We start from the raw sequence: 56,265 nt of genomic DNA on the forward strand, positions 1-56,265 counted from the left end.
TGGACGAGGCATTGGCGCTGGCCCAGCATCAGCCCGACCATGTGGTCCTGTTCCAGCGCGAGCGTTTGTCCGGCGAACTGACCGCTCCGCGCGACATCGACTGGATGGCGCTGCATGGCCAATGCGCCGCTGATCCCGTCCCCCCGGCGGCGGAGATGGCGGCCGATGATCCGCTGTATATTCTCTATACCAGCGGCACCACCGGCACGCCCAAGGGCGTTGTGCGCGAAAACGGCGGTCATGCCGTGGCGCTGACATGGAGCATGGCCAATATCTATGGCATCGGGCAGGGCGATGTGTTCTGGGCCGCGTCCGATGTGGGCTGGGTGGTGGGCCACTCGTATATTGTTTACGCCCCGCTGCTGGTGGGGGCGACCACCGTCTTGTTCGAGGGCAAGCCGGTCGGCACGCCTGACGCGGGCACCTTCTGGCGGGTGATGAGCCGCCATGGGGTCAAGGCGTTCTTTACCGCGCCCACCGCCATCCGCGCCGTGCGCAAGGAGGACCCCGATGCACATTTCCTGCGCCAGATTGGCACGGGGGAATGCCGGGTGATCTTTCTGGCGGGGGAGCGCGCCGATCCCGACACCATCGCCTGGGCCGAGGGGATGACCGGCCTGCCTGTCATCGACCATTGGTGGCAGACCGAACTGGGCTGGCCGGGGGTGGCGACCTGCTATGCGCTGGGCGACACGCGGCGGCGGCGGGGCAGCGCGGGCTTTCCGGTGCCGGGCTATGAATTCGCCATTCTGGGCGATGATGGCAAACCGCTGGGGCGTGAGGCTTCGGGCTTTGTCGCGGTGCGCGAGCCCTTGCCGCCCGGCGCCTTCCGCACATTGTGGAACAACAAGGCGGGCTGGGAAAAGAATTTTGCCGCTTTCCCCGGTTGGTACGAGACGGGCGATGCCGGGTTCATCGACGCCGACGGGTTCATCCACATCATGGGCCGCACCGATGACATCATCAATGTGGCCGGGCACCGCCTGTCCACCGGCCAGATGGAGCAGATCGTCGCCGCGCAGGACGGCATTGCCGAATGCGCGGTGATCGGCGCGGATGACGCGATCAAGGGCATGGTGCCGATCGCCTTTGTCGTGCCGCGCGCTGGCGCGGAAAATGACCCCACCACGGCCAAGCGGGTGATCGCGGCCGTGCGGGCCGAACTGGGCGCGGTGGCGGCGCTGAAGACCGCGCATGTGGTTCAGGCCCTGCCCAAGACGCGATCGGGCAAGATCTTGCGCAACCTGTTGCGCAAGATCGCCAATGGCGAGGCATGGACCGTGCCGCCGACCATTGACGATCCCAGCCTACCTGCCGCGATTGCCGCGGTGATGGCGCAGGACGCGGCCCACATGCCGGGGTGATAAGGGCCTGATCCACCGGGCCATAAGGCGGTCTGCGCGATGCCCTGCGCTCCCCACAGGCCGCAGGGGCATGGGCGCGATCGTGGGGTGCGGCAACAACAGCCGGATGGTGCGGGAGCCTGTCCGGCTGTTGTTGTGTCTGCCGCGGGTGGCCGGGCTGTTGCTGCATCGCAACAGAATGTTCGGAAATAGAAACACTTGTGTCAGTGAAGGGCAAAGTTTATTGTCTACCGCACAGGTAGAGCGCAATGTCGGCCCAACGCAGGGGCTTCCCTACCTGCGACAAATGAGGTCGTCATGTCTCCTATTCGTCAGATTTCGCTGGTTTCGGCCAGCCTGTTGGCTGTTGCCATCGCCGTTCCCGCCTTTGCCGCTGATGCCGCGCCCGCGCCCGGTGATATCGTCGTTACCGGCAGCCGCGCCGCCGCCCGGTCCAAGCTGGACACGGCCGTGCCGGTCGATGTTGTCTCGGCAGCTTCGCTCTCGCGGCAGGGGACGCCCGAACTGGCCACGGCGCTGGCCAATGTCACTCCCTCGATCGATTTCCCGCGCCCTTCGGCCAATGATGGCACCGATGCCATCCGCCCTGCGACGTTGCGCGGCCTCTCGCCCGATCAGACGCTGGTGCTGATCAATGGCGTGCGCGGGCATAGCTCGGCCTATCTGAACGTCAACGGCACGGTCGGGCGCGGTTCGGCCGCGGTCGATCTGAACACCATCCCCACCGCCGCGCTGGAAACGGTTGAGGTGCTGCGCGATGGGGCGGCGGCGCAATATGGGTCTGACGCGATCGCGGGCGTGGTCAACCTGCGCCTGCGCGCGGCCGATCATGGCGGTGGGCTGACCGTCACGGGCGGGGTGCATGCCACCAATTACACCGCCGCGCGCGGGTCGCACAGCCGCGTGGGTGAGCCGGTCTATCAGGTGTCGGGCTGGCAGGGGATGAAGCTGCTGGGCGATGGTTACCTGACGCTGTCGGGGGAATATGTCCACCGTTCGCCCACCAACCGCGCCGATCTGGACCCGCGCGTGACGCCCAATGCGGTGATCGCCCGCTTTGGCGACCCAGAGGTTGATTCCTATTCCGCCTATGCCAATTTCGGCAAGCCGCTGGAAAGTGGCGCGCAGATCTATGGCTGGGCCGGGTGGCAGTACCGCAAGAGCCAGTCGGCGGCCTTCCCCCGTCTGGCCAGCGCGATGTCGGCGGTGGGGCTGAGCACGCTCTACCCCAACGGTTTCCTGCCGCTGATCGAAAGCCGCTCGAAGGATTTTACCACCGCGCTGGGCATCAAGGGTGAGCAGTTCGGCTGGGCCATGGATCTCAAGGCCAGCTATGGCCGCAATGTCATTTCGCTGCGCACGCGCAATTCGGCCAATTACACCTATGGCGCGGCGACCCAGACCAGTTTCTATGACGGCGAGTTGTCCTATGGCCAGTTGACCGCCGGGCTGGACGCATCGCGCAAGTTTGACTTGGGCCAGGGGCTGAACGTGGCGTGGGGCGCGGAATTCCGCCGCGAAACCTATGGCATCAAGGCGGGCGAGGCGGCCTCGTATGACTATGGTACGGCCTATCCGACCCAGACGCCGGGCGCGCAGGGCTTTGGCGGGTTTTCGCCGCGCAATGTGGTGAATGCCAACCGCACCGCGTTGTCGGCCTATCTGGATCTGGAACTTCGCCCGGTGCAGGCGCTGTTGCTGGGGGCCGCGGGGCGGTTTGAACATTACGCCGACTTTGGCGATACCGCCAATGGCAAGCTGTCGGCGCGTTATGACATCGCGCCCGCGCTGGCGCTGCGTGGGTCGGTGTCGACGGGCTTCCGCGCGCCTTCGCTGCAGCAGCAGTATTACACCTCGATCAGCTCGGTCGTGACCAGCGGCGTGGTGCAGCTGACCGGCACGTTCCCTTCGGTCAGCGCGGTGGGTACGGCGCTGGGCGGCGTGGCGCTGCGCCCGGAAAAGTCGGTGAACTTCTCGGCCGGGACGGTGGTGCGTCTGGGCGGGCTGGACATCACGGTCGATGGCTATCTGATCAAGGTGCGTGACGCGCTGGCCTTGTCGGAAAACATCGCGGCCAGCTTCAGCTCGCAGGTGTCCACTCTGCTGGCCAGCACCGGCACGGGGGCGCAGGCGGCGCGCTTCTTCATCAACGGTCTGCATGTCACCACGCAGGGCATTGATGTTGTGGCCCATTACAAGCTGAAGGAAACGCCGGTCGGCACCTTTGACTTTACCCTGTCGGGCAATGTCAACAAGGTGACCGTGGATTCGGTGCCTACCAACACCGCCGTTGCGCTGACCCCCACGCCCACCCTGTTTGCCCGCAGCCGCATCGGCGCGATCCAGCAGGGCACGCCGGGGGAAAAGATCGTCGGCTCGGTGGACTGGAGCCATGGGGCGGTCTCGGCCACGGCGCGGGTCAGCTATTACGGCAATGTCACCGTGGTGGGCAGCGCGGCGGCCAGCGACTATCGCACGGGCCGTCATGCGGTGACCGATCTGGAAGTGCGTTTCGCGCCCAAGGGCAGCGGGTTCAATTTCGCGCTGGGCGCCAACAATCTGCTGGATGTCTATCCCGATGCAACGCCGGCCTCGCTGAACAGCAATGGCGTGGTGGCTTTCCCCTATTACTCGCCGTTTGGGTATAACGGGCGCTATCTCTACGCCCGCGTTGGCGTGAAGTGGTAAGCTGATCCCCTGATCCCCGGTGGCCGTTCTGGCCGCCGGGACGGGGTGCTAAAAAGGGGCGCTCTTCTGGTCCAGAAGAACGCCCCTTTCCCTTGCGACCGCGCCAGGGATCCAGATCGGTCAGTTATAGCTGACCATCGCTGAATAGCTGCCGGTGTAGACACCGGGGGTAATTGTCGAGGGCACCGTCAACGTGCCGCCCACGGTAAAGCTGCCGTTGCCGCTGCCGCTGAGCGTGGCATTCAGACGCGAGGGCGTGGTGGTAAAGCTCATCGAGCGCGAGCCGCGCGTCACCGTGCCGCTGGTGGTGGCAATGGCAAAGGCGCGGTTGGGATCGCCCGTCACGCGGAACGAGTCCGCCGTGGTGGACGATCCGGGGACGAAGCGCACGCCAGAGGTCGCCGTGCCGCTGCCCGAGGTGCTGACGACCACCGTGCCGCCGGTGCCCACCGTGAACTTGCCAAACGAGAGCGCTGCGCTGCCCGAGGACGAGGAGGACGAGCCGTGGTGGTCATCATCATCGTCATCATCGTCATCATCTTCATGGCCTTCGCCGCTGCTGCTGCCATGGATCAGGCGGATCGGCTTGACCACCTGAGCGGTCGACGCGCCTGCCTTGGTGCTGGTGTTGCCGCTGGCGGCCAGCGCGCTGTGGGGCGCGGCCAGCAGGGCAATGGCGGTCAGCAACAGGGCCAGCGTAGCGGGCTGGGCAGGGTGACGAGCGAGGGCGGTGGTCGTTTCCATGCCCGGAGAACTACGGGTAACACTGTTTAACGAGTGGTAAGGGGGCTGGCTAACAACAGGTTAACGGCCCGGTAACGCGCAACAGCCGCAGAAATCCGGGCTTTTTGCCTGTAAAAAATCTGCAATCATCGGCAAAAGCCTGTGTGCGGCGCGGGAAAATGCCCATTCTGAACGCAGAGAAGTGTTAACGCGATTCCGCTACCTTGCATTAAGCATGGCAGGCAAAAGCCTGAATAATGTGCGAAAAATGGCAAAATGGGCGCCAACCAGCCGGTCGACGCCCCACAGGCGGCACGCTGGCCGCCCGCCCCCAAACAGGGGATGCTGTGTTCAGTTATAGGTCAACAGCGCGGCATAGCTGCCGCTATAGACGCCCGGCGCGATCTGGGCGGGCACTTCCAGCGTGCCGCCGACGGTAAAGGTATCGCGCCCCAGAATGTTCAACGTCCCGGCGGATTTGGACGGGGTGGTGGTAAAGCTCATGCTGTAGTTGCCGTAAGTGACGGTGCCGCTGGTGGTGGCCACGGTATAGGCACGCTGGGCATCGCCGGTGATCGAGAACACATCGGCGCTGACCGAGGAATCGCTGACGAATTGCACATCGCCCGCCACCGACCCGCTGCTGCCGGTCGAGACCGTGACATGGCCGCCGCCGCTGCCGGTGGTGAACTTGCCAAAGGAGAGCGTGGCCGAGGCAACTGATTGGGTGGTGCTGGCCGCGGCCATCAGCCCGGTGGCGATGCGGCCGTGGATCAGGGTGACGGGGCTGACCACCCGCGCCGTGGCATCGCCCGACCGGGCAGAGGCATTGCCGCCCGCGTGGGCCGTGCCGGCAACCGCCGTGCACAATAGCGCGGCGGTGATCATCAGGCGCCGCATGGGTGAGCGGCAGGGGGAGAGGGGAAACTGGACCATGCCCGCCATTGTGCGGGCTTGGGTTTGCGATGGTCTTCAGTAATGCGCTAAACGGGCGTTAAGGCATTGCGTGGATTGGGTTTTGCGTCAGGCGCAGAATGACGTTAGCGCCGCGTTTACCATGGCAAGGCTCAGTTATAGGCGACCATGGCCGAATAGCTGCCGGTGTAGACGCCCGGTGCGATTGCCGCCGGGACAGTCAGCGTGCCGCCCACGGTAAAGCTGCCCGCGCCCGCGTTGCTCAACGTGCCGCTGAGCGCCGAAGGGCTGGTCGAAAAGCTCATCGAGGCGCTGCCGCGCGTGACCGTGCCGCTGGTCGTGGCGATCGAGAAAGCGCGCGAAGGGTCGCCTGTCACCTGGAATTCATCCTCGCTGACCGAGGAGCCGGGGACAAAGCGCGTGTCGCCGCCCGTGCTGCCCGACCCGCTGGCGCTGACTGTGACCGTGCCGCCGGCGGGGCCTGCGGTGAACTTGCCAAAGGACAGTTCGGCATTGCCAGAGGCGCGGCTGCGCCCGTTGCTGGCGATGGCGCTGACCACCGCGCCGTGGTTGCGGGCGTGGTACAGGGTGATGGGCGCGATGACCTCTGACACCGCAACGCCAGCCTTGGTGGCGGAGGGTTGGGCGGCCTGCGCAACCGATGGCGCAACGCTCAGCAACAGCGCGGCCATGCCGGACAGATGCGGCAGGCGGGGGAGGGCGGAACGGAAAAGCGCAGGCGTCATATACGTTGTTATACGGATGCGCGGTTTCGCGTTTGCCAAACCAAATGCTTAATGCCGGGTAAACTGCGATCCTGCGCGGATACCCTTGGCGCGCGTGGGCGGCCAAGGGGCGCGTGGCAAAGGCGGGCATGTCAGGCCGGCGCTGGGGCGCCCTGTGCCGGGGGCTGTGTGGCGGCCCCCTGTCAGAGCTTTGGCTCTGCCCCGATGCGAATGGCCGGCGGGCGTGAGCAGTCTGACCGGCGCGACCCTGTGGCAGATCGGCGGGCGGGCGCGCGGGCCTCGCTGTGGGGCGCCTGCCGGGGTGTGCCGTCTGCGGTTACGGGCGCGGTGTGGGGGGGTGAAGCTCTGCCCCCACGGCCACCAGCGCCGACCTGTCACCCCACCACCTGCCTGTGCGCGTGGGGCATGGCGGAGGATGGCATGGGGTGTACCGCAGGGGGCGGGGTGTAGGACAGGGGTTTTGTTTATAGTGCTAAGCGCGATCGGCAAAGTAAGGAGAATGACGTGAATGAATCGTATAAATCGGTGCATCCTTCGTTTATTGTTTTTATTTTTTCATAAACGTCTTTATTTACCTGCCATTCATCGAAATCTTGAGGGATGATGGAAAGTCTATCTCCGCGATGTGTTGAGTTAGCATTGTAAGAAATGAGTATTGAAAGCGCCTTTGCCTTGATTTTTATTTTGTTCCAATGCTCTTGAATAATTATGTCAGAGAAAGTGTCATATGGTCCGTGCATGTGAGCAATATATCCTATAGGATATGTTTCTTCACTTTTAAAACTAGATTTGAAATCGTGGTCTTTTAAAAAATCTAAAAGCGATTGATCGAATGAATCGCATATTCTTTTAAAGAGTTCGATGTCTGCTGGGCTTGGGATTTTTTGATCCGAAATTTCCGCAAAGATCCAAGTAAGGGCTGCGGTGAAAATTAAAGCTGCTTTTGGTAAAGAAAATTCACCAAAATTGCCGAGTGGAATACCATTTATAACTGCGCCGACGAATGCAATACCTGCTAAAATTCGCCCTTTTGTGCTGGCTAATGCTTTTGTAATGGGATGAGGGATGTGCATTGGATGAAAATGTCATAAAATTTGTTCAGAGGGAAGTATCGGGATTGCAAACGGCCCCCGCCCTTTGCCCGCCGGAGGCATCTTTCCCCTTCCAAAACCCCAAACAAAAAAAAGCCGGACGGGGCATCCCCATCCGGCCTTTTTTGTGTCTCACGCAACTTTCGCGTCAGGCTCAGTCCTTTTTGCGGCTGGCCTTTTTGCGTTCGTTGGGGTCCAGGATCGCCTTGCGGATGCGGATGGACTTGGGGGTGACTTCGACCATTTCGTCGTCGTCGATATAGGCGATGGCCTGTTCCAGCGTCATCACCTTGGGCGGGGTCAGGCGGATGGCGTCGTCCTTGCCCGACGAGCGGAAGTTCGTCAGCTGCTTGGACTTCATCGGGTTGACCTCAAGGTCTTCCGGCTTGGCGTTTTCGCCGATGATCATGCCTTCGTACAGCGCTTCGCCCACGCCTACGAACAGGATGCCGCGCTCTTCCAGCGGGCCAAGGGCATAGGCCACCGCTTCGCCGGTGCCGTTCGAGATCAGCACGCCGTTCTTGCGGCCTTCGATCTTGCCCTTGTGGGGGCCGTATTTGTCAAACAGGCGGTTCATGATGCCGGTGCCGCGCGTGTCGGACAGGAATTCGCCGTGGTAGCCGATCAGCCCGCGCGAGGGCGCGACAAAGCTGATGCGGGTCTTGCCACCGCCCGAGGGGCGCATGTCGGTCATCTCGCCCTTGCGGTTGGCCATCTTCTCGACGACGGTGCCGGCAAATTCCTCGTCCACGTCGACCAGAACGGTCTCATAGGGCTCGGTGCGGTTGCCGTCCTCGTCTTCGCCGAACAGCACGCGGGGGCGGCTAATGCCCAGCTCAAAGCCTTCGCGGCGCATGGTTTCGATCAGCACGCCCAGCTGCAATTCGCCACGGCCCGCCACTTCAAAGCTGTCCTTGTCGGCGCTTTCGGTGATCTTGATGGCGACGTTCGATTCCGCTTCGCGCTCCAGACGGTCGCGGATCATGCGGCTGGTGACCTTGCTGCCTTCGCGGCCGGCCATGGGCGAATCGTTCACCGCAAAACGCATCGAGAGCGTGGGCGGGTCGATCGGCTGGGCCTTGATCGGCACGGTCACTTCGGGGGCGGCGACCGTGTTGGCCACCGTTGCCACCGACAGACCGGCAAGGCTGATGATGTCGCCAGCGCGCGCTTCCTCGACCGGCACGCGGTCAAGGCCACGGAACGCCATCAGCTTGGAGGCGCGGCCGGTTTCGATCACATTGCCGTCCATGTCCAGCGCGCGGATCGGGTCGTTGACCTTGATGATGCCCGACTGGACGCGGCCGGTCAGCACGCGGCCCAGGAAGTTGTCGCGGTCCAGCAGCGTCGCCAGGAAGGTGAAGGGCGCGTCCACGTCCAGCGCGGGCGGCGGCACATGGTCGACGATCTTCTGGAACATCGGCTCCAGCGTGCCTTCGCGGCGGCTGGCATCGTCGCTGGCGTAACCATTACGGCCCGAGGCGAACAGGACCGGGAAGTCGAGCTGCTCATCGTCCGCGTCCAGCGACACGAACAGGTCGAACACTTCGTCCAGCACTTCCTGGATGCGCTGATCGGGGCGGTCGACCTTGTTCACCACGACGATCGGGCGCAGGCCCAGCGCCAGCGCCTTGCCGGTGACGAACTTGGTCTGCGGCATCGCGCCTTCCGAGCTGTCGACCAGCAGGATCACGCCATCGACCATGGAGAGGATGCGCTCCACCTCGCCGCCGAAGTCGGCGTGGCCGGGGGTGTCGACGATGTTGATGCGCACCGCCTGATCCGAACCCGGCGGCGTCCATTCCACCGAGGTCGGCTTGGCGAGGATGGTGATCCCGCGCTCTTTTTCCAGATCGTTGCTGTCCATCGCGCGCTCTTCGACGCGCTGGTTGTCGCGGAACGTGCCGGACTGGCGGAAAAGCTGGTCGACGAGGGTGGTTTTCCCGTGGTCAACGTGGGCGATGATCGCGATGTTACGCAGCGGCAGGGGCGCGGAGGACATGGTAAACTTCCGGTAAGAGGTTCTGGTCTATGCGGGCAGGCAGGGATCACCCATAGCTTTTGCACCGCAACATGGAGCCGCCCCTAGACCAGACCGCTGAATTGGGCAAGCGGTGGGCGGCATATGCAAGGCGCAAATCTGCGGGGGATTGCTGACAATAATGTCACAATTTGAGATTGAGCATGGTCGCTGCACGCCCTAACACATATGAAAATACCGTTTCGTGCGCCCAACAGGGGACTTTTGGCCGGGTCTGGGCAGGGGAACGGGACCAAAGGGGGACTATTGGGATGCTGAGGGATACGCTGAAATTGGCAGCTTCGCGCGCCGTGATGGTCCGCGCGGTTATGAGTGTTTGCTGTGCTTTGCCAGTGGGTTGGGTCGGGACGGCGCAGGCCGCCGACGCCGCTCCGGCCGCCGCCCCCGTGCCGGAATCGACCGGCAACGAGATCGTCGTGACCGCAACCAAGCGCGAACAGACGCTGCAACAGGTGCCCGTGGCCGTGTCGGTCACCACCGCGGCCGAGATCGCCCGCGCCCATGTGCGCGATATTAACGATTTATCGACTCTGGTGCCGTCCCTGCGGGTGTCCGAGCACCAATCGAGCGCCCAGACCGACTTCCTGATTCGCGGTTTTGGCAATGGCGCGAATAATGCCGGTATCGAACCCAGCGTGGGCGTGTTCATCGACGGCGTGTACCGCTCGCGCAGCGCCGCTCAGATCTCCGACTTTCCCGACATCCGCCGCGTCGAGGTGTTGCGCGGGCCGCAATCCACCCTGTTTGGCAAGAACGCCAGCGCGGGCGTGATCTCGGTCACCACCGCCGAGCCGCAGTTCAAGCACGGCGGGTCGTTGGAAGTGTCCTACGGCAATTACAACGCGCTGGTGATCAAGAGCACGATGACCGGGCCGTTGACCGACAATCTGGCCTTTTCGCTGGCCAGTGGGTACAACCGGCGCGATGGCGTGGTGCATGACGCGGGCAGCGGGCAGGACGTCAACGACCGCAAGCGCGGCTTTATGCGTGGCCAGTTGCTGTTCGCCCCGGCGGATGGCCCGCGCGTCCGACTGATCGCCGATTACAGCACGATCGATGAGAACTGCTGCGCGGTGGTCAACCTGCTCTCGTCCAGCACGACATCGGTGATCCGCGCGATCGGCGGCAAGGTGAACCCGACCAGCGATATCTATGGCGATGTCTATACCAATTTCGGCTCGATCAACCGTATCCGCGATTATGGCGTGTCGGCCCAGATTGACCACACCATCGCCGGGGTCAAGGTGACTTCGATCACCGCGTGGCGCAAGAACACCAATTACAACAATCAGGATTCCGACTTTACCAGCGCCGACCTGCTGTCGCGCAACATGGCGGACATCACCGACACCACCTTTACGCAGGAACTGCGCCTGTCGGCCAAGCTGAACGATCGGGCCAGCTTGTTGCTGGGAGCCTATTACTTCAACGAGAAGATCAGCCAGACCGGGCAGTTGCTGTATGGCTCGCAGATGCGCACCTATGCCGATCAGCTGATCCGCGGGGCCAGCAGCAACACGCTGAACGTCGCCCTGCTGGAGGGGACTTTTGGCGCGTTGGAAGGCAATCCGACCAAATACACCAACCGCTTTTTCGCCAGCGGCACCGGCCTGAACAAGGCCTATGCCATGAAGGACGAGAGCATTTCGGTGTTCGGCCAGATTGATTTCAAGCTGACCGACCGGCTGACCTTTACCGGCGGGTTGAACTATACAAAGGATTCTAAGCGGTTTTCGACCGGCACGGTGTCGTCGGACGCCTTTTCTGGGATCAACCTGAACGCGGCCGCCTATGCGCCGTTGCGTTATCAGTTGCTGTATGGCGGCGCGGTGGCGGCGGGGATGCCCACCACAACGGCCGCGGCCTATGCCAGCGCCAACATGAACAATGCGGCGGTCAACCCGCTGGCGGCGCTGCGCGCGTTGCAGTTCATGCCGCCCTTCCTGAACGTGCCCAATGCGGTGGAATCGGGCCGGGTCAGCGATGACAACCTCTCGTTCACGGCGCGTCTGGCCTATACCGTCTCGCCGCAGCTGAACATGTATGCCAGCATCGCGACCGGGTTCAAGGCGGCCTCGATCAACCTGTCGCGCGACAGCCGCCCGGCCTTGTCGGATTCGGCGGCGATTGCGGCGGGCGGTCTGGCGACGACCAACCTGCGCTATGTCGCTGGTGGTGGCCGCTATGCCCAGCCGGAAAAGTCGACCGTGTATGAGCTGGGGCTGAAGGGCAACTGGGGTCTGGCCTCGGTCAACATTGCGGCCTTTTATCAGCAGATCAAGGGCTTCCAGTCGAACATCTTTACTGGCACCGGCTTTGACCTGCTGAACGCGGACAAGGAATCGGTCTATGGTTTCGAGTTCGAGGGTCAGGTGCGTCCCACGCGCGAACTGACGCTGTCGCAATCGCTCACCTATCTGGTGCCCAAGTATGACAGCTTCACCAACTCGTCCTTTGGCAATGTGTCGGGGATGACGCCGGCGGGGATTGCGCCGCTCTCGATGACGCTGGCGGCGACCTGGGACCATGTGCTGCCCAATGGCCACCATGTGATCTTGCGCGGGGATTGGCATTATGAATCGCCGGTGCAAATTCAGGATGGCCTGCCCGGCTTTCTGTCGGCGGGCGTGTCGGCGGCGCTGAATGCCGCGCGGCCCTATCGCCGTACCGTCAGCCAGATCGACGCCTCGCTGTCGTGGAAGCTGAACAATGGGCTGGAATTTGCCGTGTGGGGCCGCAACCTGACGAATGACCGCTATATCTCGGTGGTGTTTGACAGCCCGGCACAGCAGGGGTCGATTTCGGGCTATGTCAACACGCCGCGCACCTATGGCGTGTCGGCCCTGTGGAAGTATTGAGCGGGCCAGATCGCGCGATCATCGGTTGAATACGAAGGGGGCGGGTCAAACCGCCCCCTTTTTCGTGCCCGCCGATTTGCCGATGTGGCAGAAATATTTGCCTTGTTCGGGCAAACGTGGTGTCCTGTGGCGATGGGCCGGGACGGGCGCGGGACGGCGCCCGGGCCATGTGCGTACAAGGGGGAATGTCCATGGAATTCATGTTGATGCCATACCGGCGCTATGCCGATTTTTCGGGCCGTTCGCGCCGCAAGGAATATTGGATGTTCGCGCTGTTTCAGGCGCTGGTGGCGGTGGTGATCATGGTGCTGATGGCCACGCAATTCCCTTGGAGCAATCCCGACAGCTTTGGCATTGACGGGCCCAGCCCGCTGATGATCCTGTTTGGCGGCTTGCTGGTGGTGTTCTGGCTGGGCTCGCTGGTGCCCAACATTGCCGTCACCGTCCGCCGCTTTCACGATCAGGACAAGAGCGGGTGGATGTATCTGTTGAACTTTGTCCCCTATGTCGGTGGTTTGGTGGTGTTTGTGTTCATGTGCCTGTCTGGCACGCGCGGGCCGAACCAGTATGGCGACGATCCGCTGGACGGCAATATGGCCGACGTTTTCGCCTGATCGCCGGCGGCGTGCAGGATGAAAGGGGCGGGCGCTGACCCGCCCCTTTTGCTTTACAATTCACGCCTTACAACTCACGCAGGGCGGCGGCGGGGCGGGTGCGCAACAGCGGCAATGACGCCCCCAGCGCAAAGCCCAGCACCAGCGCCAATCCAGCGCCCAGCACGCCCATGACGCGGCCCCATGCGGGCATGAAGTCAAAGCTGAACAGTTGCACCACGATCAGCCAGCCAAGGCCGCTGCCCACGCCCAGCGCCACCAGCGCCAGCACCAGCGCCAGCGCGCCATATTCGCCCAGCATCAGCCCCAGCAATTGCCCCCGGCTGGCGCCCAGCACGCGCAGGATGGTGTTGTCATACAACCGCGCCGCCCGCGCCGCCGCAATCGCCCCCAGTAACACCGCGATCCCCGCCAGCACCGCGATGCCTGCCGCGGCCAGAATGGCATCGCTCAATTGCGTCAACAGCCCCCGCGCATCGCGCAGCAGTGGCCCCACCTCGACCACGCTGCTGGTGGGGAATTGGCGAGTCAGCGCGCGCAACAGGCCGGGCGCGGGGGCGGCGGCACAGCCATCCCCGGCACAGCCCGCCACGCGCGGCAGGCTGATCGTGGCGGCATATTTGAACGGCGCATCGGCCAGCGCATTGGGCGAAAACACCAGCACATAGTTGAAGCCAAAACTCTGCCAGTCGATCCGCCGCAGATTGGCGATACGGGCGGTGCGCTCGGCGCCCAGCAGGCCGATGGTGATGGTGTCGCCCACCTTCATGCCGGTCGCTTCGGCCAGTTTGGCGTCGACCGACACCAGCGGTTCGCCGCTATAGCCGCGCGGCCACCACGCGCCCTGCGTCACCACATTGCCCTCGGGCAGGGTGTCGGCAAAGGTCAGGCCGCGCTCGCCCCGCAATTGCCATGCGTCCTGTGGAATGTCGGCCATGTCGGCCACCCGCGTCTGCCGCCCCGCCGGACCATAGGCCAGAATGGCCCCGCGCAGGGTTGGCACCATCGATACGCTGGCCCCCGGCGCCTGAGCCGCCACGGCGGCGCGAAACGCGCTTTGCGCGCCCGGTTGCAGGTCGATGGCGAAATAGTCGGGCGCTTTTTGCGGCACGCGGGCGGCGATATTGCCGTCCAGTGATGTCTGCACCACCGCCAGCACGACAAAGGCCGACAGGCCAAAGCCCAGCGCCGTCACCAGCCGCCCGGTCTGTGCGCCGGGGCGATAGAGATTGGCCAGCGCCATGCGCGCCAGCGGATGGGCCGGGCGCGGCAGACGCTGCGCCACCACGCGGATGCCCACGCCCAGCAGCGCCAACAGCCCCAGCAAGCCCGCCGCGCCGCCCAGAAACACCGCCGTCACCAGCGGCTGACTGGCGCCCGCAAAGGCCAGCGCGACAATGCCGCCCACGCCCAGCGCCACCGGCCACGCCGCCGTGCGCAAGCCTCCGGCCAGCGGCGCGACCTTTGCCCGGAACAGCGCCATCGCGGGGAAATCACGCGCCGCGGCCAGTGGCGGCGCGGCAAAGACCAGCGCCACCAGCAGGCCCCAAGCCGCCGCCCGCGCCAGCGCCCAGCCGTCCAGCATCAGCCCCGGGTCCATGGGTAACGCTCCCGCCATCATCCCGCCCGCCAGCGCGCGCAGCAACAGCGGCAACGCCGCCACGCCCGCCAACAGCCCCGCCAGACTGCCCACCAGCGCCGCCGCGCCGATTTGCAGGACATAGATGCGGGCGATGTCGGCGCTGGTCGCGCCCATGACCTTTAACGTGGCGATGGCCCCGCGCCGCGCCTCCAGATAGCTGGCCGTGCCGCCGCCGATGCCCAATCCGGCGATCATCAGCGCCGACAGGCCCACCAAAATCAGGAAATCGCCCATGCGCGCGACAAAAGTCTCGGCCCCCGGCGCGGCTTTGTCGCGGGTGCGGATGTCAAACCCGCCATCGGGGAACGCCTTGGTCAAGGCGTCCGCCGTGGCGGTGGCGTCGCAGGTGGCGGCGCAGGCGATGCGCACCCGGCTGCGATACATCGATCCCAGCGACAACAGCCCCGCCTGATCCGGAAAGGCCGCATCGACAATCACCGTCGGGCCCAGCGCAAAGCCTTCGCCCAGGCCATCGGGTTCGGCGCTGATGATGCCGCCCACGCGCAACGGGCGGCCCGCGATGGCGAATGTATCGCCCGTCTTCAGCCCCAACCGCGCGGCGGCCCCACTGGCGATCCACGCGCTGCCGGGGGCGGGGGCGCCCACGCTGCGCCCATCGGCCAAAGTCAGCCGCCCGACCAGCGGCCAATGCCCATCCACTGCCTTTAACTGCACCGGGGCCGATGTGTCGCCGTGGCTGGCCATGGCCTGCAACCGCCGCCCGTCCGACACCGTGCCGATCCGGGCAAAGGCGGCCTGTTCAGCGGCGGTGAAGGGGCGTTGCCACACCGTCACCTGCACGTCTCCGCCCAGAATGGCGCGCCCGCGCGATGACAGCCCGTCACGGATCGCCCCCGTCAGCGTGCCGATCGCGGCCAGCGCACCCACGCCCAGAAACAGGCACACCAGCAACAGCCGCAAGCCCCGGAACCGCGCCGACAGGTCTCGCCGGGCGATGCGCCATGCCGCGCCCCATGACAGGGCGCTCATGCCGCGTTGCCCGTCAGTGTGTCGCTGGCGTCTGTCAGGGTGTCGCTGGCGATGCGGCCATCGGCGATGCGGATGATGCGCTGGGCGCGTTGGGCCAGCGCTTCGTCATGGGTGATCAGGATCAGCGTGGCCCCGGTTTCGGCCCGCCGCGCCAACAGCAATTCGATCACCGCCTGCCCGGTCGCCGCGTCCAGATTGCCGGTCGGTTCATCGCCAAACAACAGCGTTGGGCGCGGGGCCAGCGCGCGGGCGATCGCCACGCGCTGTTGCTCGCCCCCCGACATTTGCGTGGGATAATGGCGCAACCGGTGGCCCAGACCCACCGCTTCCAGTTCGGCACGGGCGCGGGCGGCGGCATCGGGGATGCCCGCCAGTTCCATGGCCGTCATCACATTTTCCAGCGCGGTCATCGTGGGCAGCAGGTGAAACGCCTGTAACACCACGCCAATCCGCCCCCGCCGGGCGCGGGCCAGTGCGTCTTCGGACAGGGCGGAAAAATCCGCGCCCGCCACCATCAGGCTGCCGCCGCTGGCGCGTTCCAGCCCGGTCAGTACCGACATCAGGCTGCTTTTGCCCGAACCAGATGGCCCCAGCAGCGCCACCGTCTGCCCTGTTGGCACGTCCAGATCCACGCCCCGCAGGATCGGCGTGGCGCCCTCGCCACTGCCCAGCGTCAGGGTCAGCCCCCGCGCGTGGATGGCCAGATCGGCGGAGGTGGGGGCAGGCGCGCTCTTGTGCTGGGGCTGTGTCATGCCGATATGTATGGGCAGCGCGCCCCGCCGCCGCAAGGGCGGCCAAGGGGCAGCGACATTTTGTGACAGGTCGCGCCGGACATCCGGCGTGGCGCAACAGGATAGGCAGGCATGTTCGGGCAACGGTTGACGCGCGGCGGGATGGTGATGGTGGCATCGGCGCTGTTGCTGGCGGGATGTGGCAAACAGGCGTCCGCGCCCGAACAGGGTGGCGGCATGGGTGGTGGGGCCCCGCAGGCGGCGGTCAGTGACGCGCCTTTGCCGCCCGAAGTGCCCGCGCCCCAAGGGCCCGAACGCCGCATTCTGGCGCTGGGTGACAGTCTGTTTGCCGGATATGGGCTGCGGCCCCAGCAATCCTATCCGGCGCGGATGCAGGCGGCGCTGCGGCTGGCGGGGGTGAATGCCACGGTGATCAACGCGGGCGTGTCCGGCGACACGACCGAGGATGGCCGCGCCCGGCTGGACTTTGCGCTGAAGGGCGCGGGGCGCGTCGATCTGGTGCTGATGTCGCTGGGCGGCAATGACATGTTGCGCGGATTGCCGCCGGAAAAGACCGACGAAAATGTGACTGCCATGCTGGCCGCGTTCAAGGCGCGCGGGATTCCGGTGGTGGTGATGGGAATGTTGGCCGCGCCCAATATGGGGCCGGACTATGCGGGCAAATTCAATCCTGTGTTTGCCCGTGCGGCGCGGCGCCATGGGGCGGTGCTGGTGCCGTTTTTCCTGCAACCGATCTATGACAAACCCGCGCTGCAACTGCCCGATCACATCCACCCCACCGCGCAGGGGGTCGAGGCGATGGTGGCGGCCACTTTGCCACAGGTGCGCGCGGCGCTGCCCAAGGGGTGAGTTTGATCAGAATCTGGGGGCTTGTACGTAAAACACCTCCACAGCGGTGGCGTCGGCCGGGATAGGCCGCCAAACGGAGGCATCGGGGGCTGGGGCCGGGCGGGCGGCGGGATTAGTGTCTGGCCGGGCCGTGCCGATGGGCGGCGCGGACGGCAGGAATGGCCGGGGATGTGGGGCCGCCAATCGGCGGGCCGCGCGCGGGGCCGATGCCGTGGCATTGGGTGATCCGCCGTATGACCGCACATGACCGCTTGATTGTAGAGGGGAATGCCGAAGGCGCCGTGGCGCGCACGGCGCTGATGGTGCTGGGCATGCACCGGTCGGGCACCAGCGCGCTGACGCGGGCGCTGGGGCTGATGGGGGCGGCGATGCCCGCCCAGATGATGCCCGCCCGTCCGGGGAATGAGGCCGGCCATTGGGAGAGCGAGGCGGTCTGTGACCTGAACGAGGCGATATTGGCCTCTGCGGGCAGCCATTGGGCCGATTGGACGGCGCTGAACCCGGCATGGTATGATCAGCCCGATTATGCTGCGTGGGTGGCGCGCGGGGTGGATGTGATCGCCCAAGAATTTGGTGATGCGCCGCTGTTCGCGGTAAAGGACCCGCGCAATTGCCGATTGGCGCGCTATTGGCTGGACGTGCTGGCCAGTGCGGGGGCGGTGGCGCGCTGCATCCTGCCTATGCGCAACCCGTTGGAGGTGGCCGCCTCGCTGGAGCGGCGCGACGGGATCGAGGAGCGGGTGGGCCTGTTGCTGTGGCTGCGCCATGTGCTGGACGCCGAGGGGGCGACGCGCGGGCAGGCACGGGCGTTTGTCGATTACGCCGATCTGTTGGCGCAAGGAGAGGCGGCGGTGCGGCGCATCGGCGATGGTCTGGGCGTGGCGTGGCCTCGGTTGGCCACGGCCGAGCCGGGCCTGTTCGCCCATATGGGTGAGGTGCCCGATGCCGGGGTGAGCGCGCAGATGGCCGCTTGGCTGGACCCGGGGTTGCGCCATCACGCGCGCGATGCGGGGGCGGTGCTGCATGATGCGGGGCTGTCGGCGTGGGTGCGCGATGTTTACGCGGTGATGCTGCGCTGGTGCCGCGAGGGGGAGGACGCGCGCGACTATGCCGTGCTGGACGCGGTGGCGGCGGCGTTGAACGCGGCGGCGCCGGTGTTTGTGCCGCTGTTGCGCGGGGCCGATGCGCGGGTGAGCCAGATCGCCGCGCGGCTCTCGACCGCAGAGGTGCAGGTGGCGCACAGCAACGCCCTGTTTGCCGAGGCGGTGGCCGCGCGCGATACGCTGGCCGGGCAATTGGCCGAACTGGGCTTGCGGCATGCGCAGGCAGAGGACGCGCGCGCGCTGGCGGTGCGAGATGTGCAGGCGGCGCGGGCCGAGGCGCAGGGGCTGAGCGCGCAAGGCGCGGCGGCCGAGGCGCGGCTGGCCGAGGCAGAGGCCGAGGTGGCCGATCTGCGCCACGCGCGTGAGGATCTGGAAAGCCATCTGCGCCAGCGTCAGGCCGAGGTGCGCGCCGCCTGGGCCGAGGTGGCCAGCATGCAGGCAGAGGTGGAGCAATGGCGCGACACCGCCGCGCAGGCGCAGGCGCGCAGCGATGGTTTGCGCGGGGAATTGGCCCGGTCCGAGGCATGGGTGTTCCGCCTGTCGGCCGAGCGGGCCGAGGCCGAGGCGGCGCTGCGCCGGCAGGATTGGCAGATGCGCGCGTTGCAGGCGCAAACCGGCGCGACTTTGGCCGAGGCGCGGCGTGAGGTGGCGGCGATGACCGCGCAATATGCCGCCAGCGCACAGGGTTTGCAGTTGGCCGAGGCGCGGGTGGAGCAACTGGCCAGCGATCTGGCCGAGGCGCAGATGATCGCCGATGGCGTGCGCGAAAGGCTGGTGCGGGTGGAGACGGATCTGGCCCATGCGCGGCACCATGGTTCCGCGCTGGAGTTGGAACTGGCCGCGACGCAGGAACAGGCCGCCTGCGAGGCCGAGGTGTGGAGTGACCGGCTGAACGCCGCCACCCGCGCGCAGGCGCAGGTAACGCAGGACTTGGCGCGGGCGCAGGCATTGGCCGCGCAGATCGACGCGGCGCGCATCGCCGCCGATGGCGCCCGGGCCGAGGCGGAGCAGGCCTTGGCGCAGGTGGAGGATCAGCGCGACCATGCGTGGCAGGCGCAGGAGGCCGCCGAGCAGGCCCGCGCCCAGAGCCAGAGCCAGTTGGAGGAACGCTTTGGCGAGATCGCCACGCTGACCGGCCTGTTGCAGCGGCAGGCTCAGGCGGCGGAAAACGCGTTGAATCAGGCCGATCTGCTACGTGCTTTACAGGCAGAGGTGTTGAAGAGCTCCGGATGGTGGGGCTGGCTGCCCGCGCGCTGGCAAAGCCGGGTGCGCTATCGCCGTTTGCGCGACAAGGGGCTGTTTGATGCGGCGGCCTATTTGCAGGCCTATCCCGATGTGGCGGCCAGCGGGATGGACCCGTTGCGCCATTTTGTCCTGCATGGGTTGAACGAAGGGCGGAGCGCGAGCGTTTGATGGGCAAGGCAGATGGCGCAGGCGTGATGCCGCGCGCGCAGGCGCAGGATGTGGCGCGGTTGCGCGACAGCGGGCTGTTTGACGCGGCGTGGTATGCCGCCCGATACCCCGATGTGGCGGCCAGCGGGATGGACCCGTTGGAGCATTACGTCTGGTTGGGCTGGCGGTTGCAGCGCGCGCCGGGGCCGGGGGCGGGGGTAAGCGCGCCCGATCTGGTGGCCGAACGCGCGGGGCTGATCGGGGCGAATGATGCCGGGGCGGATGGCGCAGGGGTGCCGCAGGGCGATTGGCCGCCGCCGCCGCTGGGCGATTTCTGGCTGCCGCAGGTGCTGCGCGATGTGATCATCTCTGGGTATGGAGAGGGGGTCGCGCCGCTCTATTGGTATTTGTGTTCGGTCATGGCGCGCTGGGTGGATGAACCGGATGGGTTCGCCGGGTCGGGCGATGCGGCGCGGCTGGTGGCGCGGTTGCAGGCATTGGCGGCGCGCGGCGATGCGCCGCCGGATGTCAGCGTGATCGTGCCGGTGTATAATCATGTGCTGGACACGATGCTGTGTCTGGTCAGCGTGCTGGAACATGCGGGGAATCGCGCGGTTGAGGTGATCGTGGCCGATGACGGATCGAGCGATGCGACCGCGCGGCTGGTGGGCGCGATTGGCGGCTGTGTGCGGCATGTGCGGCAGGCGGAAAATCTGGGTTTTCTGGGCAATTGCAATGCGGCGGCGGGGTCTGCGCGGGGGGCGCATATCGTGTTGTTGAACAATGACACGCTGGTGCTGCCCGGCTGGCTGGAGGCTTTGCTGGCGCCGTTTGACGCGGATTGGCGCGGCATTCCGGTGGGGCTGGTGGGGGCCAAATTGCTGAACTGGGACGGCAGTTTGCAGGAGGCTGGCGGGATCTATTGGAACGATGGCTCGGCGTGGAATTATGGCCGGGGGCAGGACGCCCGTGCGCCGCAGTTCAACTATGTGAAAGAGGCCGATTATTGCAGCGGTGCAGCCATCGCCATCCCGAACGCGCTGTGGCACGCGCTGGAGGGTTTTGACCGCCATTTCCTGCCCGCCTATTGTGAGGATGCCGATCTGGCTTTCCGTGTGCGGGCGGCGGGCTATGCCACGCTGTACCAGCCCGCGGCAGAGGTGATCCACCACGAAGGGCGCAGCCATGGCCGCGACACGGGGCAGGGGATCAAGGCGCATCAAATCACCAATCAGGCAAAATTGCGTGACCGCTGGGCCGATGATCTGGCGCGGGAACATTATCCCAATGCGGTGAATGTCTGGCGCGCGCGGGACCGTACTGGTGCGCGGCCGCATGTGCTGGTGGTGGACCATTACGTGCCGCAATGGGATCGTGACGCCGGTTCGCGCAGCACGTTTGATTGCATTCAGACGCTGATCCAGATGGGCGTGCAGGTGACGTTCTGGCCCGACAATCTGCACGCCGATCCCGCCTATTGCCCACGGCTTCAGGCGATGGGGGTGGAGGTGATGTATGGCCCGGCGCTGGCGGGGGGCTTTGCCCGGTTCATGGCTGAAAGGGCGGATTTGTATGACGCGGTGCTGTTGAACCGGCCGCATATTGCGGGGGCCTATTATGACGCGATCCGGGGGGAAAGCGGGGCGCGGGTGGCCTATTACGGCCATGATCTGCACCATCTGCGGATGCAGCGCCATCTGGACACCACTGGAGAGGGCAGCGCTCAGGCCATCGCCCGCATGCGCCGGATTGAGCGCGATGTGTGCCTGCGCGCCGATTGCGTGTTGTTCCCTGACCCCAATGAGGTGGCCGCTGTGGCGCGCGATTTGGGCGGGGGGCGCGATTATCTGACTTTGCCGGTGGTGTGCCACGATGGCACGGCGGGGGCGGCGCGGTTGGCGGGCGATGGGTGCGATCGGGGGGCAGAGTTGCTGTTTGTCGGCGGCTTTGCCCATCCGCCCAACCGTGATGGGCTCTTGTGGTTTGTCACCCATGTCATGCCGCTGCTGCGGGGGCGGGTGCCGGGGGTGCGGCTGACGGTGGTGGGGTCGAATGCGCCCGCCGATGTGCTGGCGCTGGACGGTGGCGATATCCGCGTGCTGGGTCAGGTGTCGGATGACGCGCTGGCGGCGGCCTATGACGCGGCGGCGGTGGCGGTGGCGCCTTTGCGTTTTGGCGCGGGGGTCAAGGGTAAGGTGGTGGAGGCGATGGCGCGCGGCGTGCCGGTCGTCACCACCAGCATCGGCGCGCAGGGCATTGCGCAGGCGGATCAGGCGCTGTTCGTGGCCGACGCGGCAGAGGGCTTTGCCGATGGCGTGGCGGCGGCGCTGCGCGATGGCGCGGCGCGGGCGCAGGCGGCGTTGAACGTGGTGCGGCGCGATTTTTCCCGTGACGCGATGGCGGCGGTGCTGGCCCGCGCTTTGGGTATCTGAGCAAAAGGGGCGGCGCGGTGCCGCCCCTGCTGGCGTTACAGCAAATGCCCGGCGCAACGGGCGAAATCCAGCACATCCACCCGGCAATCATCCACCTGGGCGCGGCTGCCCGGCGTCACGTCATGCGCGACATAGGTGGCATAAGCATTGCCCTGCGCGGCGCTGAGCACATAGAACGCGGGCGTGCCATAGGTGTGTGGGAAAATCTCGACCAACTGGCACCGCCGCGCCGCCAGCGCCATCAGCGCCAGCCCCGCGCCATGCAGCGCGACCACATGGCTGGCGCGGGCGATGGTGGCGATCTGCTCCACCAATGGCATTTCGCCCAACACCACCCGGCGATAGCCCAACCCCGCCAGATAGGCGGCCAATTCGGCGTCATTGACAATCCGCCGCCCCGGCGCGTCGGCCCGGCTGACATAGATCTTGTCCGCGGGGGCCGGCATGAAACCGCCCGTCGCCGTTGCCAGCACGCGCAGGCCCAGCCGCGCCTGCAACCAGTCCAGCGCCCAAGGCGCGCCCTTGAACGCGGGGTGGGGCAGATCGGCCAGATCGCTGGTGGCGATCAGCATCCGCGCGCGGATCGCGGCAAACGGCTCGACCACATGCACCCGGTCGGCGGCAATACCGATCAGTTCCAGCGTTTCGCGCTGATAGCGGGTGGGCGATTGGTGCAACAGCACATGCACCTGTGCCAAACCGCCGCCCAGCGCCGCCAGTCGCGGCAGTGCATCAATCAGCCAGTGGCAAAAATTCAGCGGATAGATATCATCGGCCAGCACGATCGCCGTGCCGTCAATATGGTGCGCCTGCGCCGCCAGTTCGGCCACATCCATGTCATACCACGGCGCCAGCCCGGCATAGCGCGACGAGACATCGGTCAGCAGCCTTTGCCCGCTGCTGTCCAGCACCAGCGGCGCATAGGCCATGTTCAGATAGACCCCGCCCGGCACTTCGGCCATGCGCAGCGCGGGGGAATGGGCGTTGGCCACCCCCGCCGCCGGAAAGCATTCGGGCCGCCCGTTCAGAAACACCGGATCGGCCATGCGGCGCGCATAAGGCGGCGCGATCAGCCGGTCGGCCACCCCCGCGCCCGCCGCGCTGACCCGCACCGGCGCGCCCGCGTGGTCCCATGGCGGCGGGCCGAAACCGGCGATGATGTCGGCCACATTGCGCGCCCAAGGGTTCACCTCCACCCCATGATGGGCGGCGATGTCGCGCACGGCGTCCACCTTGCTGACACTGGTGGGGATCGGGGCCGCCAGTGTGGCGGCAGGGCTCAACAATTCCACGGGCATATATGCTCCTGTCTATGGAAAAGGATGTGGTGTCAGGTGGTTATCGGTGCGGCCATATGGGCGTGGTGGGCGTCCTGCGCCTCGGCCACACAGGCGTATTCAGTCAGCGTGCCATCGCGCAGCACCGCCGCGCGGTCGCAATGGTCGCGCACATACCCGGCGTCATGCGACACGATCAGGAACGCCCGATCCGCCCGCCGGACAAACAATTCCTCATGGCAACGCGCCTGAAACCGGGCGTCGCCCACGGCAAACACCTCGTCCAGCAGGTACACGTCAAATTCGATCATCATCGACACCGCAAAGGCCAAGCGCGCCCGCATGCCGGAGGAATAGCTCTTCACCGGCTCGTCCAGATACCGCCCCAGTGCCGAGAAATCGGCGATGAAATCCTGCGCCGTGGCAAAGTCCTGCCCATGTACGCGGCAGATGAAGCGGGCATTGTCCCAGCCGGTCAAACTGCCCTGAAACGCACCGGAAAAAGCCAGCGGCCACGACACCCGCAGCCCCAGATGGACGTAGCCGCGGTTGGGCCGCTCAATCCCGCCGGCGATGCGGATCAGCGTGGATTTGCCCGCGCCATTGCCGCCCAGAATGGCGATCTTTTCCCCCCGCCGCAGCTCCAGATTGACCCCGCGCAGCACGGGATTGGCGCCCCGTTTCGTCGGATAGCTTTTCCACACATCGCGCAGGCACAGTGTCGAGAGCCCCAATTGCGGTATCGCGGGCGCGCCAAACAGGCCCATCATTCGGGCACCGCGCTGCGCGACAGGCGGCGCTCATTGGCCAGCCCCATCAGGCTCAGCCCCAGATTGCACGCCACCAGATAGGCCGTGTCGTAATGCGGCACGATCTGGCTGCCAAACCATGCGGCGCGGATCATCTCGGTACAATGGACCATCGGGATCCAGCCCAGCACCGCCTGAAAATCGGCCGGCAGCGCGTCCATCAGAAACGCCGCCCCCGACAGCGGGAACAACAGATAGGCTGCCGGATGCCACAGCTTTTCCACCCACTCCGACCCTTCGGCCAGACTGCCCAGCATCAGCGCCAGCGCCGCGCCAAACCATGCCGTCAGCGCCCATGCCCAGGCCAGCAACAGAAAATCCTCTGGCGGATCAATCCATTCCCCCGCGATCAGCACCAACCCCAACAGGGTGAAGGACATGGTGGCCCCGGCCGCCTCCAGCGCCACGCGCGACAGAAAAATGTCGGCCACACGCACATGGCGGTGATACAGCAGCGGCAGATTGGCCCCCACCGCGCCCACACAGCGCCCCGGCATGTTGCGCCACAGCAGGATGGTGGAATAGCCCGTCAGCGCAAAGGCCATGATCGGCAATTGCGACCCATGCGTCATCCCCGTGGCATGCCACAAGGCCGTGACGCCCAGCGTGAACAGCATGGGTTCGACAAACAGCCACAGGAAACCGATGTTGTGCCGCCCATAGCGCGTCAGCGTTTCGCGCAGCATCAGCGCCCAGATCACCCGCCGCTGCACCGCGATGGCGCGGCGCAAGGCGGCCCGGTTCAACGCGGGCGTGGTGGCCAGTAACGCCTCAATCATGATGTTCGCGCAGCCCGGCCAACAGCATCGTGGCAATGCCATGCAGCACCAGCCCCGCGATCAGCACCGTCAGAATGCCGCGCAACCGGCGCGGTTCCTCGGCCCGGTCGGGGCGGTTGGGCTCGACAATGCGCTCGATATAGACCTGCTTGCGGCGCGCCTCGCTGCGGGCCTCCTCCAGACTGGCAAAGGCGGCGGTCAATTGCTTGTCGGCGATCTGGCTGGCCAACAGCAATTGGCTGTACCGTTCCGCCCGGCCGGCCAGCGACCGCTGCCCCCCCGCCATCGCCGCCCCCTGCGCGCCGATCTGTACCTGCAATTCGGCCGCGCGCGCCTGTAATGCGCCAATCTGCGGGTTTTCGGGGGCCACCCGCGCCATCTCGCGCAAGGTTGCCTTGGTGGCGATCAGCTCGTCCTGCAACTTGCCCACCATCTGCATCTGCACCGTCGCCTGACGGTCGGGGTCAACCACCCCGGTCTGGTTGCGATAGGCCGCCAATGCGCGCCCCGCCGCCTCGGCGCGCTGGCGGGCGTCCTGCACCTCCCCCTCGGCCTGACGCATCAGATCGTCGCGCGCCCGCGCGTTCAGCCGGTTGACCGTCGATTCCGCCAGCCCCAACAGCCGCGCGTTGAATGCCTGTGCCACATCAGGCGCATAGGCCCGCACCGTCAGCACGCTGATCGTTGTGCCGGGGGCATAGGCCACCTGCACCTTGCGCCGGAAATAGCGGTACAGTCCCTCAAAACCCGGATCCAGGTTCAGCACGTTGAACCGGTCCACCCATGCCACATCGCGCGCGGTATAGGCCGCCGCGAACGCGCCCCGCACCGGGTCCCCGCCGCCGTTCAGCGCCATCAGCCCATCGCGTGAGAGCACCACCGATTGCGCGGCCCCAGCCTCATCCCCGGCACTGGCCACGCCCCCCTTCAGCAACAGGCCCAGCGCGGTGGGGGCCTGCCGTTCGGGCATGCGCAGGACAAAGCGCGATTCGGACACATACACATCCCCCGCCAGCGCCCCGTAATAGACCGTCGCCAGTGCCACCGGCGCGGCCACCGTCAGCATCACCAGGCGCGGCCGCCATCCGTCAAAAGGCCGGGAAAATCGTGTGGAGGAAGATGCAGACATGATCGCCATTCAGCCCATGCAAAAGGTCACAACCGGCGCGGCGGATGGCACAGTGTCATCGCGCGCCCATGACCTTTGGTATGCGGGCGGGGCGGGGCGCGCCGCAATCACAGGGGCATCCTCTTTGGCCCCAAGTGCCGGGATTTTCGTGGTGATGCAGCGGTTTCGGATCAATCAGGCGCCACTCGCGTCTGGAATGCGCGGATCGGTGATTGCGGGCGGGGGCGGGCTGCGGGCATCGTCAGGGCATGATGAAACAGACAAAGGGTGGCCGCGCAGGCGGGCGGATATGGGCTGGTGTGGCGCTGTTGCCGCTGGCGCTGGCGGGCTGTGCGCAAATGGGCGCGGGCGGGCCGCGTACCGGGGCGGTGACGGCCGCCGATGGCCGGGCGATCACGCTGAATGACGGGGCGCAGGCCGGGGTCAACATCCGCGTTGTGCCGGTCGACGCGGCGGTGGTGCGGGCCAGTTCGGCGCAGGTCGCGGCGCAGGGGCTGGGCCGGGTGCTGGGCGATGGCGTGGTGGCCGGATCGGTGATCGGGCGCGGCGATGTGGTGGATATTTCCGTGTGGGAGGCGCCGCCCGCCGTGCTGTTTGGCAGCGGCGGCGAATGGCGCGCGGCGGCCTATGGCACGGGGACGCTGGCGGGCGGGGCGGGGGGATTGGCCACCGCCACGCGGGCGTCCTTGCCAGAGCAGATGGTGGACGCGGGCGGCATGATCACCGTGCCCTTTGTCGGGCCGGTGGTGGCGGCGGGCCGCACACCGCAACAGATCGCGGCCGACATCACCCGCCGTTTGGGTGGAAAGGCGCATGACCCACAGGTGATGCTGCGCGTGGTGCGCAACGCGACGGCCAATGTGACCGTGGTGGGTGAGGTCGCCAGCAGCGCCCGCATCGGCCTGACCGCGCGGGGCGAACGCTTGCTGGATGTGCTGGCGGCGGCCGGCGGCGTGCGGCAACCGGTGGGCAAGGTGACGGTGCAGGTCAGCCGCGCGGGCCGGGTGGCCGCCATGCCGTTGGAGGCGGTGATCCGCGATCCCGCCCAAAACATCCGCATGCAGGCGGACGATGTGGTGACCGCCCTGTATCAGCCCTACAGCTTTACCGCGCTGGGCGCGACCGGCACCAATGCCGAGGTGGCGTTTGAAGGCACCGGCCTGACATTGGCACAGGCGCTGGGGCGGATCGGGGGCTTGCGCGATGACCGCGCCAACCCGCGCGGTTTGTTCATTTTCCGCATCGAACGCGATCCCGCGCTGTTGGCGGCGATAGGTGTCGCGGACGGCGCGCCGGGCGGGGTACCGGTGATCTATCGTCTGGATATGAGCGATCCTGCCAGCCTGTTCTGGGCACAGGGTTTTGCCGTGCAGCACCGCGACGTGATCTATGTGTCCAACGCGCCCGCCGCCGATTTGCAGAAATTCGTGGGGCTGGTCAGTCAGGTGGCGGTGACGGGCCTGACCATCGGCAGCGTCGCGCCCTGATCGCCGCGGCGCTCTACGGTAGTTTCAGGCGATAGCGTTCGCTCATCCGGTCCAACTGTGGATGGTGCAGCGGATCGACATGGTCCACCGTGCCCCAGCGCCGTTGCAGCACCGCCAGTTCGGCGCGATAGCGCGCGATGTGCTGTGGGCTGGTGTCGCGCCCGCGTGACTTGGACTCATGGTGGATCAGTTCCGCCGCTGGCTCATAGATATTGGTCCAGCCCGCCGCGCGCAGTTTCAGGCACAGGTCAACATCGTTGAACGCCACGGCCAGATGCTCGGCGTCAAAGCCGCCCACCGCCGCAAACTTGTGCCGCGCCACCACCAGACAGGCCGCCGTGACCGCGCTGACGCTGTGCTGCGCGTGGGAGCGGGCGAAATAGCCGGGGTCATCCCCCCGCTCAAACCGGTGGGCATGGCCCGCCGCATCGCCCAGCCCGATGGTGACGCCCGCATGCTGCACGCTGCCATCCTCATACAACAGCCGCGCGCCGACCGCGCCCACATGCGGCCGCACCGCCTGCCGCATCAGCGCCGTCAGCCAGCCCGGCTCCAGCACCTCGATATCGTTGTTCAGCATGCACAGATATTCGCCCCGCGCCTGCGCCGCCGCACCATTGTTCAGCGCGGCAAAATTGAACGGACCGTCATCGCGCAGCACCCGCACACGCGGATCGGCGGTGATGCGGTCCAGCCAGTCCAGCGTATCGGCCTGAACGCTGCCATTGTCGATGATCAACACCTCGATCGCGGGATAGTCAGTATGGTGCAACACCCCCGTTATGCACAGGCGCAACAGGTCCAGCCCGTCGCGCGTGGGGATCAGGATGCTGACCAAAGGGGGCGGATCGGGCAGAGGCCATTCCACCCCCACCGTGCCATGCGGCCCGATGCGCGCCACGCCGCCCGCGTTCATCACATGCCGGGCCACGGCGGCGGCGCGGGCGGGGGCGTCTTGTGCCGACACGCCGCGCCGCGCCTGCGCGGAGGGCAGATGCGCCAGCACGCGCGGCACATGCAGCACCTGCGCCCCCTTGCCGCCGGTGATCGCCAGCAACAGCGCATAGACCGCCGCATCCGCCCGCGCCGGGTGCAACGGCAGATGGGCGCGCACCGCATCGGCGCGGATCAGGCAGATGCCCGACAGGTAATCCTGCGCCAGAAACAGATCGGGGTTCCATTGTGGCTTGAACCAATAGGCCTGCCGCTTGGCCCCTTCTGCGCATTCGTCCTGATCGGCATAGGCGACGCAGGCGCCGGAGTTGTCCCGCATTGCGGCGGCCAGATGGAACAGCGCGTCGCTGGTCAGTTGCGCCTCTTCGGCCAGGGGCAGAATATGGTCGCCGCTGGCCGCCTGCATGGCGATGGCGATGGCGCGCGCAGGGCTGTTGGTATGTTCGGCCGTCAACACGATGCGCGGCGCATGGGCCAGACGCGGCGTCTGTATCCCGCGCGCGCAGACCAGCACCAGTTCCCAATGCGGATAGCTTTGCACCGCCAGCGCCGCCAGCATGCGCGTGATCGCCGCCGCCCGCAGCCTGTCGCGCAGATGGACAATCACCGAGATGCGCGGCGGCTGGTCCCATTGCGCCACCTGCGCGGCGATCTGCGCGGCGTTCATGCGGGGCGGCTCGGCCTCTTCCTGCCACAGGCGATAGGCGTGGGCGCTGTCGGCGATGCCCAGCCGCAGCCGGTTGCGCGCCCTTTGCCGCCGCCCGGTGGCGAACCAATACATCGCCTCAACCGCGCGCGAAGGGTGCGCCATCGCGGTGTACCACAGGCGGCGCCACAGGCTCATCCCTATGCCCAGCCCGGCCGGGTGCAGACCGGCGCCAGTGATCCGCCCAGCACATCGGTCCACAGCGCGCGTTGCGCGTCGGCGGCGGCGGCATCGTTCAGCCGCCGCGCCGCCGCCGCCGCCATCGCCGCCAGATCGCCGCGCCGCGCCTGCGCCTGGTCCAGCGTGTCGGCCCAATCGGCGGGCGCATCAGGGGCTGCCCATGCCGCGCCCTCGGCCGCCATCGCCGCGCCCGGCGCCCACCCCGCCGGATAGACGCCAACCGCCCCGCACACCCCATGCTCTCCCAGTTTTGCCGCCGAGCGCGCCCCGTCCAGCCCCCCCGCCAGCAGCGGATACAGCGCCAGATGAAACCGTTGCCGCCCGATCCAGCGGCGATATTCGCTCCACGTCATCGGTTCGATCCGGCGGGCCAGCGGATGATGCTCCAGCGCGGGCGACACGGGCGCTGCGGCCATATAGGTAAAGCGGACCGGCGCGATCTGTCCCGCCGCCGCGCGGTCCAGCAGGCGCAGCACGGCAGGCGCCACCCGCGCCAGCGCCGCCCCATGGCTGGCCGAACCCAGATGGGCGATCTGCAACGTGCCCCCCGCCGCCAATGGCGCGTAATGGGCGGTGTCGGCAGGCGTGCCGCCCCACACCGGATCGATCCGCCGCAGCCATGGCCCCGCACCGCCCAGCCGATCGGCCAGCGGATCGGACGCGGCCAGTACCACATCGGCCCGCGCCAACAGCGGCCCCAGCCAATCGCGGGCAAAATCCCCCAGCCGCCGGGCATAGTCGCGCGGCAGGTGTGGATCGGCGGCCCCGGCGGCAAAATCATCGTCCATCACATAGGCCACCCGCCCGTGCCAGCGCAGTGCCCGCCCCATGGCCAGCGGCGTGTCGCGCCGCACCAGCACCAGCCAGTCCCCCACGGCATAGCTGTTGGCCGAAAGCGCATGGGCGCGGCCGTTGCGCTGTCGGCTGCGCAACATGCTCAGGCTCAGCCCGTCCAGCCCCAGCCATACCCCGCAGGCGTTGCGGAAATACAGGTCGGTCGAAGGCAGGCGCTCCATCCCGGTCACTCAGCCGGGACGGCAACGCGGCGGCGCGGCGCGGCGGGGGCCAGCAAGCGGCGGCGGGCGGCGGCGATGCGCTCGATCGCGGCCTCGGCCGTCAGGGGGGCGCCGCTGACCGGATCGACATAGGCGCTGGCCGCGATCAGCGCGCCATGCACCACATCCACCAGTCGCCGCCCCCCGGTGGCCGCGCGGGCGGGGGTGGGGGGCATGTCATCCTCTGACAAACCCCACCCGGCGTAAAACGGCATGCCAAAACAGCGCAGCGGGCGTTTCCACACCAATGCCTCGAACCCCAATTGCGAACTGACGGTATAGACCGTGCGCGCATGGCGCAGCAGCCGCACCGGGTGGCACGGCGTGCCGATCACCCGGATGCGCGGGCTGCGCAGCGGCCCTTGCGGCAAATAGCCGCCACGCCCGCGCGTCAGCACATCGGGGTGGGTTTTGACCAGCACGGTCGCCTCGGGGTTTTCGTCCAGCGCCGCCTCGATCATGCGGCGAAAGGCGGCCTCTCCGGCCAGCGCCCCGGCGACCGACCGGTCCCCCGCCACCTGATCGACCACCAGCACATAGGGATCGGGCAAAAAGCCATCGTAATCAGGGGCGTGGTTGTATTTGGATACCCCGCCTTCACGCCATAGCCGCGCCAGACCGGCGGCGCGGGCGGCCTGATCGGCGCTGGCCCCGGCCAATATCGCCGCCTCCACCGCGCTGGGCCCAGAGGCATCGTAATAGCAGCCCAGCGGATCGACAATCAGCGAGAGCGCCGCATCGTCCCGCCCGATCGAGCGCAGCAGCCCATCCTCGAGCAGCAGGCAGGGGCGCCCCTGTATCCGCGCGATGCGTTGCGCCCGCGCGCCCGATGGCTTGCGCCCCCAGCCGATCACCGCATCGCGCACCGGCGCGACAAAGGCGGGCAGATGTGCGATACCCTCGATCGCGGGATTGGCCGCCGTCAGCCGCAATGGGGCCGCGCGCGCCGGCGCCGGGGGGATGGCGGGCGCGGTTTGTGGCAGATGCGCGGGATCCTGCAACAGGCGCTGTGCGGCATTGGCCACCAGTGTCGCTACCGCGCTGTCACTGGCCAGCCCGCCGCGCACCAGGCTGCGGTGGTGCAGCACGCGGCAAAACGCGGCCCACAGCGCGGCATCGGGCGGGGTGGGGGCCTGCCAGAAACTGTCCAGACCATTCTGATGCGTCAATCCCGGCAGGGCATAGACCGCGCTGCCCAGCGCCGCCACCGGCACCCCGGCGGCAAAGGCAAAGGTGGCCGAGGTGGAATTGACCACCACCATGCCGCTGGCCCCTTCGGCCCAATGGCGCAGATCGCCGCCGTCCAGATGCACCACGCGCCCGCCGATCCCCAGCGCCCGCGCCCGCCGCGCCAGCAATGGTCCCCACCCGGCCCAGCGCGGGTCCAGCGGATGCGCCTTGGCCACCAACAGCGTGTCAGGCGCGGCATGCGCGGCAAAGCTGGCCAGCACATAATCGACCGCCTGCTCCATCGCGGCAAAGGGCGAATGGGCGCGGATCTGATAGTCCGATGACAATTGCAGCGGGAACAGGAAATAGCGTCCGCCACCCGCGACATGGGCCGCCACCTGCGCCTGCGCCGCGCTGGCCTGCGCGGCGGCGCGGGGGCCGCGGGCCCATTTCAACAGCCAGCCCACCGCCTCTGCCGCCAACAGGCCCGGCCGGTGGGTGCGGTAAAACGGAAACAGCGGCGCCATCGCCACCAGCGCGGCGTAATGACCCAGACTGTCGGCAATGCGGCGGCGCATGGTGGCCTGTACCGGCGGCAGAGCAGGTCCCGGCGCGATCGGCGGCAGCATGGCGGCGGCCGCGCGGATCTGGTCGGCATTGCGCGGCAGCGGCGAATGGCCGTTCACGCCATCAGGCTCCAGCGTCAGCCAGTCGGGGCGGATATACCCCTCTTCGAACACATGGACGGCAACGCCGCGCAGCCCCGCGATACGGTGCGCCGCGCGGTGCAGCGGGCGGCAATCGCCAAAAAGCACCAGATCGGTGATGCCGTGGTGGCAAATGAACCCATCGATATGCAATGGCCAGTCCCGCGCCCGGCCGCGCCATGCCGAAGGAATGCCATTGGCCCGCCCGTCCTGCGTCCAGCCGCGCGGCCAGTCGTGCACATCGCCCCCGTTCAGGTTGATTCGCCACACGCGGTGCCCCGCCGCGCCCAGCGCCCGCCCCAATTGGTGAAAGAACGGCCCCGGCGGCCCCTGTAGCACCAGAAAATGCCGCAGGCGCGGGTGTTGACCCCGGGACGCCGATGCGGAGAACACGTGTGGGGGCGACGCAGCGATGATTTTCACCAGATCCTCAGACAACAAAAGGCGACCCGCACGCTTGTCAAAGCGCGGCGGCAACAGGCAGTGTTTTGCGCGTGGATGTTTTGCAAAAAGGGGAGGGATGTTTCGACAGCCCTTGCAAACCCGCGTTCAATAAAGGGAATTTGGACTTTGCAAGGCATGCCGCGCAAGGCCTGAAACATCCGCTTTTGTAGGCAGATATATTCGTTTTGGGGCTGTGTGCCCCCGCCCCGGGTGTGGGCCTGGTGGGTAACCAATACGGGATCCTACCGGGCGGCGGGCGGGAATCGCGTGGGCGCGTTCTTGCGGTTTTTGCGGCGCGGCGGGTGATCCAAAACGGTACCGGCCCAAATGGCGGGCACCCCTGTCGGCGCGTGCTACCACCTGGCTGACACCGCCTGTTCACAGCCGCCGGTGTTTGGCCGCCGATGCCTTTGCCCTGCCGCGGGCATCGCGCCGCAAGCGCGATGAGCAGTTGCGGAAAATCGCGCGGCAGCAGTGGTTTATCACGGATTGGGCAAGGCAGATGGCCGGGCGTGTGGGGCGGCCGGGCGACATGCGTTCATGCCAAAGGGACGCCGTTACGGCAGGCTCAGGGCTTTGTCGCATCGCCGCAAGCATGGACGAGACAAGCGGACTTGTTACGTATTATGCCATAAAACTACGCTTGCGGTTTGTCTGAAACTCTGCTGCAACGCAACGCGAATAACGCTCGCGCATTCTGCCGGTTTGGGCTCACCTGTGGAACCGAATTGGCTATGGCATAACCGCTGATCATGTTGCCTTGGCTGGCAATGGGCAACGACATGGGGAATATATGGCAAAGATTACTCCGGTGGTTTTGTGTGGCGGCTCGGGTACGCGACTGTGGCCCCGCAGCCGGGCGGTCAAGCCCAAGCCGTTCTTGCCGCTGGTGGGTGATCAGACGCTGTTTGAACTGACGTTGAGCCGCGCGGGCGATACGGCGCATTTCACCGGTCCGGTCATTGTTACCGGCGTTGCCCATCTGGAACATGTCGAGGCGCAGCTGGCTGGCGTGGCTGGCGCGCAGATCATGGTGGAGCCGGCCGCGCGCAACACCGCCGCCGCGATCGCGCTGGCCGCGCTGCGCCTGCCCGAGGATGCGGTGATGCTGGTGTGTCCCAGTGATCACCATATCGGTGATCCCGCCGCGTTTCAGGCCGCCGCCCTGACCGCCGCCGCTCTGGCCGAGCAGGGCTGGCTGGTCGCTTTTGGCATTGGCGCTACCGGGCCGGAAACCGGATTTGGTTATATCAAGCAGGGCGAGGCCATTGCCGAAGGCGCTTTCCGCGTCGAACGTTTTGTCGAAAAGCCTGATCTGGACACCGCCAAGCGCTTTCTGGCCGAGGGTGGATATGCCTGGAATGGCGGGATTTTCGCGTTGCGGGCGGGGGATTTCCTGCGCGAACTGGGCACGCATCGCCCCGACATTCTGGCCGCGGTACAGGCCGCGGTGGACGCCGGGCAGGCCGATGGGCACCGCTTCCAGCCTGATGCGGCGCTGTTTGCCGCCGTTCCCAGTGATTCCATCGACTATGCCGTGATGGAAAAGACCGACCGGGCCGCCGTGGTGCCGGCCGTGATGGCGTGGTCGGACATCGGCAATTGGGCTGCCCTGCACGAGGCGCGCGATCAGGATGCGCAGGGCAACAGCATCGCCGCGCCCGAGGCCGCGCGGGTGGAACTGGTGGATTGCCAGAATGTTTGCGTCGAAACCGATGGGCCCAATGTCTCGATCATCGGGCTGAAGGACGTGATTGTCGTGGTGGATGGCAATGATATTATGGTCACCACGGCCGATGGTGTGCAAAAGGTAGGCAAGCTGTTTGGCGCGGCCAATCAGTAACAGCAAATGGTGACGGTTGTGGCCGAAGCGTTGAATTTGCCAATCCGGTTGGTGGACAAGGTGTGGGGCTGTGATTGCCTGCCCGCGCCTTTTGTCACGCCGGTGGACGCCGATGGCGCGCCACGCCGGGTTGGTGAAATCTGGTTCGAGCCGCCCGCGCTTTTGCCCGATTTGCTGATCAAATACATCTTTACCAGCGAAAAGCTGTCGGTGCAGGTGCATCCCAGTGATGCGCAGACACTGGCGATGGGGATCGGCCGCCAGGGCAAGGAAGAGTGCTGGCTGGTGGTGGACGCGCAGCCCGGCGCGACGCTGGGCATCGGGTTTGACCGTTCGATCTCCACCGACGAGATGCGCGCGGCCGCGCTGGATGGCCGGATCGAGGACATGCTGGTGTGGCACAAGGTCGCGCCGGGTGACTTTTTCTATATTCCCGCCAACACGGTACACGCGATCGGCGCGGGCGTGTCAGTGATCGAGGTGCAGCAGACCTCGGACATCACCTATCGCCTGTATGATTATGGACGCCCGCGCGAATTGCATTTGGACGAAGGCTTGGCGGTGGCGTTGGGGCAGGCGTATGATCTGTCGCGCTGGCATCAGCGGCTGAATGAATCCGGAACGGTCGCTTTGGTCGATGGGCCGCATTTCCGGCTGGACCGTGTTGATGGGGTTCCAGATGCTGCATTGATGAACCGATATGGCACTGGTGCGGTTTCCGTTATTCCCCTTAAGGGGGATGTCGCGCTGAATGCTGCCGGGGAAGCGCGCGTGATCCATCCGGGCGAATGCGGTGTTGCATCGCATGTGGAGGCAATAGGCTTCGCGGAAGGCGGCCTGTGTCTGATAGCACAATCGCTGACCAAACACGCGATTTAACAGGTTTTTTCGGGACGCATCGCGGAATGTGCTGGCTGGTGGCTGTGGTCGCTGGCGGCGCGCCTCTGTGCCTGCGGTCCAACCTTTGGCCTGATCTGCCTCGGGCCTGATGCCTTGCGCTTGTGTGGTCCTGCGGCTGTGCGCGGGTGGCGGCGCGGGGTTGCGGCATAGCGTCGGCCACGCGGGCGGGCCAGCCTTGGCGCGCCACAGGATGGCATATGCGGCACGGCATTTGGCAACGGAAACCACTGATCTGTAACGCGGATTTGTCCCGGCTCGGCGATCTGGCCCAATGCGGCGCGCGGGTGATCGCGGCAGAGGCGCGGGCGCTGGATCATCTGGCGCGCGCCATGGGGCAATCGCCGTTGGCCGATGGCTTTGCCGCGGCGTGCCGGCTGGTGCTGGGCGCAAGGCGGGTGGTGGTGTGCGGCATGGGGAAATCGGGGCTGATCGGGCGCAAGCTTGCCGCCAGTCTGTGCGCGACGGGCAAACCGGCCTGTTTCCTCCACCCGGCAGAGGCGGCGCATGGTGATCTGGGCCTGTTGATGGCGGGCGATGTGGTGGTGATGCTGTCGAATTCGGGAGGGACGCGCGAATTGATGCCGGTGCTGGGCCATGCGCGGCGCATCGGGCTGCGGGTGATCGGCATCGTGGGGCAGGCGGGCAGTTGGCTGGCCGAACGCGCCGATGTCGCGCTGATCCTGCCCAAGGTGGCCGAGGCCGAGGGCGTGGCCGCCCCCACCACCAGCACCGCGATGCAGATGGCGATGGGCGATGGCTTGGCACTGGCGGTGATGGCGGCGGGTGGGGTGTCGGCCGACAGCGTGCGGGCGCTGCATCCGGGCGGCAGCATCGGGCTGGCGCTGACGCGGGTGGGTGATGTGATGCACCGGGGCGATGGCGTGCCGTTGATCGATCGGGGCGCGCCAATGGCGCAGGCGGTGGCGGCGATTTCGCGCCACCGCTTTGGCATTGTGGGCGTGGTGGACGGGGGGGGCGTGCTGGTCGGGGTGATCACCGATGGCGATTTGCGCCGCCATGTGGCGATGCTGGGCCATGGCCGGGCGGGCGATGTGATGACGCGCCGTCCGCGCTGTGTGGCGGCCGATACGTCGGCGGCGGACGCATTGCAGATGATGAACGATGCCAAGATCACGGCGATTTTTGTCGTGGAGCAGATGGGCGGGGCGGCGATGCCCTGCGGCATCATCCATATGCATGATTTGTTGCAGATCGGGCTGAACTGAACAGGGGGACGGGGATGGAAAACGGGCGGCATGGCGGACCGATGATGTGGCATCAGCCGTGGGAGGATGGGGGCGATGCGATGGTGCCTGCCGCGCGCGTACTGGTGCGTGGTGCCCCGCGTGAGGGGGGCACGGCGGAGGTTGCGGTATCGGCTTCGGCGTTGCGGGTGGCGGTGATCGTGCCGGCGCGCTTTGGCTCGAGCCGGTGTGTGGGTAAGCCTTTGGCGATGTTGCGTGGGGCGGGGGGCGTTGCGCGTCCGCTGATCGAGTGGAGCTGGCAGGCGGCGCGGGCGGCGGCCGAGGCGCTGGAGCGTCAGGGGGTGCCTTTGCCGACGGGCGGAACGGAAACGGCGGGCGCTTTGCTGCGGGCCGATCTGGACGGGGACGCGCGGGGGTTGAGCCAGCCTGATGCGGCTTTGCCGGTCCGGGCCGAGGTATGGGTGGCGACCGATGACGCGCGGATTGCCGATTGCGTCCGCCGTTTTGGCGGGCAGGTGGTGATGACCGCGCCCGATTGCCGCAACGGGACCGAGCGTTGCGCCGATGCCGTGGCGCGGTTGGGGCTGATGGCCGATGTGGTGGTGAATGTGCAGGGTGACGCGCCGTTGATGCCGCCCGATGCGGTGGCGCGGGCGGTGGCGGCGCTGGTGGGGCACAGCGGCGCGGCGATGGCCACGGCGGCGCTGCGCGGTGGAGCAGAGGGCGCGGCGACAGAGGGCGGGGGGGCAGAGGGCGCGGGGGTGACGATGGTGGTGGCCAATGCCGCCGGGCGGGCGCTGTATTTTTCCCGCGCGCAGGTGCCGTTTGGCGCGGGGGCGGGGGGCGGCTTGGTGCATCTGGGGGTCTATGCCTATGCGCCATGGGCCTTGGCCGACTATGTCCGCCGCCCGCCCAGCGCGCTGGAGCAGGCCGAGGGGTTGGAGCAGTTACGCTTTTTGGAAGGGGCCGCGCCGGTGATGGTGGCGCTATGCGATGCGCCCGGCTGGCCGGTGGTGGAACTGAACCATCCGCAAGACGCCGCGCGGATTGAATCCATTCTGGTACAACGCGGCGTCGACTAGGCGTGGGGGAATTGTATGATTTCTTCATGCCCGCAAATAGAGATAATCCTTCGGAATCGCCGGTTGAACGCCCCCATGCTCTGTCCGATGGGGCCATGCGCTCTGCGGCCGTTGTGCCCGGCAGCGCATTGCCCCCCACCGCCCCCCCCGATCTGACTCCACCCTCGGTGTCAGAACAGGTGATCCGCCTCGACAATGGCGTGACTTTTTCCAACGATCGCAGTTTCGTGCTGATCGGCGGGATGAATGTGGTTGAGGGGCGGGATATTGCCTTGCGCGTGGCTGAGCAATTCGTTGCGGTCGCGCGCAACCTGTCGGTGCCTTTTGTGTTCAAGGCCAGCTTTGACAAGGCGAACCGGTCGAGCCTGCATTCCTATCGCGGCCCCGGCCTGGAGGAGGGCTTGCGCGTGCTGGAGGAGGTCAAGCGCGCCTTTGGCGTGTCGCTGATCACCGATGTGCATGAGGTGGCCCAGGCCGCCCCCGTGGCGCAGGTGGCCGACATTTTGCAGGTACCCGCTTTTCTGGCGCGGCAGACCGATCTGGTGGCCGCGATCGCGCGGACGGGCGCGGTGGTCCATGTGAAAAAGCCCCAGTTTCTGGCCCCTCATGAAATGCGCCACATCATCGCCAAATGTGTCGAGGCGGGCAATCGCCGGGTGCTGTTGGGTGAGCGGGGGACGTGTTTTGGCTATAACAACCTGATCGTCGACATGCTGGGCATGGATGCGATGAAGGCGATGGCGCCGGTGGTGTTTGACGTGACCCACGCGCTGCAACGCCCCGGTGGCCGCGCTGACAGCGCCGATGGCCGGGGGGCGCAGGTGGATGTGTTGGCGCGCGCCGGTCTGGCGGTGGGGATCGCGGGCCTGTTTGTCGAGGCGCATCCCGATCCGTCCGCCGCCAAATGCGATGGGCCATGCGCCCTGCCGCTGGACCGGCTGGAGGTGTTTTTGCGCCAGTGTCAGGCGGTGGATGAGGCGGTGAAATTCGCCCCCGGCGTGATCTGAATACATGCTGCGGCAGGCGGCGTTCCTGCGCGTTCCGCCTTTTCCGGGGCATCGGGCGGGCGCTTTGCTGGGGCCGGGCGATGGTGTGCCGCGCGCGGAGCTGGGCCCGTTGGCGGCGGCGTTGGCACGGTGGCGCGTGGGCGGGGCGTTCTGGCACCCGGCGCATGATCCTTGGTACGACAACGTACGGGGGGCAGAGGCAGATCTGGCCCGCGCGCTGGCGGCTGGTGGCGGGCATGACGCCTTGGCCGCGGCGCTGGCCGGATATGCGCCGCGCGATCCGTTTACGGGCGCGTCCATGGGCTGGGTTGCGGCGGCGCGGCTGTTGGCTGATTGGCGCGCGTTGATTGACGGCAACCGCCGGATTGGCGCGGTGCTGGGCGTGGCGCGGTGGAAACGGGCGATGGTCGATCCCTTGCTGTGGGATGGCGGCGGGCCGGTGCGGCATCGGCGGCGTGTGGGCGATATGGCGGGTGATCAGGTGGCGCTGTGCTGGGTCGCGCGCACGGGGGGCGCGGCGCTGGCGGCGGCAGGGGGGCGCTTGGCAGAGATTGAGGATGGCTATGTCCGTTCCGCCGGATTGGGGGCCGATTGCGTGCCGCCATTGTCGGTGATCGTGGATTTTGGCGGCAATCCTGTGGACCCGGCGCGGGTCAGCGATCTGGAGGCGCGGTTGTTGACCGGGCCGGTGGAGGCGGCGGCGCGCGGCCGGGCGCGGGCTTTGCGCAGCGCATTGGTGGCGGGCGGGATTGGCAAATATGGCGCAGGCGGCGGCGGGGTGGATCTGCCGCCGCGCGATGGCCGCCGCCGGGTGCTGGTGGCGGGACAGGTGGGCGATGATCGGGCGATGGCGCTGGGCGGGGCGGGGGTGGACAACCGCGCCCTGTTGCTGCGCGCCCGCGCGGCCGAGCCGGGGGCGGAGATCTGGTTCAAGCCGCATCCCGATGTGTTGGCCGGGCACCGGCGCGGGGCGGTGGCGGATGCGGCGGCGTTGGCGGACAGGGTGTTGGGCGATGAGCCCATGGCGGCGGTGTTGGCGGCCGTGGACGGGGTGCATGTGGTGTCGTCGCTCACCGGTTTTGAGGCTTTGTTGCGCGGGTGCGATGTGACCACCCATGGCGTGCCCTTTTACGCGGGCTGGGGGCTGACGCGCGACCTGGGGCCGGTGCCGGGGCGGCGGCTGAACGCGGCGCGGTTGTGCGTTGATGATCTGGTGGCGCATGTGCTGGTGGATTATGCGCGCTATGTTGATCCGGTGACGCGGCTGCCCTGCCCGGCAGAGGTGGTGGTGGCGCGATTGGCGCAAGGGCGCAGCGTGCCGGGCGGCATGGCGGCAGCGCTGATCGCGGCGCGGCGCTGGCAGGGGCGGGCTCGGCGGTGGTTCGGGACGCCTATGGCGTGGGCCGCGCAATCCGGCTGACGGCGCCATCGGCGACGCGCCATGTCGCGGCATGGGGCAGGATCTCGGCAAAGGGGGCCTCTTCGGTGCCGGTCATCCAGACCTGTGCGTTGGTGGCGGCCAGACGTTCATACAACGCGCCGCGCCGCACCGGGTCCAGATGGGCGGCCACCTCGTCCAGCAGCAACAGGCGCGGGCGGGGCGGGGCATCGGCGACGGCCTCGTCGGCCAGAGTCATTTCCGCATGCGCCAGCGTCAGGGCGATCAGCATCGCCTTTTGCTCTCCGGTGGAGCATTCGGCGGCGGGCTGGTTTTTTGCGGCCATGGTGGTGTGGAAATCATCGCGGTGCGGGCCGGTAAGTGTGCGCCCCGCCGCCCGGTCCCGCGCCCGGCCATCGGATAGCGCCTGCGCCAGCGCGTCGCGCGTGGTGGGGCCGCCGGGCGCATAGGCCAGCGTGGGGCGGGCAAAGGGCGAGGGCGGCAGGCCCGCCAGATGCGCCTCCATCGCGGTGAGCAGGCGGGCGCGGGCGGTGGCCAGCGCCGCCCCCGCCTCGGCCAATTGCGCCTCGATCGCGTCCAGCCAGCGCCCGTCGGGCATCTGTGGCAGCGACAACAGCCGGTTGCGTTCGCGCAGCGCCTGTTCGGCCCGCGCCGCGTGGCGCGCGTGGCCGGGGATCAGCGCCAGCACCAGCCGGTCCAGAAAGCGCCGCCGCATCCCCGGTGAATCGGTGAACAACCGGTCCATCGCCGGGGTCAGCCAGAACAGCCCCAGCCATTCGCCCAGACTGACCGCGCTGGCGTCCGCGCCGTTGATCCGCACCAGCCGCCGTCCCGGCCGGTCGGGCGCGGTGCCGGTGCCGATGCGCATGGCGCCGGCGGGGCTGGCCAGTTCGGCGCTGACGGCAAAGCTGCCATCGCCATCGTGCCCGGCAATATCGGCCAGCGCGGCGCGGCGCATGCCCCGGCCCGGCGCGAACAGGCTGATCGCCTCGAGCACATTGGTTTTGCCCGCGCCATTTTCGCCGATCAACAGGTTGAAGGCGCGCGTGCCCTCGATCGCGGTGGCGCGATGGTTGCGAAACCAGCCAAGGCGGATGTTGTCGAGCGCCATGATGCCCGCCCTATCCCAAAGCCGCAGGGGTGGCCAGAGGCGCGCAAGGGCAGCCCATGACGCGGCGGGAATTTATCCCAAGCCATGGCGAAATCCGCCGATAGGTGGCGGGCAGGGCGTGCATGGCGGGCGGGGGGACCGGGAACAATCGTGCTTTTGTCCAATTGGCACGCCCCCTGCATTGATGGCGCCAAGCGTGGGCGCATTGGCCCCGCCAACAGGAGGAACCCGATGAACACTGATCCCTATCGCCCCGGCCAGAGCGGCTTTCGTCTGGACAAGACGCGCGGCAAGCTGTTCGGCGTGTGCGCTGGTCTGGCGCGCTATTTCAACATCGACGTGCTGTGGGTGCGGCTGGCCTTTGTGCTGGGCACGGTGTTTGTCTTTGGCGCGCTGGCGGTGGTGTATATCGCGATCGCGCTGCTGGCAGACTGAGCCTTTATTGCGGGCGGATTTCCAGCTGCACCGGGGCGGGGGCGCGCTTGGCCCCCACCACCACGCGGTATTCGCCCGCCATGCGGATTTTCAGGTTGCGCGCCTGATCGGGGCTGATTTCGATCCGGTATTCGCCCGGTTTCAGCAATTCGAACAGGAAGAAGCCGTCGCCCTCGGTCCGCACCTTGGCGACGCGTTTGCCGCTCATGTCCATCAGGAACAGCGTCACGCCCGACACGCCGCGCCGCCGCGTGCCGTCGGAGAACATCGCCTTGCCCTCGATTTCCGAGAGGTGCTGAATGGCAAAGCGGGTGATGTGGATGCGACCCGCGCGCGGCAGGATTTCGTACCCGACCGAACTGGGCGCCATCGAGATGTCGGGCAGGGTGGTGGCGTCGATCTTGACGGCCGTGCGGTTGCCATCGCCAATCCCGCCCATCAGCGCCTCGCCCTTGTCGGTCGAGGTGACCTGCTGCGTGCCGGTAAAGAACGTCACCTTGCCGATCTGCTGCTCGCCTTCGTCCTGCGTCTGATTGCCGTTTTCGTCGCGGAAGGCGCTGACTGCCACCGCGCCGCTGTTCGACAGGCCGGGGCGTTCGACAAACATGCGCTGCGACAACGGGTTGCGGCCAAAGCTGAAGCCCAGGCGCAGCCCCACAGTATAGGCCTGACGCGGGAAGGCATAGCTGCTTTCCACTGATAGCGAGAGCGGGCCAAAGCGGCGCGAGCCCGACAGGCCGACACTGCTCTGCCCGCTGGCCAGCACATGGCTGGCGGCTGCTTTGACGGTGAAATTGTCGGCGATCGGGCGGTCCATTTCCAGCCCGATGGCGTTCAGCTTGGGCGTGGGAACGACGCTGTATTGCACCGTCGCGCGGTATTGCGTCGTGCGCCCCGTCAGCGTCGAGATATCCATCGCCCCGTTCATCTGCATCGAACTGCCCAAGCCCGGCGAGGCGCTGGCCGCCATGTTCAGCGTGTTCGACACCATGAAGCGCTCGATCATCGTGCTTTGCCGCAAGGTGGCGGCGATCTGTTCCTGCCCGCTGGTAAAGCGCAGCCGTTGCAGGCTGAGCATGGTGGGCAGGTTGTGCCCGGCGATCTTGAACGTGCGGTTGAGGTCCAGCTGGGTGACGCTGGACAGGCGTTGGCTGCCTGAACTGCGCATTTCATCGATAAAGCCGCCCTGATAGATCGCGTGGCTGCCGACATAAGATACGCCCAGCAACCGCCCGCCCAGACCAATTACCCCGGCCGTGCCGCCCGTGTTGTCCATCCCCGCGTCCAGCTTGATCGCCAGATTGCCGATGCCGGTGCGCAAACCCGCCGTGGTCAGCCAGCGGTCGGCGCCTTCGGACCGGTACATCGCGCCCGATGCCACCACCGTGAGCCAGCGCGCCAGACCATATTGCAGGATCGCTTCATGGCGATAGGCGCCGTAGTCGGCGCTCAGGGTGGCTTTGGCGTTGCGGATGCCGGCGACCGACATCTCGCGCTCGACGCTGCCAAAGTAATAGATGAGCTTGCCCGGCTGGATGCGACCATCGCCCACGCTGATGCGGCGCACTTCCTCGCGGCGCTGGCCCAGCGGGCCGTAAAACACCAGCCGGAACACGTTGATGCCGAAATCGACCGGCACCTGCAGGAATTCATACTGGCCGTTCACCTGCTCGCGGGTGGAGCCGACCAACTGGTCGTTGCGGTAGAGTTCGACCTCGTAATCCTTGGGCAATTCGCCGCGGAAGTCGATCTTGTCGAACACGCTGGCCTGTTCCAGCGGGGTGTTGGTCACATAGGCGCCGCGTCCGCTGATCCCGCGCAGACCCAGAGGCAGCGAGGCAGTGCCGATGTCGCCGGCCTGAAACTCGGTCGCGTGCAGGGGGCCCAGCAGGCGGGCGGTGGGATCGCGCCGTCCGATCTGCACACTGGCCCCGGTCAGCCCGCCCTGCGTCGAGGTGGCGACATAGGTGCGCGCCGTCATGAAGGCCAGATCGCCCGATGCGTGCAGGTCGAAATCGGTGCGCGGGCCGGATTCGCCGTCGGTTTGCGCCCGCCATTCCACGTCAAAGATCGGAAAAGTCAGCCCGCGATAGGGGGTTGTCTGGCGCGGGAACACCGGGCCAGAGCCTTTGGACTGGCCGCTCAACCGCTCACGCGCGGCCTCGCGCGCCAGCTTTTCCTGAAACGGGAACAGCTCCTTGGTCGTCACCGTGATCAACGCCGATCGCATGTCGATCTTCAGCGTCATGGGGAACAGCTCTTCGAACTTCTCCGCCTTCAGATACATTTCGCCGTTAAAGGCGGTGGCGTCCCCCGGTTTCAGGGCAATTTCCTTGCCCATGATCACCATCACGCCCTGACGCAGGTTGATCTGCAACGTCCGGTTTTGCCGCAGGAACCAGCCGCTGGCGTAATGGCCATCGTCGCTGACGGTGATCGACAGGTCCAGAAACCGCACCATGTCGGAAAACGGCAGGTACAGGCCGCTGCGCAGGCCATAGCCGGTCAATGTGTCGCTCATCTCGCGGTTGACGGTCTGGATTTCCAGGATCAACTCATCGCGCGACGAGAGTTTGACGCCGGGCAGGGCGGTGGCATGGCCGGTGGGGGCGGGCTTGCCACCGGCGGGCGGCGGCGGCGGGGCCGAGCGCGAATTGACCTGTTCAGGCGGGGTGCCCGCCGCCAGCGCCAAGCCGGGGGCCAGCAACGCCAAAAGGCCGCCCACCAACAGGCAGGCAGCCAAAATTTGGCGTAAGTACCGGGATATCAGCCCCCCCGGCATATGGTCCCTCACACGTTGTGTCCCGTGCCCTTATGGCACAACAAAATCCACCCGGGCTAGTTGTTTTCCCGGAGTCACGTCATCGTCAACATAGGTCACCGTCAGCTTGGCGCCAGCGGCGGTCAGCTTGGCATCCAGCGCCTTGTCCACCGGCACAGAAACCTTGCGTTCGGCCAGTTCGGTATAGACGCCCACGCCCTTGAGGAAGGCGACAGGCTTGGCCGCGCCGGGCGCGGTGATGGTGATGTCGCCAAAGGCCGAACGGGTGCCCTCGCGCGTCACGGTAAAGCTGAGCAGGCGCGTGCCATCGGGCTGGGCGGTGACCTTCAGGTCTTTCAGCCCGGCGTTCAGCGTGGTTTCGCCCACGCGGATGATCACCGGGATCGAAATGCCAAAGCGCGGGGTGATCCGCACGCCGATGCCGGTCGGAGTCTGCTGGCCAGCGGTGGCCTGATCGATCGACAGGCCATCGGTGCCCGGCGGCACCGCCACCGCCGAAAAGTGCGAGCGATATTCGCCCGCCGGCAGGTTTTCAGGTACGCGGGCCATGATGCGCACCATCTGCGCCTCGTTGCCGGGCAGGGTCACGCGGTGCGGCGACCAGCGCACGATTTCGCCCGCCGAACGCAGCTTGGTACGCATCGGATCGCCTTCGGGCAGGCTGTCCAGCGTGACCAGGCGGCCATCGGGCGTCATCACCATGTCCGAGATGTCGATGTCATAATCGCCGGTGTTGGCGGTGCGGTTGTACAGCCCCACGCTGGACACGCGGTTGCGGTCATCGATGACGATGCGCTTGGGATAGAGGTTGATGTCCCCCATGCCGCCCACCGAGCCTTCGGGCGCGGCACCGGGCGCGGCGGCGGGAATCGCGCCGCCAGCGGCCGGGGCGCCTGCGCCAGCAGCGCCAGCAGCCCCTGCCGCCGGGGCAGCAGCACCAGCGGCCGGAGCCGCAGGCGCAGCAGCCGGAGCCGCAGCGGCGGCCGGCGCGGGCTTTGCCGCAGGGGCTGCCTGCGCCCAGACCGCAGCGGGGCTGACCAGCGTCAGGGACAGGCCAGCCAGCGCGCAACCAGTGCGGGCCAGACGCGAAATCCGCCCAGAGCGAAACCGTGCCAGACGGTCGTGGTCCATGCGGGCGTAGGTGGACATGTGGCAAACTCCATAGCTTGCAAGAAAAAGGCGAAAAGGGATGGCGACCGGAACATCTGCTTGGCTCGGTGCGTCCGGCCATAGGTAGTTTTTCGCAGGGAATGGTGAATTCTTGGTGAATTGGCAAGAGGGATGCGCAGCGTGCAAAACGGCCGAATTTTGGGAAAATCGCACAGTATCAACGACAAAAGCCGGCTCTGGGCCGGCTTTTTGCGGATTTGGACGTTCACGCGGAAACGCAAGATCCATTGGGAAATGGCAGGGCGCCGATCCGGGAAACAACCCGCGCCCTGCCATGCCCTGAAAAACCTTAGTTGTACGTCACCGTGGCGCTATAGCTGCCGGTGTACGAACCTGCCGTCTCGTTGCCCGCCACGGTCAGCGTGCCGCCCACGGTGAACGAGCCCGAACCCGCGCTGTTCAGCGCGCCGGTGTTGGCCGAGGGCTGGGTGGTGAAGGGCATGGTCTTGGAACCGTTGCTGACGCTGCCGGCAGTGGTCGACACGGCATAGCTGCGGCTGGGGTCGCCCGACAGGCTGAAGGCGTCAGCCGTGGTCGTCGAACCGGGAACAAAGGTGACATCTGCCGTGGTCGAGCCCGAGCCCGAGGTGGCCACAACCACCGAACCGCCCGTACCTGTGGTAAAGCGGCCAAAGCTGAGCGCAGCGCCCGAATTGTGCGACAGCACGACCGGGGCCACAACATTGGCGGTCGCCGTGCCGGTGGCGGTCGAGGTGCTGCCCGAACCCGCGATTGCCGGGGCCGACGTCATCGCCAACAGACCCACAGCCAGAAGCATCTTCTTCATTTTCCAGACCTCCGTGTCTGTCCGGGCATCGGTGAATGGGAAAGCCGAGCCGGATCAATTCTGATCAGCCGCATGAGCGCCCAATGGGGAAGGGATCGCCGTCTGCTGCCTGCTGACACGGATTAAAGGAAAATGATTAATGACCAGTTAGGCCTAAAAACTTAGGCAAAATTACACATTCGACGCCGTGGCGCATCCGTGGCGCGCAACGCAAAACCGGGCCCGACCTGTTGGTCGGACCCGGCTGTGTGTGTAATCCTGCGCCCCTGGGGGCAGTGGATTAGTTGTAGGTCACGGTGGCGTTGTAGCTGCCGGTGTAGACGCCAGCAGGCTCGGTGCCGGCAACCGTCAGCGTGCCACCGACGGTGAACGAAGCGGCGCCCGAAGCGCTCAGCGTGCCGCCCGAAGCCGAGGGAGCGGTCGTGAACGACATCGAACGCGAACCGTTCGAGACGCTGCCGCTGGTGGTGGCGATCGAGAAGCTGCGGTTCGCATCGCCCGTCAGCGAGTAGCTGTCAGCCGAGACGGTCGAGCCGGGGACGAAGCCCACGTCAGCGGTGACCGAACCCACGCCAGCGGCGGTGACAACCACGGTGCCGCCCGTGCCGGTGGTGAACTTGCCAAAGCTCAGAGCGGCGCCCGAGGCGTGCGTCAGAACGATGGGGGCGACGACTTCGGCGGTCGCGGTGCCAGCGGCGGTCGAGGTGTTGCCCGAAGCGGCATAGGCCGGAGCAGCGGAAACAGCCAGAGCAGCGGCAGCGATCAGAAACTTCTTCATGGTCTCAATTTCCCCATTCAAGAGCCCTGGATCTTTCCCATTCAATCCAGGGTGGTCAAAATTAACGCCCGGGCCGCTTGGCGGAGGTGGTCAGGCCGCCCGTCGTTGATCCTGTAATAGGTTAAAGGCCGTGAACGGGTTCCTTGCGAATCTACTTAATGCGGCAGTAACCGAAAATAAGTTCAAAAAATGCCGGAAACCCTGCGGGAATCGGCGCTTTTGGGTGGGGTGTGGCGGCCGCTTCTGGTGGCTTTGACGCTGGTTGGCGCGTTCTGCATTTGGCCGATGTTAACCAGTTGGCCGCATCCGTGGCGCGCAACGCAAAACCGGGCCCGACCTGTTGGTCGGACCCGGCTGTGCGTGTAATCCTGGCCCCTGGGGGCAGTGGATTAGTTGTAGGTCACGGTGGCGTTGTAGCTGCCGGTGTAGACGCCAGCAGGCTCGGTGCCGGCAACCGTCAGCGTGCCACCGACGGTGAACGAAGCGGCGCCCGAAGCGCTCAGCGTGCCGCCCGAAGCCGAGGGAGCGGTCGTGAACGACATCGAACGCGAACCGTTCGAGACGCTGCCGCTGGTGGTGGCGATCGAGAAGCTGCGGTTCGCATCGCCCGTCAGCGAGTAGCTGTCAGCCGAGACGGTCGAGCCGGGGACGAAGCCCACGTCAGCGGTGACCGAACCCACGCCAGCGGCGGTGACAACCACGGTGCCGCCCGTGCCGGTGGTGAACTTGCCAAAGCTCAGAGCGGCGCCCGAGGCGTGCGTCAGAACGATGGGGGCGACGACTTCGGCGGTCGCGGTGCCAGCGGCGGTCGAGGTGTTGCCCGAAGCGGCATAGGCCGGAGCAGCGGAAACAGCCAGAGCGGCGGCAGCGATCAGAATCTTCTTCATGGTATATTCCCCATTCTGCAGTCCCGGATCTTTCCCATTCAATCCGAGGCGGTCCAAGTTAACGACGTCGGGCGGTGATGTTTTCGCTTCGCCACCCGGCGTGGTTTCTGATTAGGCCCAGACCGTTAAACAGAGTACTAGTGGATACACCTAATCACCTGTTAACTTTAAATTTATGACGGCGTTTTCGGGTAAAGCCTCTAGTTAATATTCAATATATTGTCGATACAATGTGGTTAATATTTATATTAATGCACATATTTATCACCGACAACCGTTAACTTATAAAGTAATGCCTCTTATCTGTCTTGGCTAAAGTGTGTCGGTCCAGAACGCATTCTGCGATATGGTGACGCTGTGTTACGGGTATTGGCGGGTGCGTTGCGGGGAGTTGTTGCGTAATCAATACGCAGTCGCGCCTATGGTGGCCGGATTCCGCCACGGTCACCACTTGGCCGCGCGAATTCAGATATAGGTGACGATCACCGGTACCGTGGCTGAATAGGCCGCCGAAGCGGAGTTCAGCGGCAGAATCAGCCTTCCGCCGACCGAAAACGTGTCCTGACCCGACGAATCCAGCCGGCCAGTGGTGGCAGACCCCGTGCTGGCGGCAAAAACCGACAGCGAATCGACCGTCACCGCCTTGACCGCCTGCCCGCGTGTGCTCGGCTCCAGTGAAATGCCCTGCGCGCTGACCTCGGTCGGGACGGAGATCGTGTAAAAACGCTCCGCCTCACCGGTGACCTGAAATTCGGCCACCGCCACGCTGCCGCAGCCCGACAGGCCGCACAGCGGGCGCGCCCCGCCGGTATAGGTCGCCCCGCTCTTGTCCGCGGCCACCGTTACCGTGCCGTCCTGGCTGAAGGCCATGGTGATATTGCCGAACACCAGATCGCTCAACTTGGCCACGGTCAGCGGGCGGATGACGGTGGCCATCGCCGCGCCGGTCGCGCTGCTGCTGTGGCCCGAAGCGGCCTGCGCCGCGCACGGCAGCGCCAGTCCCACCAATGCCGCGATTGCGATCAAGGGCAGGGGGGCGCGCATCGGCTCAGTTCGCCATCTCGATCACGTTGACCGCCAGCGGCAACGGAAAACGTAAGGGCGCCGAGGCCAGATTGCCCGACAGGTCCAGCCGGGCACCAACGCGAAAACTGGTGGTGCAGACCCGCGCATAACAATTGGCCAGCGTGAAGCTGCCGATATTGCCCGGTTGCAGCGTGCCAACCCCGGCGATGTCGGTGCGGAAATTGGTCAAAGTGCCGCGCACGCCGTTGACCGCGCCAATGTCCACCGCCGCCAGCACCAGTTGCACCATCAATTGATAGCCGCCGCCTGTGGTGTTGCCGCTGTCATAGGTGATGGTGAATTGCGCCGGGCGCGCGGTGCTGTCGCCCAGCGGGACAACGCCTTCGTTATCCACCGCGCCGTCGGGGTGGATCGTGCGCGATCCTGTTCCCACCGCGACGATGGTGCCAAAGGTCAGCATCTGATCGGCCGTGACGATCAGCGAAGGCGTTCCCGCGCGGGCCAGTTGCGGGCTGAGCGCCAGCGAGGCGGCGGCCAGCAGCAATGCCCGCCGCACGCCCGTGCCGCCGCCGTTGGCGGGGCTGTGGGTCAGGGGCAGGGCGAGGGTGGTTGACATGGGGTGATGCGGTTTCCTGTGGTCGCTCGAATAATGCTTACCAAAAACTTGCCTGAACGCTGCATGAGCGCAGTAACCTGAAATTTACCAGTTGTTGTGCGTTTTTCGAGAGGTCTTTGCCCGCCTATCCCCGTCTGTCTGTTCCAATACGGCACGAAGGGGGCCAAAGACCGGGTGGCGCGGCGGTTAACGCGCGCGCAAGCAAAAGGCGCGATCACCGACCGATGACCGCGCCAAAAGCAAAAAACCGTTGTGATTACCAATGTTTAACGGCGGCTTGGCCGGATTAGACCTCTGCCCGGAAGGGGGTGAAATTGGTGTGTTCGTCAAACACATCCACCCCTTCGGCGCGTTTGAGAAAACCGACCACGGCATAGGTCGCGGGCGTCAGCAATATTTCCCACGCCACCTTCAGCGCCCAATTGGTGATCAGCACCATCACCACCGCCTGCGTCGTCCACACCCCCAGAAACGCCAGCGGATAGAACAGCAGGCTGTCAACCGCCTGTCCCGCGATGGTCGAGCCCCAGGTGCGGGTGAACAGATATTTGCCGCCCGTCCACACCTTCATCTTGGCCAGAACCAGCGAATTGACGAATTCCCCCGCCCAAAAGGCGATGACGCTGGCGCCCACAATGCGCCAGGTGCTGCCGAACACGCTGACATAGGTGGACTGGCAGATCGCGCCCGCGCCCTTTTCGCCCAGCACGGCGGCAAACATCGGATCGGCGCTGGCGGCGCATCCCCAATCGGCCTTGGGCGGCATGGCGACCACCACCAGACTCATGAACGCCATGAAGATCAGCGCGAAGAAGCCAACCCATACACAGCGCCGCGCCCGGCCATAGCCATAGACCTCGGTCAACACGTCGCCCAGAATATAGCTGATGGGAAAGAACAGGATGCCCGCGCCAAACACCAGATCATGGCCAAACAGGGTGATCTGCGTCGTCTTGGCCGCGCCGATCAGGTTGGACAGCAACAGGATCGCCACAAAAGCCGCCATCATGACGTCGAAATAGCGCATCGGCTTGTGCGCCAGTTGGGCGGCATCGACGTGAGGCAGGGGGTGATCGGGATGGCTCATGGTGGGGGCGGTCCTGTGGCTGGGGCGGTTGTGGCCCCGTTTTGCCAGAGCGGACAAGGTTGGCAAGATGTTAACGCGGGCATGTCTGCCGCCGCCAACGGTAAAAAGCCCGCCGCGCCTGTGGGTTATTGCCCGGATCGCGCTGGCCAGCGGTTGCGCCCCCTTGGCGAAGGCGGCCGGATGTGGTTATGGCAAAGCGCGATCCATATCGCCGCGCGCCCGTAGCTCAGCTGGATAGAGCACGAGCCTTCTAAGCTTGGGGCCGCAGGTTCGAACCCTGCCGGGCGCGCCATTTACTGACATTGCGATGGGCGGGCATCGGGCAGGGCGATCTGGCCCCGCGCGGACAGCCGCCATTGCGCCGTGCCTGCGGCGATGGCGGCCCGGCGCGCTGCGGCCTGCCACAGGACGCTTTCCCCCGCACCGTTTTGGGCCGCGCCAAAGGTCGGGTCAGGCTGCTGCCTGGCCGCAGATATGGGCTTCGTGCAAGGCGATGTTGGCCGGGTTTTCGGGGCGGATGGCGTTCAGCAACACGTCCACCTGCGCGCGATAGGCGTCCAGATGGGCGTCATGCTGTTCCAGCGCCCGCACCAGCACCGCACCGCCCGTCTGCGCGTCGAAATCGGGATAGTAATAGCCGTAATCGCGCATAAATTCCGAATTGTGGATCAGCGGGAAGCCACCGCTCAAGATTTCGTAATAGAGATAGTTCAGCCCGTTTTCCCAATGATGCGTCACCACCGCGTCAGCGTGGCGCGCCATGAAGTCAAAGGTGACAAAGCGCTCCTCCAGCGAGAGCACCTTGGCCTTGGCGCTGGGGAGCATGCTGGAAAATTGGCGGAAATGGAGGTTGTCGATGCTACGCACAGCATTGGTGACATAGATCTTTTCAAACAGGTCGGGCTGCGCGCGATAGCCTGCGTCACACACCAGCATCGGCATGTGCGAGCTCTTCATCACCGTCACATTGGGGTCAAAGATCGCCACCCGCCAGCGCCGCCCCGCGCCTTGGCTCAGCGCGGGTTTGCCGCCCGGCTGGTATTGGCACACGGTGTGTTCCTTCTGGCTGTACAGTTCCAGAAAGCCACTGTCCCAGATCTGCGGCACTTCGCGCACCGGCACGCGGTACAGCGTTTCCAGCCATTTGCCATAGGAGCGCGTGTGCTGCGGCGTCATCAGCACGCTGTCATACCAGTCCCGGTCGAAATAGCGCTCGCAATAGCGTTCAAACCCCGCCCCCGTGACGCCTTCCATCGAGAGCACCGCCGAATTGCCGCCCTTGTAATTGATCAGCGGGCAACCGCGCGCTTTGAGATGGGCGCGCTGTTCGGGGCCGGGCGTGGTGCCGATCACCAGCACATGGGTGACCTCGTCCTTGATGTCGTCAAAGCGGACGACGGCATCGGCCGGAATGCCCATCACGCCAGCGGGGAACTGGAAATCCGGGCCGCCCAGATTCCAGATCCACACCTTTTCACAATTGGGCGAGGCGGCAAACAGGCGGTAGAGGAACACCGCGTTCTGGCGCAGGCCGTTGGTGAACAGGCCGCCGAACGCCTCGTCCATGAAGTCGAGCGTGATGGCGATCTTGTAGCGCGGCACGGGGGGGATCTGGGACATCTGGGGTCTTTCTGCTCAGGCAGCGGCGGGCGGGCGGGCAAAGGCGTCGGCAATCAGATCGGCGACCTGTCGCTGATTGGCCGGATTGTCCAGACTGGCCTGCCAGAACAGCGCGCGGCGGGCCTGCGCCTGACGGGCGTGGGTGGCGGCATGGTCGCGCGCCGCCTCCAGGATCGCCGCGCCCCCGCCGATCGGGTCAAACGTGGCATAGTGATAGCCGACATCGGCCAATAGGTCGGAATTATGCACCAGTGGCCAGCCAAAATGCAGCGTTTCAAAGAACAGATGTGGCGCCTGATCGGCCCAGCGATGCGCCACCACCATCTGGATCTCGCGGCCCAGCATCAACATGGTGTTGAACCGCCCCTCCAGCGAGACCGTCCCCGGCGTTGCGCCGATGTCCAGTTCGCTGATCATTTCATTGACATGCGCCGCCGCCTGCAGGTGCAGCGTGTTGAACAGCAACAGGCGCGATATGGCGGACCGATCGGTGCGCCACGCGTGTTCGGCCGCCAGCAGTGGGAAATGGAACCCGTCCGACACATTGGCATTGCCGTCCAGACAGCCCAGCACGAACTTGCCATGTTCAGGCGGGCGCCAGAACGGGTTGTTGCCCAGTTCCATCGCGGCGCGTTCGGCCATGATGGGCGACCATAATTGCGGCATGTCGCGCACCTGCGGCGAATAGATCGCGGCGCAATAGGACTGGTTCATATGGCGGTGCTGCGGGTGCAGCCATGCCGCGTCATAGCCCTGCGCGACGGGGATGTCGCCGCCGGTCTGGCCATGCACCACCTCTTGCATGTTGCGCAGCATCAGATTGTCCGGGACATAGGCGATGATCCGCCCGCCGCGCCGGTGCAATCGGTCAAACCCGTTCTGGTTCAGCCATTTGGCATCGCATTCAATCAACAGATCCAGCATTTCGACCGCATCGGCCGGTTCGACCACGCGCAGCCCTGCCCAGGCGGCCAGCGGATGCACCGCGCCTCCTGTGGGCGCGACCAGCAGCACCTCGGCCACATCGGGCAGGCGGCGCAGCATCATGGCCAGCAACAGGCGTTTTTGATTGGTGCTGCCCACCCACAGATCGTGGGCGCCGGGTTGATCGGCGGCCGCCGCGGTGATCCCCACCACCAACCGTTTGCCAAGGCTCATGCTATGCTCGTTCCCTTGCCTGTGAAGCTGTTCGTCATGTGGTCGTTTTGGTCAGAAAACCGCATACTTTTGATCGGCTTCTGGGTATGACTGCGCCGTGCAATGATCAACCGGGAAGCAGAATGATGCGCCGTATTTTTTCCATGGCTCTTGCCACTGCCATGCTGCTGGGTTCCGCCCCGGCGCGGGCTGATGGCTTTATCAACAGTGGCCAATTGTGGGGCCGCCTGTCTCCGGCTGAAAAGAGCGCCTATGTGCTGGGGCTGAATGACAGCATCAACTATGTCTTTGTCGATGACACGCTGGTCAACGCGCTGGCCAAACGCGGCCGCACCACCTGCCTGCGTGAGCTCAAGATCACCCCGCAAAGCCTCGTCGAGAAGATCGACCTTGGCTATCGCGACAATGCCATGCTCGGCTTTCCGCCGGCGGTGATCTACATTCTGAAAATGAGTGAGGTCTGCAAGGTCTACGTCGACCGCGAGCGGGCAGCGTTTGGCCTTGGCCCGTCCTGACCGTTTTGCGCCGTCAGACAGAAATCGGGCGCGCCGGGGATAACCGGCGCGCCCTTTTTCATGGCTTAGGCTCTGGCGATCAGAACTTGATGCTGGCGCCGACGCCGCCACCCACCGAGTCACCCGAGAAGCCGACCGTGCCACCAAGGCCGATGCCGCCCTTCGAGACGATCTGCGCGCGCACGGTGCCAGCGACCTGGCCTTCGAACACGCCCACGCCACCGGCAACACCGCTTTCGCCATTGGCCAGGTTCATCGGCGCGGCGTTGGCGGCAAAGGCCATCGCAACGCCCTGGAACGCCTTGCGGTTCTGGCGGCTCAGCAGGTTGAAGTGGGCCGCTTCACGCGCATCGAGCGCGCTCACGGTCGAGCTCAGAGCGGTCAGCGCCTGATTGGTGGCGAACAGCTGCTGCCCGGTCACCGCGTCGGTCGAGGTGGCCGACAAGGTGGCATTGCCCAGACCGCTGATGCGGTTGGTGCCGCCGCTGTTGATCGTCACCGTGCCGGCCTGCATCATGCCGGTCGAGGTGCTGATGTTGCCGGCCACCGTGGTGTAGTTGCCAGCCACGCTCAGGTTGCCGCCGAACTGGCCATTGCCCGTCACCGTGCTGTTGCCCGAAACGGTGCTGTTGCCGCCGACCGTCAGGTTGGTGCCGACCGAAGCCGCGCCGGTGGTCGCCAGCGTGGTGGTGGCGATGGCGCCGGTGTTGGTGATGCCATTGGTGGTGGTGGCGCCGCTGACCGTCAGGTTGGTCAGGAAGCCCGAGGTCGCGCTGACCGTGCCAGCCGAGACCGAGGTGGCCGACACCGAAGTGGCCGACACGTTGGCCGCCGAGACAGTGCCGGTCAGCGTGGCGTCAGTGCCAGCAAAGGTGGTGGCCGAGACGGTCGTTGCCGACACCGTGGTGGCCGACACGTTGGCCGCCGAGACAGTGCCCGTCAGCGTGGCGTCAGTGCCAGCAAAGGTGGTGGCCGAGACAGTCGTTGCCGACACCGTGTTGGCCGACACGTTGGCTGCCGAGACAGTGCCGGTCAGCGTGGCGTCAGTGCCAGCAAAGGTGGTGGCCGAGACGGTAGTTGCCGAAACGGTGTTGGCCGAAACGGTGTTGGCCGAAACGGTGCCCGCCGAGACCTGGGCCGTCGACACGCTACCGGCCAAAACCGTACCGGTCACCGAAGCCGACCCGGCATTGACGATCGTGGCCGAGACGTTGCTGGCCGACAGCGTGGCGGTGCTGACATAGGCCGTGGCTTCCACGCCCATGGCATAGACGTTGCTGGTGGCATAGACGTTCGACGCGATCGCGCTCGTTGCCGAAACCGTGGTGGCCGAAACGTTGGCCGCCGAAACGGTGCCCGTCAGCGTGGCATTGGTGCCAGTGTAGCTGGTGGCGGCAACCGAGGTGGCCGACACGCTGCCGGTCGACACGCTACCGGCCGAGACGGTGCCGCTCAGCTTGGCGGTGGTACCTTCGATCGTCGTAGCCGAAACCGATGCCGCCGACACAGCGCCGGTCACCGAAACCGAACCAGCCCGCACCGTGGTGCCCGAAATGGTGGCGCCGCTGATCGTGGCTGCCGACACGGTGGTGGCCGTGACAGCGTTGGTGATCACGCTATTTGACGACACATAGCCGCTGAGCGTCGCGCTCGCGCCGGTGACGGTGAGGGCCGACACAGCCGTTGCGGAAACGGTCGATGCCGTCACCGCGCCTGCGACCGAAACGCTGCCTGCCTTGACCGTGGTGCCCGATACCGTGGCCGCCGACAGGGTGGCGGTGCTGACATAGGTGCTGGCCTGTACGCCGTTGGTATAGACGTTGTTGCTGGCGTTGACGTCAAAGGTGTTGACGAAGCCGGTCGTGACGGTGTTCGACGAAACCGTGCCGGCCGAGACCGAAGCAGCCGTCACCGCGTTCGTGACCGAGACCGAGCCAGCGTTGACGGTCGTGCTGGACAC

General features: G+C 66.1%; 42 protein-coding genes and 1 tRNA gene (1 of these 43 cut by a window edge). 17 read left to right on the plus strand and 26 right to left on the minus strand.

The window, feature by feature from the left end:
* Window positions 1-1,364, plus strand: partial view of an AMP-binding protein gene (locus GTZ99_RS09965; RefSeq protein WP_161718342.1) — the 3' portion only. The gene continues 541 nt to the left of window position 1, outside the view; 1,364 of the gene's 1,905 nt are visible here — the last part of the coding sequence; its start codon lies beyond the left edge, outside the window; its stop codon occupies window positions 1,362-1,364.
* Window positions 1,365-1,661: 297 nt separating this feature from the next.
* The gene (locus tag GTZ99_RS09970; protein ID WP_161718344.1) at window positions 1,662-4,052 is read left to right on the plus strand and encodes a TonB-dependent receptor plug domain-containing protein; all 2,391 of its coding nucleotides are present in this window, start codon (window positions 1,662-1,664) and stop codon (window positions 4,050-4,052) included.
* A gap of 120 nt (window positions 4,053-4,172) precedes the next feature.
* On the opposite strand, the gene GTZ99_RS09975 is transcribed toward GTZ99_RS09970, so the two are convergent.
* From GTZ99_RS09975 to typA, 5 genes are all read right to left on the minus strand, one after another.
* Window positions 4,173-4,796 (minus strand): DUF4402 domain-containing protein, encoded by a 624-nt coding sequence (locus tag GTZ99_RS09975; RefSeq protein ID WP_161718346.1) that lies wholly within the window; start codon window positions 4,794-4,796, stop codon window positions 4,173-4,175.
* Between the two features lie 330 nt (window positions 4,797-5,126).
* Entirely contained in the window at window positions 5,127-5,675 is a 549-nt protein-coding gene (locus GTZ99_RS09980) for a DUF4402 domain-containing protein (RefSeq protein WP_161718348.1), read from the minus strand.
* A 167-nt stretch (window positions 5,676-5,842) separates the two neighbouring features.
* A complete protein-coding gene (locus GTZ99_RS09985) occupies window positions 5,843-6,436 on the minus strand; it encodes a DUF4402 domain-containing protein (RefSeq protein WP_161718350.1) in 594 nt (197 codons plus the stop codon).
* A gap of 464 nt (window positions 6,437-6,900) precedes the next feature.
* Window positions 6,901-7,509 (minus strand): hypothetical protein, encoded by a 609-nt coding sequence (locus tag GTZ99_RS09990; RefSeq protein WP_161718352.1) that lies wholly within the window; start codon window positions 7,507-7,509, stop codon window positions 6,901-6,903.
* 172 nt (window positions 7,510-7,681) lie between these two features.
* Entirely contained in the window at window positions 7,682-9,529 is a 1,848-nt protein-coding gene (gene typA, locus GTZ99_RS09995; RefSeq protein ID WP_455233736.1) for a translational GTPase TypA, read from the minus strand.
* Between the two features lie 347 nt (window positions 9,530-9,876).
* Here typA and GTZ99_RS10000 point away from each other — a divergent pair, with 347 nt between their 5' ends.
* A complete protein-coding gene (locus GTZ99_RS10000; RefSeq protein WP_161718354.1) occupies window positions 9,877-12,426 on the plus strand; it encodes a TonB-dependent receptor in 2,550 nt (849 codons plus the stop codon).
* Between the two features lie 191 nt (window positions 12,427-12,617).
* Window positions 12,618-13,040: a DUF805 domain-containing protein gene (locus GTZ99_RS10005; protein ID WP_161718356.1), complete on the plus strand. Its 423-nt coding sequence runs from the start codon at window positions 12,618-12,620 to the stop codon at window positions 13,038-13,040.
* A gap of 67 nt (window positions 13,041-13,107) precedes the next feature.
* Here the strand turns inward: GTZ99_RS10005 and GTZ99_RS10010 are convergent, their stop codons facing one another.
* Window positions 13,108-15,672 (minus strand): ABC transporter permease, encoded by a 2,565-nt coding sequence (locus tag GTZ99_RS10010; RefSeq protein ID WP_161718358.1) that lies wholly within the window; start codon window positions 15,670-15,672, stop codon window positions 13,108-13,110.
* Window positions 15,669-16,424 (minus strand): ABC transporter ATP-binding protein, encoded by a 756-nt coding sequence (locus GTZ99_RS10015; RefSeq protein WP_161718360.1) that lies wholly within the window; start codon window positions 16,422-16,424, stop codon window positions 15,669-15,671. Before GTZ99_RS10015 ends, GTZ99_RS10010 begins: the two co-directional genes overlap by 4 nt.
* Window positions 16,425-16,535: 111 nt before the next feature.
* Here GTZ99_RS10015 and GTZ99_RS10020 point away from each other — a divergent pair, with 111 nt between their 5' ends.
* The 3 genes from GTZ99_RS10020 (at window position 16,536) to GTZ99_RS10030 (ending at window position 22,200) form a co-directional block, all read left to right on the plus strand.
* A complete protein-coding gene (locus GTZ99_RS10020; RefSeq protein ID WP_227711225.1) occupies window positions 16,536-17,273 on the plus strand; it encodes an arylesterase in 738 nt (245 codons plus the stop codon).
* A 158-nt stretch (window positions 17,274-17,431) separates the two neighbouring features.
* On the plus strand, window positions 17,432-19,789 hold the full coding sequence (locus GTZ99_RS10025) for a sulfotransferase (protein WP_227711226.1): 2,358 nt from the start codon (window positions 17,432-17,434) through the stop codon (window positions 19,787-19,789).
* Window positions 19,789-22,200 (plus strand): glycosyltransferase, encoded by a 2,412-nt coding sequence (locus GTZ99_RS10030; RefSeq protein WP_161718364.1) that lies wholly within the window; start codon window positions 19,789-19,791, stop codon window positions 22,198-22,200. The genes GTZ99_RS10025 and GTZ99_RS10030 overlap by 1 nt, the downstream gene beginning before the upstream one ends.
* A 35-nt stretch (window positions 22,201-22,235) precedes the next feature.
* Here GTZ99_RS10030 and GTZ99_RS10035 read toward each other — a convergent pair whose 3' ends face one another.
* From GTZ99_RS10035 to GTZ99_RS10050, 4 genes are read right to left on the minus strand one after another with little or no spacing between them, the layout of a single operon-like run.
* The gene (locus GTZ99_RS10035) at window positions 22,236-23,498 is read right to left on the minus strand and encodes a glycosyltransferase family 61 protein (protein ID WP_161718366.1); all 1,263 of its coding nucleotides are present in this window, start codon (window positions 23,496-23,498) and stop codon (window positions 22,236-22,238) included.
* A 32-nt stretch (window positions 23,499-23,530) separates the two neighbouring features.
* Window positions 23,531-24,247 carry an ABC transporter ATP-binding protein gene (locus GTZ99_RS10040; RefSeq protein ID WP_227711227.1) on the minus strand — a complete coding sequence of 239 codons (717 nt, stop codon included), beginning with the start codon at window positions 24,245-24,247 and terminating at the stop codon, window positions 23,531-23,533.
* Window positions 24,244-25,065 (minus strand): ABC transporter permease, encoded by an 822-nt coding sequence (locus GTZ99_RS10045; protein WP_161718368.1) that lies wholly within the window; start codon window positions 25,063-25,065, stop codon window positions 24,244-24,246. The genes GTZ99_RS10040 and GTZ99_RS10045 overlap by 4 nt, the downstream gene beginning before the upstream one ends.
* Complete coding sequence (locus tag GTZ99_RS10050; protein WP_227711254.1) at window positions 25,058-26,131, minus strand: hypothetical protein; 1,074 nt, start codon at window positions 26,129-26,131, stop codon at window positions 25,058-25,060. Before GTZ99_RS10050 ends, GTZ99_RS10045 begins: the two co-directional genes overlap by 8 nt.
* A gap of 311 nt (window positions 26,132-26,442) precedes the next feature.
* Between GTZ99_RS10050 and GTZ99_RS10055 the strand changes: the two genes are divergently transcribed.
* Window positions 26,443-27,681: a polysaccharide biosynthesis/export family protein gene (locus GTZ99_RS10055; protein WP_227711228.1), complete on the plus strand. Its 1,239-nt coding sequence runs from the start codon at window positions 26,443-26,445 to the stop codon at window positions 27,679-27,681.
* A 13-nt stretch (window positions 27,682-27,694) separates the two neighbouring features.
* On the opposite strand, the gene GTZ99_RS10060 is transcribed toward GTZ99_RS10055, so the two are convergent.
* Genes GTZ99_RS10060 through GTZ99_RS10070 form a run of 3 tightly spaced genes read right to left on the minus strand, consistent with a single transcriptional unit; the run spans window position 27,695 to window position 32,792 of the window.
* Window positions 27,695-29,479 carry a glycosyltransferase family 2 protein gene (locus GTZ99_RS10060; RefSeq protein WP_161718370.1) on the minus strand — a complete coding sequence of 595 codons (1,785 nt, stop codon included), beginning with the start codon at window positions 29,477-29,479 and terminating at the stop codon, window positions 27,695-27,697.
* Window positions 29,480-29,481: 2 nt separating this feature from the next.
* Window positions 29,482-30,546, minus strand: coding sequence for a hypothetical protein (locus tag GTZ99_RS10065; protein ID WP_161718372.1), 1,065 nt, complete (start codon window positions 30,544-30,546; stop codon window positions 29,482-29,484).
* Window positions 30,543-32,792 (minus strand): capsular polysaccharide export protein, LipB/KpsS family, encoded by a 2,250-nt coding sequence (locus GTZ99_RS10070; RefSeq protein WP_320076666.1) that lies wholly within the window; start codon window positions 32,790-32,792, stop codon window positions 30,543-30,545. The genes GTZ99_RS10065 and GTZ99_RS10070 overlap by 4 nt, the downstream gene beginning before the upstream one ends.
* Window positions 32,793-33,690: 898 nt before the next feature.
* Here GTZ99_RS10070 and GTZ99_RS10075 point away from each other — a divergent pair.
* The 6 genes from GTZ99_RS10075 to GTZ99_RS10100 all read left to right on the plus strand — a co-directional run bounded on the left by GTZ99_RS10075 (window position 33,691) and on the right by GTZ99_RS10100 (window position 40,354).
* Window positions 33,691-34,740, plus strand: coding sequence for a mannose-1-phosphate guanylyltransferase (locus tag GTZ99_RS10075; RefSeq protein WP_161718376.1), 1,050 nt, complete (start codon window positions 33,691-33,693; stop codon window positions 34,738-34,740).
* 6 nt (window positions 34,741-34,746) lie between these two features.
* Window positions 34,747-35,619, plus strand: coding sequence for a class I mannose-6-phosphate isomerase (locus tag GTZ99_RS10080; RefSeq protein WP_161718378.1), 873 nt, complete (start codon window positions 34,747-34,749; stop codon window positions 35,617-35,619).
* A gap of 266 nt (window positions 35,620-35,885) precedes the next feature.
* Window positions 35,886-36,866 carry a KpsF/GutQ family sugar-phosphate isomerase gene (locus GTZ99_RS10085; RefSeq protein ID WP_201742449.1) on the plus strand — a complete coding sequence of 327 codons (981 nt, stop codon included), beginning with the start codon at window positions 35,886-35,888 and terminating at the stop codon, window positions 36,864-36,866.
* Between the two features lie 14 nt (window positions 36,867-36,880).
* The gene (locus GTZ99_RS10090; protein WP_161718382.1) at window positions 36,881-37,927 is read left to right on the plus strand and encodes a cytidylyltransferase domain-containing protein; all 1,047 of its coding nucleotides are present in this window, start codon (window positions 36,881-36,883) and stop codon (window positions 37,925-37,927) included.
* Between the two features lie 95 nt (window positions 37,928-38,022).
* Window positions 38,023-38,934: a 3-deoxy-8-phosphooctulonate synthase gene (kdsA, locus tag GTZ99_RS10095; protein WP_201742450.1), complete on the plus strand. Its 912-nt coding sequence runs from the start codon at window positions 38,023-38,025 to the stop codon at window positions 38,932-38,934.
* Between the two features lie 4 nt (window positions 38,935-38,938).
* A complete protein-coding gene (locus GTZ99_RS10100; protein WP_161718384.1) occupies window positions 38,939-40,354 on the plus strand; it encodes a capsular polysaccharide export protein, LipB/KpsS family in 1,416 nt (471 codons plus the stop codon).
* Here GTZ99_RS10100 and recF read toward each other — a convergent pair.
* On the minus strand, window positions 40,326-41,444 hold the full coding sequence (gene recF, locus GTZ99_RS10105) for a DNA replication/repair protein RecF (protein ID WP_161718386.1): 1,119 nt from the start codon (window positions 41,442-41,444) through the stop codon (window positions 40,326-40,328). The two genes, GTZ99_RS10100 and recF, sit on opposite strands and share 29 nt — an antisense overlap.
* Window positions 41,445-41,675: 231 nt before the next feature.
* Here recF and GTZ99_RS10110 point away from each other — a divergent pair, with 231 nt between their 5' ends.
* Entirely contained in the window at window positions 41,676-41,879 is a 204-nt protein-coding gene (locus GTZ99_RS10110) for a PspC domain-containing protein (RefSeq protein ID WP_161718388.1), read from the plus strand.
* A 4-nt stretch (window positions 41,880-41,883) separates the two neighbouring features.
* Here the strand turns inward: GTZ99_RS10110 and GTZ99_RS10115 are convergent, their stop codons facing one another.
* From GTZ99_RS10115 to GTZ99_RS10150, 8 genes are all read right to left on the minus strand, one after another.
* Window positions 41,884-44,604, minus strand: a complete 2,721-nt coding sequence (locus GTZ99_RS10115) for an MSCRAMM family protein (protein WP_227711229.1) — start codon at window positions 44,602-44,604, stop codon at window positions 41,884-41,886.
* Between the two features lie 87 nt (window positions 44,605-44,691).
* Entirely contained in the window at window positions 44,692-45,810 is a 1,119-nt protein-coding gene (locus tag GTZ99_RS10120; RefSeq protein ID WP_161718392.1) for a fimbrial biogenesis chaperone, read from the minus strand.
* 310 nt (window positions 45,811-46,120) lie between these two features.
* Window positions 46,121-46,618 (minus strand): DUF4402 domain-containing protein, encoded by a 498-nt coding sequence (locus GTZ99_RS10125; RefSeq protein ID WP_161718394.1) that lies wholly within the window; start codon window positions 46,616-46,618, stop codon window positions 46,121-46,123.
* Between the two features lie 280 nt (window positions 46,619-46,898).
* Complete coding sequence (locus GTZ99_RS10130) at window positions 46,899-47,396, minus strand: DUF4402 domain-containing protein (RefSeq protein WP_161718396.1); 498 nt, start codon at window positions 47,394-47,396, stop codon at window positions 46,899-46,901.
* Window positions 47,397-47,785: 389 nt separating this feature from the next.
* Window positions 47,786-48,283 (minus strand): DUF4402 domain-containing protein, encoded by a 498-nt coding sequence (locus GTZ99_RS10135; RefSeq protein ID WP_161718397.1) that lies wholly within the window; start codon window positions 48,281-48,283, stop codon window positions 47,786-47,788.
* A 465-nt stretch (window positions 48,284-48,748) separates the two neighbouring features.
* A complete protein-coding gene (locus GTZ99_RS10140; RefSeq protein ID WP_161718399.1) occupies window positions 48,749-49,327 on the minus strand; it encodes a DUF4402 domain-containing protein in 579 nt (192 codons plus the stop codon).
* 4 nt (window positions 49,328-49,331) lie between these two features.
* Complete coding sequence (locus GTZ99_RS10145) at window positions 49,332-49,925, minus strand: DUF4402 domain-containing protein (RefSeq protein WP_161718401.1); 594 nt, start codon at window positions 49,923-49,925, stop codon at window positions 49,332-49,334.
* A 286-nt stretch (window positions 49,926-50,211) separates the two neighbouring features.
* Entirely contained in the window at window positions 50,212-51,012 is an 801-nt protein-coding gene (locus GTZ99_RS10150; RefSeq protein ID WP_161718403.1) for a queuosine precursor transporter, read from the minus strand.
* 215 nt (window positions 51,013-51,227) lie between these two features.
* On the opposite strand from GTZ99_RS10150, the gene GTZ99_RS10155 reads away from it, so the two are divergent.
* A tRNA-Arg gene (locus GTZ99_RS10155) sits at window positions 51,228-51,304 on the plus strand.
* A 158-nt stretch (window positions 51,305-51,462) separates the two neighbouring features.
* Here the strand turns inward: GTZ99_RS10155 and GTZ99_RS10160 are convergent.
* Window positions 51,463-52,632: a DUF2827 family protein gene (locus GTZ99_RS10160; RefSeq protein ID WP_161718405.1), complete on the minus strand. Its 1,170-nt coding sequence runs from the start codon at window positions 52,630-52,632 to the stop codon at window positions 51,463-51,465.
* Window positions 52,633-52,647: 15 nt separating this feature from the next.
* Window positions 52,648-53,790 carry a DUF2827 family protein gene (locus tag GTZ99_RS10165; protein ID WP_161718407.1) on the minus strand — a complete coding sequence of 381 codons (1,143 nt, stop codon included), beginning with the start codon at window positions 53,788-53,790 and terminating at the stop codon, window positions 52,648-52,650.
* A gap of 161 nt (window positions 53,791-53,951) precedes the next feature.
* On the opposite strand from GTZ99_RS10165, the gene GTZ99_RS10170 reads away from it, so the two are divergent.
* Window positions 53,952-54,305, plus strand: coding sequence for a hypothetical protein (locus GTZ99_RS10170; protein ID WP_161718409.1), 354 nt, complete (start codon window positions 53,952-53,954; stop codon window positions 54,303-54,305).
* Between the two features lie 79 nt (window positions 54,306-54,384).
* Here GTZ99_RS10170 and GTZ99_RS10175 read toward each other — a convergent pair.
* On the minus strand, window positions 54,385-56,265 hold a 1,881-nt coding region (locus GTZ99_RS10175), incomplete at its 5' end, for a beta strand repeat-containing protein (RefSeq protein ID WP_161718411.1).

The organism is Novosphingobium ovatum (assembly GCF_009909235.1).
In the GTDB taxonomy this organism is placed as follows: Bacteria; Pseudomonadota; Alphaproteobacteria; order Sphingomonadales; family Sphingomonadaceae; genus Novosphingobium; species Novosphingobium ovatum.

What these genes read in the sequence shown, in the direction of transcription:
- recF (WP_161718386.1), bottom strand. Translation starts at nt 41,444, where the DNA reads ATGGCGCTCGACAACATCCGCCTTGGCTGGTTTCGCAACCATCGCGCC.
- GTZ99_RS10015 (WP_161718360.1), bottom strand. Translation starts at nt 16,424, where the DNA reads ATGACACAGCCCCAGCACAAGAGCGCGCCTGCCCCCACCTCCGCCGAT.
- GTZ99_RS10005 (WP_161718356.1), top strand. Translation starts at nt 12,618, where the DNA reads ATGGAATTCATGTTGATGCCATACCGGCGCTATGCCGATTTTTCGGGC.
- GTZ99_RS10020 (WP_227711225.1), top strand. Translation starts at nt 16,536, where the DNA reads ATGTTCGGGCAACGGTTGACGCGCGGCGGGATGGTGATGGTGGCATCG.
- GTZ99_RS10030 (WP_161718364.1), top strand. Translation starts at nt 19,789, where the DNA reads ATGGGCAAGGCAGATGGCGCAGGCGTGATGCCGCGCGCGCAGGCGCAG.
- kdsA (WP_201742450.1), top strand. Translation starts at nt 38,023, where the DNA reads ATGCGCTCTGCGGCCGTTGTGCCCGGCAGCGCATTGCCCCCCACCGCC.
- GTZ99_RS10150 (WP_161718403.1), bottom strand. Translation starts at nt 51,012, where the DNA reads ATGAGCCATCCCGATCACCCCCTGCCTCACGTCGATGCCGCCCAACTG.
- GTZ99_RS10080 (WP_161718378.1), top strand. Translation starts at nt 34,747, where the DNA reads ATGGTGACGGTTGTGGCCGAAGCGTTGAATTTGCCAATCCGGTTGGTG.
- GTZ99_RS10165 (WP_161718407.1), bottom strand. Translation starts at nt 53,790, where the DNA reads ATGAGCCTTGGCAAACGGTTGGTGGTGGGGATCACCGCGGCGGCCGCC.
- GTZ99_RS10140 (WP_161718399.1), bottom strand. Translation starts at nt 49,327, where the DNA reads ATGCGCGCCCCCCTGCCCTTGATCGCAATCGCGGCATTGGTGGGACTG.
- GTZ99_RS10045 (WP_161718368.1), bottom strand. Translation starts at nt 25,065, where the DNA reads ATGATTGAGGCGTTACTGGCCACCACGCCCGCGTTGAACCGGGCCGCC.
- GTZ99_RS10135 (WP_161718397.1), bottom strand. Translation starts at nt 48,283, where the DNA reads ATGAAGAAGATTCTGATCGCTGCCGCCGCTCTGGCTGTTTCCGCTGCT.
- GTZ99_RS09975 (WP_161718346.1), bottom strand. Translation starts at nt 4,796, where the DNA reads ATGGAAACGACCACCGCCCTCGCTCGTCACCCTGCCCAGCCCGCTACG.
- GTZ99_RS10145 (WP_161718401.1), bottom strand. Translation starts at nt 49,925, where the DNA reads ATGTCAACCACCCTCGCCCTGCCCCTGACCCACAGCCCCGCCAACGGC.
- GTZ99_RS10125 (WP_161718394.1), bottom strand. Translation starts at nt 46,618, where the DNA reads ATGAAGAAGATGCTTCTGGCTGTGGGTCTGTTGGCGATGACGTCGGCC.
- typA (WP_455233736.1), bottom strand. Translation starts at nt 9,529, where the DNA reads ATGTCCTCCGCGCCCCTGCCGCTGCGTAACATCGCGATCATCGCCCAC.
- GTZ99_RS10075 (WP_161718376.1), top strand. Translation starts at nt 33,691, where the DNA reads ATGGCAAAGATTACTCCGGTGGTTTTGTGTGGCGGCTCGGGTACGCGA.
- GTZ99_RS10090 (WP_161718382.1), top strand. Translation starts at nt 36,881, where the DNA reads ATGGAAAACGGGCGGCATGGCGGACCGATGATGTGGCATCAGCCGTGG.
- GTZ99_RS10035 (WP_161718366.1), bottom strand. Translation starts at nt 23,498, where the DNA reads ATGCCCGTGGAATTGTTGAGCCCTGCCGCCACACTGGCGGCCCCGATC.
- GTZ99_RS10055 (WP_227711228.1), top strand. Translation starts at nt 26,443, where the DNA reads ATGATGAAACAGACAAAGGGTGGCCGCGCAGGCGGGCGGATATGGGCT.
- GTZ99_RS10060 (WP_161718370.1), bottom strand. Translation starts at nt 29,479, where the DNA reads ATGAGCCTGTGGCGCCGCCTGTGGTACACCGCGATGGCGCACCCTTCG.
- GTZ99_RS09990 (WP_161718352.1), bottom strand. Translation starts at nt 7,509, where the DNA reads ATGCACATCCCTCATCCCATTACAAAAGCATTAGCCAGCACAAAAGGG.
- GTZ99_RS10040 (WP_227711227.1), bottom strand. Translation starts at nt 24,247, where the DNA reads ATGATGGGCCTGTTTGGCGCGCCCGCGATACCGCAATTGGGGCTCTCG.
- GTZ99_RS10100 (WP_161718384.1), top strand. Translation starts at nt 38,939, where the DNA reads ATGCTGCGGCAGGCGGCGTTCCTGCGCGTTCCGCCTTTTCCGGGGCAT.
- GTZ99_RS10110 (WP_161718388.1), top strand. Translation starts at nt 41,676, where the DNA reads ATGAACACTGATCCCTATCGCCCCGGCCAGAGCGGCTTTCGTCTGGAC.
- GTZ99_RS09985 (WP_161718350.1), bottom strand. Translation starts at nt 6,436, where the DNA reads ATGACGCCTGCGCTTTTCCGTTCCGCCCTCCCCCGCCTGCCGCATCTG.
- GTZ99_RS10025 (WP_227711226.1), top strand. Translation starts at nt 17,432, where the DNA reads ATGGCCGGGGATGTGGGGCCGCCAATCGGCGGGCCGCGCGCGGGGCCG.
- GTZ99_RS10160 (WP_161718405.1), bottom strand. Translation starts at nt 52,632, where the DNA reads ATGTCCCAGATCCCCCCCGTGCCGCGCTACAAGATCGCCATCACGCTC.
- GTZ99_RS10050 (WP_227711254.1), bottom strand. Translation starts at nt 26,131, where the DNA reads ATGCTGACGGTGGCCGCGCCGGTGGCACTGGCGACGGTCTATTACGGG.
- GTZ99_RS10000 (WP_161718354.1), top strand. Translation starts at nt 9,877, where the DNA reads ATGAGTGTTTGCTGTGCTTTGCCAGTGGGTTGGGTCGGGACGGCGCAG.
- GTZ99_RS09970 (WP_161718344.1), top strand. Translation starts at nt 1,662, where the DNA reads ATGTCTCCTATTCGTCAGATTTCGCTGGTTTCGGCCAGCCTGTTGGCT.
- GTZ99_RS10120 (WP_161718392.1), bottom strand. Translation starts at nt 45,810, where the DNA reads ATGTCCACCTACGCCCGCATGGACCACGACCGTCTGGCACGGTTTCGC.
- GTZ99_RS10170 (WP_161718409.1), top strand. Translation starts at nt 53,952, where the DNA reads ATGCTGCTGGGTTCCGCCCCGGCGCGGGCTGATGGCTTTATCAACAGT.
- GTZ99_RS09980 (WP_161718348.1), bottom strand. Translation starts at nt 5,675, where the DNA reads ATGCGGCGCCTGATGATCACCGCCGCGCTATTGTGCACGGCGGTTGCC.
- GTZ99_RS10130 (WP_161718396.1), bottom strand. Translation starts at nt 47,396, where the DNA reads ATGAAGAAGTTTCTGATCGCTGCCGCTGCTCTGGCTGTTTCCGCTGCT.
- GTZ99_RS10010 (WP_161718358.1), bottom strand. Translation starts at nt 15,672, where the DNA reads ATGAGCGCCCTGTCATGGGGCGCGGCATGGCGCATCGCCCGGCGAGAC.